Here is a 55,096-nt window from a genome sequence, read left to right as displayed (position 1 = left end):
CGCCGCGGGCAACACCTTCGTCATCAAGCCGAGCGAGATCACGCCGCTGACCACGGTCGTCCTCATCGAGCTGCTGGTCGAGGCGGGGCTCCCCGAGGGCGTCGCCAACATCGTCACCGGCCCCGGCGCCACCGTCGGCGCCCGCCTGTCCGACCACCCCGGCGTCGACCTCGTCTCCTTCACCGGCGGCCTGGTCAGCGGCACCAAGGTCGCCCAGGCCGCGGCCGCCGACGTCAAGAAGGTCGCCCTGGAGCTCGGCGGCAAGAACCCCAACGTGGTCTTCGCCGACGCCTGCGCGACCGAGGAAGGCTTCGACACCGCCGTCGACCAGGCGCTCAACGCCGCCTTCATCCACAGCGGCCAGGTCTGCTCCGCCGGTGCCCGGCTCATCGTCGAGGAGTCGGTGCGCGAGCGCTTCGTCACCGAACTCGCCCGCCGCGCCGGGAAGATCCGCCTCGGCCGCGGCACCGAGGACGGCGTCGAGTGCGGCCCGCTCGTCAGCGAGCAGCAGCGCGACAAGACCGAGTCCTACGTGGCCTCCGCCCTCGCCGAAGGCGCCGTGCTGCGCAGCGGCGGCAAGCGCCCCGAGCCCTCCGAGGTCCGCCCCGCGACCGGCTACTTCTACGAGCCGACCGTGCTCGACCAGTGCCACCGCGACATGCGCGTCGTGCGCGAGGAGACCTTCGGCCCGATCCTCACCGTGGAGACCTTCCGCACCGAGGACGAGGCCGTCGCCCTCGCCAACGACACCGAGTACGGCCTCGCCGGCGCCGTCTGGACCACCGACGCGGGCCGCGCCCGCCGGGTCGCGGGACGGCTGCGCCACGGCACCGTCTGGATCAACGACTTCCACCCCTACCTGCCGCAGGCGGAGTGGGGCGGATTCGGCAAGAGCGGCGTCGGGCGCGAGCTCGGCCCCGCCGGACTCGCCGAGTACCGCGAGACCAAGCACGTGTACCAGAACCTGGCGCCGAAGCCGGTGCGGTGGTTCGCGGGCTGACCCCCCGCGGCCTCGCCGGGGGTGCCGTGCGGCGCCCCCGGCCCTGAACGACGTACGTCCTCATTACGCGCAGAACCTTGCAGCGCCTAGGAGTTGAAGCATGTCTGAGAAGCCCGAACAGTCCGTGTACGACTACGTCGTGGTCGGTGGTGGAACGGCCGGATCGGTGATCGCCTCCCGGCTCACCGAGAACCCCGACGTGACCGTCGCCGTCATCGAGGGCGGCCCCAGCGACATCGACCGCGACGACGTGCTGACCCTGCGCCGCTGGCTCGGCCTGCTCGGCGGCGACCTCGACTACGGCTACACCACGACCGAGCAGCCGCGCGGCAACTCGCACATCCTGCACAGCCGCGCCAAGGTGCTCGGCGGCTGCTCCTCGCACAACACCCTCATCTCCTTCAAGCCGCTGCCCGGCGACTGGGACGAGTGGGCCGCGGCCGGCGCGGAGGGCTGGGACCACAAGGCGATGGACCCGTACTTCACGAAGCTGCGCAACAACATCGTCCCCGTCGACGAGAAGGACCGGAACGCGATCGCCCGCGACTTCGTCGAGGCCGCGCAGGCCGCGACCGGCGTGCCGCGCGTCGAGGGCTTCAACAAGGGCCCGTTCAAGGACGGCGTCGGCTTCTTCGACCTCGCCTACCACCCCGAGAACAACAAGCGGTCCTCCGCCTCGGTGGCCTACCTCCATCCCCACATGGAGGCCGGCGACCGCCCCAACCTCACGCTCCTGCTGGAGACCTGGGCCTACAAGCTGGAGTTCGACGCGGCTCTCGCGGCCCGCGGCGTGTGGGTACGGGGCAAGGACGGGGCCGAGACGCTGATATCCGCGCGGCACGAGGTCGTCGTCTGCGCCGGCGCCGTCGACACCCCGCGCCTGCTGATGCACTCGGGCATCGGCCCCAAGGCCGACCTCGAGAAGCTCGGCATACCGGTCCTGCACGACCTGCCCGGCGTCGGTGAGAACCTGCTCGACCACCCGGAGTCGGTGATCGTCTGGGAGACCGACGGACCGATCCCCGACAACAGCGCCATGGACAGCGACGCCGGTCTGTTCATCCAGCGGGACCCCGAGGCCGCGGGCCCGGACCTGATGTTCCACTTCTACCAAATCCCGTTCACGGACAACCCGGAGCGGCTCGGCTACGAGAAGCCCGAGCACGGGGTGTCCATGACGCCGAACATCCCCAAGCCCCGCAGCCGCGGCCGCGTGTACCTCACCAGCGCGGACCCCGAGGTCAAGCCCGCCCTCGACTTCCGGTACTTCACCGACGAGGACGACTACGACGGCCGCACCCTCGTCGACGGCATCAGGATCGCCCGCGAGATCGCCAGGACCGAGCCGCTCGCCGGCTGGCTCAAGCGCGAGGTCTGCCCCGGCCCGGACATCACCGGCGACGAGGAACTCGGCGAGTACGCCCGCAAGGTCGCCCACACCGTCTACCATCCCGCCGGTACCTGTCGCATGGGTGCCGCGGACGACGAACTCGCCGTCGTGGACCCGGAGTTGAAGATCCGTGGCCTGCAGTCCATCCGTATCGCCGACGCGTCCGTCTTCCCGACGATGCCCGCGGTGAACCCGATGATCGGAGTCCTCATGGTCGGGGAGAAATGCGCCGAGCTGATGGGGGGTCATGCCTGATGAACACGCAGACCATCGTCAAGGACCCCGCCCCCCGCAACGACGGACAGTCCACCGCGGACACCGTCTTCGCCGTCCGCAACCTGTGGAAGGTCTTCGGACCCAAGCCCGAACGCGTCCCCGGCGACACCGAACTGGCCGGCCTCGACGCCGCCGCGCTGCGCTCCCGCACCGGCTGCACCGCCGCCGTCCGCGACGTCTCCTTCGACGTGAAGCGCGGCGAGGTCTTCGTCGTCATGGGCCTGTCCGGCTCCGGCAAGTCCACCCTCGTCCGCTGCCTGACCCGGCTCATCGAGCCCACCTCCGGCGACCTGTCCATCGACGGCGAGGACGTCCTCGCCATGGACAAGACCCGGCTGCGCTCACTGCGCCGGCACCGCGCCGCCATGGTCTTCCAGCACTTCGGCCTGCTGCCGCACCGCACCGTCCTCGACAACGTCGCCTACGGCCTGGAGATCCAGGGCGTCTCCCGCGCCGAACGCCGGGCCAAGGCCGCCGAGGTCGTCGCCAAGGTCGGCCTCGAAGGGCTCGAATCGCGCCGCCCCGGGCAGCTCTCGGGCGGTCAGCAGCAGCGCGTGGGCCTCGCCCGCGCCCTCGCCGTCGACCCCGAGGTCCTGCTGTTCGACGAGCCGTTCAGCGCGCTCGACCCGCTGATCCGGCGCGACATGCAGGAGGAGGTCGTGCGCCTGCACCGCGAGGAGGGCCGCACGATGGTCTTCATCACCCACGACCTGAACGAGGCGCTGCGCCTGGGCGACCGCATCGCCCTCATGCGCGACGGCCGCATCGTCCAGCTCGGCACCCCCGAGGAGATCGTCGGCGCCCCCGCCGACGACTACGTCCGCGAGTTCGTCCGCGACGTGCCGCGCGAGCAGGTCATGACCGTGCGCCGCGCCATGCGTCCCGCGGACAGCGACGAGGCCGGGCGCGGCCCCGCCATCGCCCCCGACGCGACCGTCTCCGAGGCCATCGAGGCCGTCGCCCGCTCCGGCTTCGCCGTGCGCGTCATGGACGAGGGGCGCTGCCTCGGCGTCGTCGACCACGAACGCCTCATCGGCGTGGTCGCCGGCACGGATTCCGCCCCGGCGGGGACCGGTTCCGACACGGGCTCTGACTCTGACGCGGGCTCTGACTCTGGCTCTGACTTCGACGGTGGTTCTGGTTCCGGCTCCGCCCCGAAGGCTGAAGCCGGCTCGGGGGCCGGTACCGGCACCGGCTCCAAGGCCGACTCCGATCCGGGGGCTGACTCCGACCGGGGGACCGGCCCCGGCGCCGCCGACACGGCTTCCTCCGCGGTGGGTGACCGGGCCACGACGGACCGGGCCCCCGAGGGCGAGGAGGCGGTCTGATGGCAGCCGCCGTGACCACCGCCCCGTTCGAGAAGACCGGAGCGGGTCCCCTCGCGGGCCTGCGACGCCACCGCGCCCTCGGCAAGCTCCTGCTGCTCGCCGTCGTCGCGGCCGTCCTCGTACCGCTCGCGCACGCCCAGTGGTCCAGCGGCAGCTGGCCCCACGCCCTCACGGTCGACCTCACCCAGCCGCTGACCGACGCCAGCACCTGGATCCTCGACCACCGCGACAGCCACCCGCTGTTCCTGTACTTCTTCGGCCACATCAGCAACGCGGTCATCGTCTCCGTACGCGCCGTGTACCTGGTGCTGCTCGCGGCCGGCTGGGCCGGAGTGACGGCCGCCGCCGGACTCGTCGCCTGGCGCGTCGCAGGCCTCCGGCTCGCCGCCGGCGCCGTCGCCGCGTTCCTGGTCTGCGGCGTCCTCGGCATGTGGGTGCCGACCATGCAGACCCTCGCGCTGATGGTCGTCGCGGTGCTCGCCTCGGTGATCCTCGGCGCCCTGCTCGGCCTCGCCGCGGGCCTGAGCGACACCATGCACCGCGCCCTGCGCCCGGTCCTCGACACCATGCAGGTGCTGCCCGCCTACGCGTACCTCCTGCCCGTCGTCCTGATCTTCGGCTTGGGCGTCCCCGCCGCGGTCCTCGCCACCGTCGTCTACGCCGCCCCGCCCATGGCCCGCCTCACCGCGCTCGGCCTGCGCTCCGCCGACAGCGGCGTCATGGAGGCCGTCGCCTCGCTCGGCGCCACGGCCCGCCAGCGGCTGTTCACCGCGCGCCTCCCGCTGGCCCGCAAGGAACTCCTGCTCGGCCTCAACCAGACGATCATGATGGCCCTCTCCATGGCCGTCATCGCCTCCGTCATCGGCGCGGGCGGCCTCGGCGACCGCGTCTACCAGGCGCTCGCCTCCGTCGACGTCGGCGCATCACTCGCCGCCGGCATCCCGATCGTGCTGCTCGCCATCGTCCTCGACCGCGTCACCGGCGCGGCCGGCGAACGCCTCGGCTCGAACGAACACGCCCCCGCCCCCTGGAAGTGGGGCGTCGTCGCGGCCGGCGCCGTCCTCGTCGCGCTCGCCTCCCGCTTCGCCGGCCGGCTCGACTGGCCCGACTCCTGGGTCGTGGCCATCGCCTCCCCGGTCAACGACGTCGTCGACTGGATGACCGACCACCTCTACACCGGCGTCCCCTACATCGGCGGCACCGCCGACTGGGCCGCGCACTTCACCACCTGGATCCTCGACCCGCTCCGCTCGGGTCTGACCTGGCTGCCCTGGTGGTCCGTCCTGCTGATCGTCGCCGCGCTCGCCTGGCTCATCGGCACCTGGCGCACCGCCCTGACCGCCGTGCTCGCCATGGCCGCGATCGGCGTCCTCGGCGTCTGGAAGCCCTCGCTGGACACGCTCTCCCAGGTCCTCGCCGCCGTCGCGGTGACCCTGGTCCTCGGCTTCGCCATCGGCATCGCCGCGGCCCGCAGCTCCCGCCTCGAACGCCTGCTGCGGCCCGTCCTCGACGTCTGCCAGACCCTCCCGCAGTTCGTCTACCTCATCCCGGTCGTCGCCCTCTTCGCCATCGGCCGCGCCCCCGCGGTCGCCGCGGCGGTCGTCTACGCGCTGCCCGCCGTCGTCCGCATCACCACCCAGGGCCTGCGCCAGGTCGACCCCGCCGCGATGGAAGCGGCCCGCTCCATGGGCGCCACCACCGGCCAGCAACTGCGCCAGGTCCAACTCCCGCTCGCCCGCCCGGCCCTGCTGCTCGCCGTCAACCAGGGCGTCGTCCTGGTCCTCGCCGTCGTCATCATCGGCGGCCTCGTCGGCGGTGGCGCCCTCGGCTACGACGTCATCGCCGGCCTCGCCCGAGGCGAACTCGCCACCGGCCTCGTCGCCGGCGCGGCGATCGTCTGCCTCGGCCTGATGCTCGACCGCGTCACCCAGCCGACGGAACGCCGCACCACCGGAAAGGGGGCCTGAACCATGCGAGGCCCTTTCAACAACCGTCCGTTCAGCAGCCGTCTCTTCAGCACCCGCCGTCGCAGGACGCTCGCGGCCGTCGCCGGGGCCGGCGCCCTGCTGGTCGTCACCGGCTGCGGCGCCGCCGACATGACCAAGCAGTCCTCCCCGTACGCCAACGCCGACGGCGCCAAGACGGTGACCCTCTCCGTGCAGTCCTGGGTCGGCGCCCAGTCCAACGTCGCCGTCGCCCAGTACCTCCTGGAGCACGAACTCGGCTACCGCGTCGACACTGTCCAGGTCGACGAGATCCCCGCCTGGGACGCCCTCAGCCAGGGCCGCGTCGACGCGATCATGGAGGACTGGGGCCACCCCGACCAGGAGGCCCGCTACGTCAAGGACAAGAAGACGATCGTGAACGGCGGCGACCTCGGCGTCACCGGTCACATCGGCTGGTTCGTCCCGACGTACTTCGCCAAGCAGCACCCCGACGTCACGAACTGGAAGAACCTCAACAAGTACGCCTCCCAGCTGAAGACCGCCGAGAGCGGCGGCAAGGGCCAGCTCCTGGACGGCTCCCCGTCCTACGTCACCAACGACAAGGCGCTGGTCAAGAACCTGAAGCTGAACTACCAGGTCGTCTTCTCCGGCTCCGAGGCCGCTCAGATCACTCAGATCAAGCAGTTCGCCAAGCAGAAGAAGCCGTTCCTGACGTACTGGTACCAGCCGCAGTGGCTCTTCAAGAAGGTGCCCATGACGGAGGTGAAGTTGCCGCCGTACAAGGAGGGCTGCGACGCCGATCCGGAGGCGATCACCTGCGCCTACCCGAAGACGCCGCTGCAGAAGTACCTCAACGCCGACTTCTCCAAGGACGGTGGGAAGGCCGCGGCCTTCCTGAAGAACTTCCGCTGGACGACGGAGGACCAGAACGAGGTCTCCCTCATGATCGCCGAGCAGAAGCTCAGCCCGGACCAGGCCGCCAAGAAGTGGGTCGACCGCCACCGCTCCACGTGGCAGGCCTGGCTCCCCAAGTAGCCCCGCACACGGACCGACTCCCCGCCCCCTGAGGCGTGGCCGCCCCACCGACGGGGCAGATTCCCCATGCCGGGTGCCCCTCCTGACGGGGGCACCCGGCGCCATGTTCTTGCCGGTGCCGGTGCCGGTGCCGGTGCGGGTGCGGGTGCCGATGCGGATGCCGCTCAGCGGAGCCGGCCCGCGATCTCCCGCAGCGCCGCGGTCGCCCGGCGCTGCAGGCCCGGCCCGAACGTGATCCGCGTCGCCCCCAACTCGCCCCATTCCCGCAGCGAAGGCCCACCCGGCGGCGCCCCCACGTTCAGCGGCCCCTCGATCCCCGCCCGCAGCCGGGGCAGCACCTCGGCCGGCGCCCCGATCGGATACACACAGTCCGCCCCGGCCGTGACGTACAAACGGGCCCGCTCGATCGCCTCCCCGACCGGATCCTCCGCACCCCGGATGAACGTGTCGATGCGCGCGTTGAGCACGATCCCCGCCCCGGCCACCGCCCGCACCTCGGCCAGCCAGTCCGCGTGCCGCGCCGCGTCCTTGAGGCCCGCACCCGCCCGGGCACCGCCACCGGCACCGGCCCCGGAACCGCCGTCCGGCGCCGAGTCCTCCAGATTGCAGCCGACCGCCCCCGTCCCGAGCAGCCGCTCCACCAGCTCCTTCGGCGCCATCCCGTACCCGCCCTCGATGTCCGCCGACACCGGGACCGACACCGACCGCACGATCCGGGCCACCGCCGCGAACATCTCGTCCGCCGGCGTCCGCCCGTCCTCGTACCCGAGCGACGCCGCGACCCCCGCGCTCGGCGTCGCCAACGCCGGCAACCCCGCCTCCTCGAAGACCCGCGCACTGGCCGCGTCCCACGGCCCGGGCAGCACGAGCGGATCGGCGGGGGAGCGCCCGTGATGCAGCGCGCGGAACGTCTCGACGGCACTCACCAGGCCGGCCCTCCAGGCTCGATACGCCGGCTGACCATCAGCCGGTTCCAACTGTTGATGACGGTGATCACCCCGAGGAGATGCGCGAGTTCGGCCTCCCCGAAATGCTTCGCGGCCCGCTCGAAAACGTCGTCCGGCACGAACCCGTCCGTCAGCACCGTCACCGCCTCGGTCAGCGCCAGCGCCGCCCGCTCCCGCTCGCTGTAGAGCTCACCGGCCTCACGCCACGCGCTCAACAACGCGATCCGCCCGGCGCTCTCCCCGTTCTGCTCCACCGCGACAGCGACATGCATGTCCAGGCAGAACGCACACGCGTTGATCTGCGACGCCCGGATCATCACCAACTCGGCGAGCACGGGATCCCCGAGCCCCCTCTTCGCCGCCGCCCCCGCCGCCACCAACGCGCCCCGCACCGCCGGCGCCAACGCGCTGGTCCGAGCGGTCACTTGGCCGCCGCCGGCTTGTAATGCCCCGCGACCATCCGCGTCGACACCCCGAACCGGTTCCAGGCGTTGATCGTCGTGATCGCCGCGATCAACTGCGCCAGCTCCTCCTCCCCGTACAGCCGCGCCGCCCCCTCGTACACGTCGTCCGGCACGAACCCGTCCGTCAGCACCGTGATCGCCTCCGTCAACGCGAGCGCAGCCACCTCCTTCGCCGTGTAGAAGTGCTTCGACTCCTCCCACGCGCTGAGCTGCACGATCCGCTCCACGCTCTCCCCGGCGGCCAGCGCGTCCTTGCTGTGCATGTCGACACAGAACGCGCAGTGGTTGATCTGCGACGCCCGGATCTTGACCAGCTCGTACGTCACCGGGTCCAGCCCCTTACGGGCCGCCGCGTCCAGCCGGACCATCGCCTTGTAGACCTCCGGCGCATGCCGCGCCCAGTCCAGCCGCGGGCTGTGCTCATGCATGAGGGCGCGCCCCGCCCCCGTGTCGGCCCCCTCGCCACCGTCCCGCGCCGCACCGCTCTCGCCGGCCTCGTTCATCCCGCTCACCTGGTCCGTCTCGCTCGTGGTCATGCCACGACCCTACGAACGCATTAGCCCAGGGGTATGGTCCATTTCCATGGTGGATTCCTGGGCCACTTCGGCCTCCCGGCAGGCACTCGGCATCGACCTGCACATCGAGCCCACGGGCTCCGGCCTGCGCCGAGGCCTCACCGACGCGCTCCGCGAAGCCGTCCGCAGCGGCCGCCTCGCCCCCGGCACCCGGCTGCCGTCCTCCCGCACCCTCGCCGTCGACCTCGGCATCGCCCGCAACACCGTCGCCGACTCCTACGCCGACCTCGTCGCCGAAGGCTGGCTCACCGCCCGCCAGGGCTCCGGCACCCGCGTCGCCGAACGCCCCGTGGAAGCCCCCCGCCCACCCCGCGCCCCCGCCCGGCGCACCCCGGGCCCCCTGCGCCACGACCTGGAACCCGGCAGCCCCGACCTCGCCTCCTTCCCCCGCGCCGAGTGGCTCAAGGCGGCCCGCCGCGCCCTGTCCGCCGCCCCGAACGACGCCCTCGGCTACGGCGACCCCCGCGGCCGACCCGAACTCCGCACCGCCCTCGCCGGCTACCTCGCCCGCGCCCGCGGCGTCCACGCCGACCCCGACCGCATCGTCATCTGCGCCGGCTTCGTCCACGCCCTACGGCTCCTCGGCGAAGTCCTGCACCGCCGCGGCGTCCGGGACATCGCCGTGGAGAGCTACGGCCTCGACGCCCACTGGGACATCCTCACCCGCACGGGCCTGCGCACCCACCCCCTCCCGCTCGACGACCTCGGCACGAACACCGCCGAGCTGGAGGCCTGCCCAGGCCCGCCCCCTCCCGCCCGCCACGCCCGCACGCCCACCAACCCCCTCACGGCCCTCTCCCCGCCCGGCCCCTCCCATCCGTCCGCCTCCCCACCGGCCCCTTCCCCCGCCCCCTCTCCCTCTCGCCTCCCGGCCGTGGGCGCGGCCCTGCTGACCCCCGCCCACCAGTTCCCCATCGGCGTCCCCCTCCACCCGGACCGGCGCGCCGCCGTCGTCGACTGGGCCCGCCGCACCGACTCCCTGATCCTCGAGGACGACTACGACGGCGAGTTCCGCTACGACCGGCAGCCCGTCGGCGCCCTCCAGGGCCTCGACCCCGACCGCGTCGTCTACCTCGGCACCGCGAGCAAGTCCCTGGCCCCGGGCCTGCGCCTGGGCTGGATGGTGCTGCCGGAGTCCGTCGTCCAGGAGGTCGCCGACGCGAAGGGACCCAGCGACTGGTCCTGCGGCGTCCTGGACCAGCTCACCCTCGCCGAGTTCCTGCACTCCGGCGCCTACGACCGCCACCTTCGCAGCGCCCGCCTCCGCTACCGCCGCCGGCGCGACCAACTCGTCGAAGCCCTCGCGGAACGCGCCCCCACCGTCCGCGCCACCGGAATCGCCGCCGGCCTCCACGCCGTCCTCCAACTCCCGCCCGGCACCGAACAGTCCGTGGTCCGCGCCGCCGCCTGGCAGAGCCTCGGAGTCACCGGCCTCTCCACCTACCGCCACCCCGGTGCCGTCCTGTCCGTCCCTCGCCCCGACGCCCTGGTGGTCGGCTACGGAACCCCCGCCGACCACGCCTGGGCCGGAGCCCTCGACGCCTTGTGCCGGGTCCTGCCGTAGGCGCCGGACGGGGGTGCCACCTGCCCCAGGTTCAGCTTTCGGGCCCCCGCAGCGCTCCCGCCCGCCGCTCGATCCGGGCGCCGGAGTACCGGCAACTGCCATTGTTCCGGGCGGCTCTGGGCCGTCGCCCCCGTTTCCGCCGCAGTTGCCCCGCGCCGCCAGAGTCAGGCCCGAGTCGCCGGCGCCGAGTCGAGTCGAGTCGAGGTGAGGTGAGGCGAGGGTGGCAACGGTCAGTCCCTCACCCGCACCGGATCCGCCTCCGCGACGGCCGGCGCCTCCCCGAACCGCGCCAGCGCGAGCGCCCCCGTCACCGCCACCACGAACCCCGTCACCGCCAGCCAATCCAGCCCCGGCCGGGTCCGATCACCCAGCCACACCACCCCCACCAACGCCGGCCCCACGGTCTCCCCGACCACCATCCCGGCCGTGGCCACCGTCACCGAGCCTCGCTGGAGGGCCGACGTCAGCAGCAGGAATGCCGCACCCCCGCCCACCAGCAGCGCATACAGCGCCGGATTGGTCACCAACGACCCCGGCGACAGTTCATCGATGAGCCTCACACTCACCTCGACCACCCCGAACCCGAACCCCGCCCCCAGCCCCAACGCGAGCGCCCGCCCCCGCCCCGGCAGCCGACCCGCCAGAGCCCCGAGCCCCAACACACCCACCGCCACCCCGAGCATGGCGAACCGCAGCGCGTCCGAACCCTCCCGATCGCCCTCCGCCCCCGACGCCAGACCCAGCATCGCCAGCCCCGCGCACACCGCCCCGACCGCACCCCACTCCGCCCCGCTCAGCCGCACATGCAGCAACCGGGCGGCCACGACCGCCGTCACAGCCAAGCTCGCTGCCAGCGCGGCGCCCACGGCGTAGATGGGCAGGGACCGCAGGGCCACGACCTGCAGCACGAACCCGAGCCCGTCGAGCCCGAGGCCCGCCAGATACCGCCACTGCCGCAACGCCCGTACCAGGAGCGTCGGATCGACACCCGACCCCGTACCCGGGGCCGTGGCCCGCGCCGCCATCGCCTGAAGCACGGACGCCGTCCCGAAGCACAACGCGGAACCCAGCGCACAAATCATTCCAATAGGCACGGAGCGACCCTAGAGGAACGATGCGGACCTCACCCCTGGAGCCATGGTGCGGACCACCGACGTGTTCTTCTACGCTGGCCGCCGACAATCACCGACCGCGGCGTACCGAACCGAGAATCAGTGCGCCGCATCATGCGGACGCCGGCCGCCTGCACCCTGACGGCGCCTGTGAAACGGGGGAGTTCAACCAATGGCGGAGAACAAACGGCGACTGCGCTCCAGCACGGTCGTACTCGGCGGAATGGGTGTGCTCGCGACGGCCCTGACCTCGTGCGGGTCCGAGCCGGACCGGCGCTGCGTCGACCGCGACAGCTACGACGTGGTCAACGGCTACAAGATCGTCAGCGACCAGTACTGCAAGTCCGGTTCGAGCTCGGCCGGCAAGGGCCGCAAGACCGGAACAGGCGGCAGCGCGAGCGGCACCGGACGTGGCAGCCGCGTCGACGGCGACTGGTACTACGACGCCGACGTCAGCGGCCGGCACGCCGACTACGGCACCTTCAGCCGCAGCGAGGCCGTCGACCGGGGCGGCTTCGGCTGCTCGGGCTCCGGCTCCGGAGGCGGCTGACCCCACGATGGAACGCCACACCATAGAACCCCGCGACGGCTGGCAGCAGACCGTCGAAGAGCAGGGGCTCATCTACCCCCTGACCCGGTACCCGGACGACTCCCTGCGCCCCTACTGGGACGAGTGCGCCTACTACGCGTTCTCGCTCCCCGAGGTCGAGGCGCTGGAGGAGGTCGTCGAGGAACTCCACGAGATGTGCCTGGCCGCAGCCGAACATCTCGTCACCGAGGACCGCCTCGCCGACCTGGGCATCACGGACCCCCGCCTGGCCGGCCTGGTCCGCGAGTCCTGGCGCCGCCGTGACGAACTGCCCTCCGTCTACGGCCGGTTCGATCTCCACTACGACAGCCGCACCGGGGCCCCGGCGAAGCTGCTGGAGTACAACGCCGACACCCCCACCTCCCTTATCGAGGCCGCGGGCCCGCAGTGGTTCTGGATGGAGGAACGCTTCCCGGGCGCCGACCAGTGGAACTCCCTTCACGAACGGCTCGTCGACGCCTGGAAGAAGCAGGCCGCCCTCCTCCCGCCCGGTAGCCCGCTGTACTTCGCACACTCAGCCGCCGATGAACTCGGCGAGGACCTGATGACCGTGGCCTACCTCCGGGAGACCGCAGAACAGGCCGGCCTGGACACGGAAGCGATCTCCGTCGAGGACATCGGCTGGGACCGGCTGTCACGCCGCTTCGTGGACAAGAAGCTCCGCTTCATCCGCAGTTGCTTCAAGCTCTACCCCTGGGAGTGGCTCACCACGGACCGGTTCGCCCCGCACGTCCTCGACACGCTCGACAACGGCGGCGGCACCGGCACCACCCTCTGGATCGAGCCCGCCTGGAAGATGCTCCTCTCCAACAAGGCACTTCTCGCCGTGCTCTGGGAACTGTTCCCCGGGCACCCGAACCTCCTGCCGGCCTACCTGGACGGCCCCCGGGAACTCGCCCACACCACTGGCTACGTGACCAAGCCGCTCCTGGGGCGCGAAGGGGCGGGTGTCACCCTCCACGAGGCAGGTGCACAGGAGCCGGAACCGGTGTCGCACGACGAGGCCTTCTGCTACCAGGAGTTGAGGCCCCTGCCCGACTTCGACGGCAACCGTGTCGTCCTCGGCGCCTGGGTCGTCGAGAACGAAGCGGCCGGCCTGGGAATCCGTGAGTCCTCGGGCCTGGTCACGGACGAGTACGCCCGCTTCCTGCCTCACGTCATCCTCTAGCCGCCGACCGAACCAGAAGGCCTGCCGGGCGTGCCCGGCGCGCCCGGCTCGCCCGACGAGAGGCGGGCCGGCATCTCTGCACTTTTCTGTTGTCAAGGAACGAAAATCTCTCCAGGCGCTGTCGATCACACGCCGAGTACCGCGCGGAGCTGGTCGAGCCCCCAGTCCAGGTCCTCCTTACTGATCACCAGGGGTGGGGCGATACGGATCGTGGAGCCGTGGGTGTCCTTCACGAGAACGCCCCGGTCCATCAACTTCTCCGAGATCTCCCGGCCCGTCCCGTGCGACGGATCGATGTCGACGCCTGCCCAGAGCCCGCGCCCGCGCACCTGAGTCACCTTCCCTGCTTCGGCCAGCAGGCTCAGCTCCGCGTGCAGATGGTCACCGAGCTCCGCGGCCCGCTTCTGGAACTCCCCGGTCCGCAGCATCGCGATCACCTCCAGCGCCACGGCGCAGGCGAGCGGATTCCCGCCGAACGTCGACCCGTGCTCGCCCGGTCGGAAGACGCCGAGCACCTCCCTGCTCGACACGACCGCCGACACCGGGACCACACCGCCGCCGAGGGCCTTGCCCAGCACGTAGACGTCGGGCACCACGCCCTCGTGCTCACAGGCGAATGTCCGGCCGGTGCGGCCCAGCCCGGACTGGATCTCGTCCGCGATGAACAGCACGTTCCGCTCGCGCGTCAGGTCCCGGACCCCGGCGAGGTAGCCGGCCGGCGGGACCAGGACGCCGGCCTCCCCCTGGATCGGCTCCAGCAGCACCGCCACGGTGTCCTCGGTCACCGCGTCCCGCAGAGCCGCCAGATCGCCGTACGGAACGATGTCGAACCCCGGCGTGTACGGCCCGAAATCGGCCCGCGCCTCCGGATCCGTGGAGAAGCTGACGATCGTGGTCGTACGCCCGTGGAAGTTGTCGCTCGCGACCACGATCCGGGCCCGGCCGTCCGGCACACCCTTCACCCGGTACCCCCACTTGCGAGCGGTCTTCACCGCCGTCTCGACCGCCTCCGCCCCCGTGTTCATCGGCAGCACCATCTCCATGCCGCACAGCTCGGCGAGCTCCGTGCAGAACTCCGCGAACCGGTCGTGATGGAACGCCCGCGAGGTCAGCGTGACCCGCTCCAGCTGGGCCTTCGCCGCCTCGATCAGCCGGCGGTTCCCGTGCCCGAAATTGAGCGCCGAGTATCCGGCGAGCATGTCGAGGTAGCGGCGCCCCTCGACATCCGTCATCCAGGCCCCGTCCGCCGTGGCGACGACGACCGGCAGCGGGTGGTAGTTGTGCGCGCTGTGGGCGTCCGAGGAGCTGATGTAGCTCTCCGTAGCGGCCCGCGCGTCTTCAGCGGGGTGAGGAGTCGCAGAAGTCACGGGATCTCCGTTCTGACGGCACTGAAAGCCTGGCGGCTGTTACGGCGCGAGACGGGTGTGTGGCCCCTTCCTATCGTCGCTCGCATGGTGGACGTGGAAACCTCGCGCGGCGGCGAGCCCGGTAGTGTGATTCCAGGGCCGTGACTGGCGCGCTGGGATGGGACCGACCATCGGGGAGCGGCTCGGGAACGATGTGCCGTGCGCCTGGGCCGAACCGTGAACCGACCGCGTCCGGAGGCAGCCCGATGACTGATCTGACCCCTGAATCCACCGCATACCGCGCCGCTCTCGACGTCATCCGGGGTGTGGAACCCCGTGTCGCCGACGCCATCGGCCAGGAGCTCGCCGACCAGCGCGAGATGCTCAAGCTGATCGCCTCCGAGAACTACGCGTCCCCGGCCACGCTGCTGACCATGGGCAACTGGTTCAGCGACAAGTACGCCGAGGGCACCGTCGGCCGCCGCTTCTACGCCGGCTGCCGCAACGTCGACACCGTGGAGTCCCTCGCCGCCGAGCACGCCCGCGAGCTCTTCGGCGCCCAGCACGCCTACGTCCAGCCGCACTCGGGCATCGACGCCAACCTCGTCGCCTTCTGGGCCGTCCTCGCCGACCGTGTCGAGGTGCCCTTCCTGGCGAAGACCGGCGTCCGCCAGATCAACGACCTGACCGACGCCGACTGGGCCGAGCTGCGCCACGCCTTCGGCAACCAGCGCATGCTCGGCATGTCCCTGGACGCGGGCGGCCACCTCACCCACGGCTTCCGCCCCAACATCTCCGGCAAGATGTTCGACCAGCGCTCCTACGGCACCGACCCGGCCACCGGCCTGATCGACTACGAGGCGCTGCGCGCGCAGGCCCGCGAGTTCAAGCCGCTGATCATCGTCGCCGGCTACTCGGCCTACCCCCGCCTGGTGAACTTCCGCATCATGCGAGAGATCGCGGACGAGGTCGGCGCCACCCTGATGGTCGACATGGCGCACTTCGCCGGCCTCGTCGCCGGCAAGGTGCTCACCGGCGACTTCGACCCGGTGCCGCACGCCCAGATCGTCACCACCACCACTCACAAGTCGCTGCGCGGCCCGCGCGGCGGCATGGTGCTGTGCGACGACTCCCTCAAGGACCAGGTCGACCGGGGCTGCCCGATGGTGCTCGGTGGCCCCCTGCCGCACGTCATGGCCGCCAAGGCCGTCGCCCTGGCCGAGGCCAGGCGCCCCGAGTTCCGTACTTACGCCCAGTCCGTCGTCGACAACGCCCGCGCTCTCGCGGAGGGCCTCACCCGTCGCGGTGCCACGCTGGTCACCGGCGGTACGGACAACCACCTCAACCTGATCGATGTCGCCACCTCCTATGGTCTGACCGGCCGCCAGGCCGAGTCCGCGCTCCTTGACTCCGGCATCGTCACCAACCGCAACGCCATCCCGGCCGACCCGAACGGCGCCTGGTACACCTCCGGCATCCGCATCGGCACGCCCGCCCTGACCACGCGTGGTCTGGGCACCGCCGAGATGGACGAGATCGCCGCACTGATGGACCGCGTCCTGGCGGCGGCCGAGCCCGGCACCACCAGCAAGGGCACCAAGTCCAAGGCCCAGCACGTCCTGGACGCCAAGATCGCCGACGAGGTGTCCCACCGGGCTGCCGACCTGCTCGCCGGCTTCCCGCTCTACCCGACCGTCGACCTCACCTGATCCCAGGTCCGGTGCACCGGGCTCCCTCCGGCCGGTCCGGAGACGGGCCCGGTGCACATGGCCGTCGGCAGACCTGATCGACGGGCCGGCCCGGCAGCGAACGAGAGCTTCATATGTCCCGCAGTTCCTGACGTGGACCGTGCTCTCTGCGCCGACGAACCTCCGCCACCCGGCGGGGCAGGCCGACGACCAGCGGCCGGACCAGCAGAGCCAACGCGGCACCGGCCAGGACGCCAGACACCATCCACCACCAGCCGGCTGCTGCGGGCACGGAAGCAGCGTCGGCGGCCGTGGCCGGAGAACGCGTCGCCGGGGTGTCCGGCCTCGTCATCGCGAGATGCCTGGACGGCTCGGCGACAGGAGACCCAGGGCCCGCGCCGCCCGACGACCGTTTCCCCATCACCCCGAGTCCACGCATCAGAGACCGCAGCTCACCGGGCTTCTCAGCGGTGTGCCAGATCCCGTTCAAGTCGTTCATGTCGGTCGACGTGTGGATCCAGACGTCCTTGCTGCCCGGCGTGCCCGGATAGACGCGGTCCACGCGCCAAGGCTGTATGTCGTGCAACAGCCACGTCACGTCCAGCCGGCGACCGGCGCCGACCCTCAGGCCCGGCGCTAAGGCCTCCTCAGTCTCACCCGGCTCCCCGAGCAGTCGGGCCAACCGTCCGTAGTCCTTGTCGCTGAAATAGAGCGACGCGCTTTCCTCGCTCTCCGGCGACACGATCAGGACGCTCGTCGACCCGCCCGCCGAAGCCTGAACCGCGCCCCAAAGAACCAGTGCCAGCGTGGCCGCCAGCGCTGTGAACAGGGCGGCAAGATTCCGTACCGTACGAATGCGATCCCCCAGTCGACCAACCGGCACGGCCCTTCCGAGCCGGTTCACTTCTGGTACACCGCTCGTGCCGTTCAGGTTCCGCCTGCAGCGGGTTTTTCTTCCCGCCCGACGGTGCCTCCGGCGGCAGCGGCGAAGCCGTGGCCCCACCGCTGCCCTCTCACCGGCTTCCGCCCCGATCGTCCGTGGAGCGGGCGATCTTCAGCGCCCTCTCCTCGGATGCCACGCCTTCCAAACGCAAGGTGAGACGCGAGCCGTGTGTCCACAGCAGGGCCGGACCGGCCGTGCGCTCCGCCCGATGCCATGGGTGTCCTTGACCGTCGAGCATCCGGAAACTCGGCCGTTGCTCCCGTGCGAACCACAGAGCTGTCTCCCGGCCCACGGGCACCCGGGCCGGAGGATCCGTGACGGTCTCGGCGAACCGGATGTCGAGACGAGCAGGGAACTCGTCGAGACGTACCGTGCGGCCGCCCTCCTCCCACCAGCACAGCCTGACCAGTGGGCGGCCACCCGACTCGTACGTCACGGCGATCGAGTCGGGAGACCCCAGCTCGGCCGGGACCAGGGGCCGGAACCCCGCCCGCGCCACGACCTGGTCCATGGAGAGCGGCGCACCACAGCCAGACACAGGCGTACCCGGCGCCGGCGAGGCCGACGGATCGTAGTGGACCTCGACCCCGCCGAAGCCGAACCAGTCGTAGACCGAAGCCCGGACCGGCGGCGTGAGCACGACGACCGTCGCCACACCACACAGGGCAGCGGTCAGCACCCGCCACCGCCGCCGAGCCCATCTCCATATCCGACGCGCACCTGCACGCGGCCCCGGCGGCCTGGCGGCAGGCGGTGGCGCATGCTCGGCGATGATCTGCGCCAGCACGCGCTCCGCCATGGTCTCGCCCGCGCCGTCCGGACCGTTCATGAACCGCCCCAGCGCACGCAGCTCCTCCGACAGCTCCGACAGCTCCGGTCGCTCATCTCGAGGCTCGCTCATGCCTGTCACCTCCCTTCCCCGGCCGCGGCGCCGGGACTCGCGCAGTCGTGTGGCCCGCCGGCAACAGCTGTCCCAGCTTGCGCAGGGCGCGATTGAGCCGGGACTTGACCGTGCCACGCGGCCAGCCCAGAGCCTGGGCCGTCTCCGCCTCGTCCATCTCCAGCAGATAGCGGTGCACGACGACCAGCCGGTGCTCCTCACTCAGCAGATCCAGCGCGGCCACCAGTTCGGCGCGGCGCTCCACCTCGACCGCCGCGACCGCAGGATCGGCCGACTCCGGTATCAACGGCTCGGCCTCGGCCATCGCTGCTTCCCGACCGGCGGCCGACCGCTGCCGACCCACCGACCTCACTGTGTTCCTTGTCTCATTGGCGACGATCTTCAGCAGCCACGGCTTGAAAGCCGAGCCGTCCTTGAACCGTCCCAAGCTGCGATACGCCTTGAAGAAGGACTGCTGTACGACATCCTCGGCATCGGCCCCCGCGCCCAGCGCCTTCGCTGCTCGCAGGGCGATGCCGGTGAAGGCGCGAACCAGCTCCGCGTACGCCTCCGGATCCCCGGCGCGCACGCGGGCGATCACCGCACCTTCGTCGACGACGTGGCCCACCTCCAGGACTTCCCCCGGTGTCCTCACACGCTTGATACACCGGTCGACCGTGATCGGTTCCCACCCGGCACGCCCGAGTTCTCACGGTGCGTCACGCCAGGCTCCGGCGGACCCGCGGATTCCCCCACGCGACGCCCGCACGTCGCGAACCTGACCCCGAGCAATGAGAGACACCTGAGAGAATGAGGGCATGGCCTCTGATCGTCCCCGCGTGCTCTCCGGAATCCAGCCCACCGCAGGCTCGTTCCACCTCGGCAATTACCTCGGTGCGGTCCGCCAGTGGGTGGCGCTGCAGGAGTCCCACGACGCCTTCTACATGGTGGTGGACCTGCACGCGATCACCGTCCCGCAGGACCCCCGGGAACTGCGTGCGAACACCCGGCTCGCCGCCGCGCAGCTCCTCGCCGCGGGTCTTGATCCGGACCGGTGCACGCTCTTCGTCCAGAGCCACGTCCCCGAGCACGCTCAGCTCGGCTGGGTCATGAACTGCCTCACGGGTTTCGGCGAGGCGAGCCGCATGACGCAGTTCAAGGACAAGTCCGCCAAGCAGGGTGCGGACCGCGCCACGGTCGGCCTCTTCACCTACCCGATCCTGCAGGTCGCGGACATCCTCCTCTACCAGGCCCACCAGGTGCCGGTCGGCGAGGACCAGCGGCAGCACATCGAGCTCACGCGTGACCTGGCCGAGCGCTTCAACGGGCGCTACGGCGAGACCTTCACCATCCCGGCGCCGTACATCCTGAAGGAGACGGCGAAGATCTACGACCTTCAGGACCCGTCGATCAAGATGAGCAAGTCGGCGTCCACGCCGAAGGGCCTCATCAACCTCCTGGACGAGCCGAAGGCCACCGCCAAGAAGGTCAAGAGCGCGGTCACCGACACCGAGACCGTCATCCGCTACGACGCGGAGAACAAGCCGGGCGTCAGCAACCTGCTCAGCATCTACTCCACCCTCACCGGCACCGGTATCCCGGAACTGGAGCAGAAGTACGAGGGCAAGATGTACGGTGCGCTGAAGACGGACCTGGCCGAGGTCATGGTGGACTTCGTGACTCCGTTCCGGACCCGCACCCAGGAGTACCTGGACGACCCGGAGACGCTCGACTCGATCCTGGCCAAGGGTGCGGAGAAGGCGCGGGCCGTCGCCGCCGAGACGCTCGCCCAGGCGTACGAAAAGGTCGGCTTCCTGCCCGCCAAGCACTGAGCCCGCACCGGCTGCAAGCCCGCCCGCCCACCAGACGACGACAGGAGTATGACGTGGGGACCGTAACGATCGGTGTCTCGATCGCGGTCCCGGAGCCTCACGGCAGCCTGCTCCAGGAGCGGCGTGCGGGCTTCGGTGACCCCGCGGCACACGGCATTCCCACGCACATCACCCTGCTCCCGCCGACCGAGGTGGAGAGCGGGGACCTGGCGGCGATCGAGGCGCATCTGACGGAGGTCGCGTCCGCCGGGCGCCCCTTCGCGATGCGCCTGTCCGGGACGGGAACGTTCCGTCCTCTGTCACCCGTTGTGTTCGTACAGGTCGTCGAGGGCGCCGAGGCCTGTACCTGGCTGCAGAAGCAGGTGCGCGACGCCTCAGGTCCCGTCGCGCGCGAGCTGCAGTTCCCGTACCACCCCCACGTCACCGTGGCGCACGGCATCGCCGAGGAGGCGATGGACCGCGCGTTCGCGGAGCTGGCCGAGTACGAGGCGGCCTGGCCGTGCACCGGGTTCGCCCTGTACGAGCAAGGGGCCGACGGCGTGTGGCGGCGCCTGCGGGATTTCACCTTCGGTAAGTCGCCGCTCCCCGCGCAGGCGCCCGGACGCTCGATGCGTTCGCGCCGCCTGCGCGCGAGCTGAGGTCCCCCGGAACTCCCGGATCAGACCGGGAGCCGGCGGAACACAGGACGCGGTACGTGCCGCAGCGCTGACATGATCACGCGTAGCGCACCCGGCACCCACACCGTCTCCGACCGGCGTCGCAGCCCTGTCTCGATGGCCAGAGCGACCGCTTCGGGCGTCGTCGCCATCGGGGCCTCGTCCAGGCCGGCCGTCATCTTCGACCGCACGAAACCGGGCCGCACCACCATGACGTGCACGCCGGTGCCGTGGAGCGCGTCGCCCAGGCCCTGAGCGAAGGCGTCGAGCCCGGCCTTGCTCGATCCGTAGATGAAGTTGGCCCGGCGGGCCCGCTCGCCCGCGACGGACGACAGGACGACGAGCGAGCCGTGGCCCTGGGCCTGCAGTGCCCGCGCGCAGATGAGCCCGGCCGACACGGCGCCGGTGTAGTTGGTCTGGGCGACCCGTACCGCCGAGAGCGGTTCCCCCTCGTCGTGGGCTTGATCGCCGAGGATGCCGAAGGCCAGCAGCACCATGTCGATATCGCCCTCGGCGAAGACCTTGCCGAGCACCTCCTCGTGAGCCTCCGAGTCGAGGGCGTCGAACGAGACGGTCTGGGCGTCGGCCCCCATCCGGCGCAGCTCGGCTGCCGCGCTGTCGAGTGCGGGGGAGGGGCGACCCGCCAGCCACACGGTACGGGTGCGGCGCGTGGCGAGCCGACGGGCCGTGGCGAGCGCGATCTCGGACGTGCCGCCGAGGATGAGCAGGGACTGGGGAGTTCCGAAGGCGTCCTTCATGAGATCCAAACTCCAATGATTCGAGGCCGGGAACGCGGTGGCGCGCCGGTCCGGAAGCCGACCGTGTCCCGGTCGGGGGAATTCGGCTGGGCGGATCCGGAACCTGTGCGGTCCGAGCGGTGTATGAGAAGTGACACCGGCGCGGAGGGCCCGCGCCGACAGAGGGGGAGTCACATGGCAGGTCAGATGGGGACGGGGAGTCGGACGGTTCTCGTCGCTCTGGTACGGAAGTTGAGGGCCGTCGCAGGTGGCGGCAGCTCCGGGCGGGGCGGCTTCGGCGGTGAAGCCGCACGGCATGCCGGCTCGCGGGTGAGCCTGCGTGTCCAGACGACGGACGCGCTCGGGCCACGAGCACCGGGGCCTACAGCTCCAGGCGCCGGGACAGGTCGGAGCGGAACACGCCTCGCGGGTCCAGGCGGGCCCGGAGCGCGCGGAAGTCCGTCAGGCGCGGATACATGGAGGACAGAAGCTCGGGCCTGAGGCGGGAGTCCTTCGCGAGATAGACGCGCCCGCCCGTAGCGGCCACCTCCTCGTCGAGAGCGTCGAGGAAGGAGCCGAGGCCGGGCAGGTTCGCCGGGATGTCCAGGGCCAGGGTCCAGCCCGGCATCGGGAAGGAGAGCCATCCCGGATCCGCTTCGCCGAAGCGCTTGAGGACCGCGAGGAAGGAGGGGCATCGCCGGTCGGAGATGCGCTGCACGATATGGCGGAGGGACTCCTCCGCTCCGTATCCGACGACGAACTGGTACTGGATGAAGCCGCTGCGCCCGTAGATGCGGTTCCAGTGCGGGACGCCGTCGAGGGGGTGGAAGAACGTCGACAGCTTCTGGAGTTCCCCGACGCGGGACTTGGGGGCTTTGCGGAACCACAGCTCGTTGAAGGCGCCGACGGTCGTGCGGCCCAGCAGTCCCTCCGGCAGGAAGGAGGGTGCCGCGGGGAGCCGGCCAGGGCGGAAGGAGAGAGGGGAGCGGCGAGCGCGGGAGGGCAGGGCATCCAACGGGGCGTGGTCTCCGCGGGTGAGTACGGAGCGCCCCATGGAGGCGCCCCGGGCGAGGAGATCGATCCAGGCCACCGAGTAGCGGTACTGGTCGTCGGTGGCGGTCAGTCGGGCCATCAGGTCGTCGAGGTCCGCGGCGCGTTCGGTGTCGACGGACATCAACGAGGTCTCGACCGGCAGCAGTTGGATCGTGGCGGTGAGGATGATCCCGGTCAGCCCCATGCCGCCGGCCGTGGCATCGAAGAGTTCGGTTCCCCGTTCGACGATGTGGACCTGGCCATCGGCCGTGAGCAGTTCCAGAGCCAGTACGTGGCGCGAGAAGGAACCCGACACGTGGTGGTTCTTGCCATGGATGTCGGCGCCGATCGCGCCGCCGACCGTGACGTAACGCGTGCCCGGCGTCACGGGGACGAACCAGCCCAGAGGGAGGAGTACTTCCATCAGCCGGTGCAGTGAGACACCGGCATCGCACAGCACGGTGCCGGCGGAGGCGTCGATGGCGTGGATGCGGTCGAGGCCGGTCATGTCCAGGACCGCGCCGCCCGCGTTCTGCGCCGCGTCGCCGTAGGCCCGGCCCAGGCCGCGAGCGATACCGCCCCTGCGCCCGGGGGCTCCGCACTCGCGGACGGCGGCCACGGTCTCCTCGTAGGAGCGGGGGCGGATCAGATGGGCGGAGGTGGGGGCGGTGCGGCCCCATCCGGTGACCGGCACGGAGTCGTAGCCGGGGGTCGGCGCGGGGCGGGGAACGGAGGACGAGGGCGTGGTGTGCGGTCGCGCGCCCGAGTTCGAGGGTGCGGCTGCCGATGCGGATTCGGACGGCGGCGCAGCCACGAGCGGGGGTGCGGAAATGGAGGTGGAGACGGGGTCGGCAGCCATGGGGGTGACCGTATCGCCCCATAAAGAGAGCTTTGCTCTGAATCTAGCGATTGCTCACCGAAATGAGTGATTGATCGGGTGTCATACAAAATTGCCCGAGTTTATTGATGTTTTGGGATTCAGAGTGAGCCACATGGACGACATGGATCGCCGATTGCTGTCGGCACTACGGGACTGTGGCAGGGACCGGCGCGTGGCGACTGCCGCGCGAGCGCTGTCCTGGGTCGGCGAGCATGGCGCGCTCTGGCTGGCGGCCGGTCTGGTCGGGGCGGCGGTGGATCGGGAGCGGCGTGGGGCTTGGCTGCGTGGCACCGCGCTGACCGGGGGCGCGCACCTGGCCAGCATGGGCGTGAAGCGAGTGGTGCGGAGACCGCGGCCAGGCGCGGAGGAAGGGGTGGAGCCGCTGGTCCGGACAGCGGGCCGGCATTCGTTCCCCAGCTCGCACGCCGCGTCGGCGGCAGCCGCAGCGGTTGCGTACGGGGAATTGCGGCCGGCCGGGGCGCGGCTTGTTCCGCCGGTGGCCGCGGCGATGTGTGTCTCACGGATGGTCGTGGGGGTCCACTACCCCTCCGATGTCGCGGCGGGTGCGGCGCTGGGGGCGCTGACGGTCCGGCTCGGAGCGCGCTGGATGAACGGGGGTGCGGCGAGGTGACGAAGCGCAGAGAGACGGGGGAGCGGGTGCATGGAGCAGGGCAGCAGTACGAGGGCGGGAAGCATCGGCATCGGCATCGGACATCCGGGCAGGCGGGCACGCCGAACGCGGAGGGGCGGCAGGGAGTTGAGCGGACTGAGGTGGATGGGAACGGGCGCAGGGGAGGTGGTGCCCCGCTGATCGGGGCGGCGCGGCGTTCCGGCTCGGCCACGGCGGTGCTCGAGCGGCCGCGGGCCGTGGGGTCGGAGGCCGAGGCGGCCGGACGGCGGGGGCTGGCCTCGGGGATCCTCAGGACGGCGCGACCGCGGCAATGGGTCAAGAACGTGCTCGTGGTGGCTGCGCCGGCAGCGGCCGGGGACCTGTTCTCGTGGCACTCCCTGACACAACTCGCCATCGTCTTCGGGCTGTTCACCGCGGCGGCATCGGCGGTGTACCTGATCAACGACGCGCGGGACGCCGAGGCCGACAGGGCGCACCCGGTGAAGCGCAATCGGCCCGTGGCCGCGGGGCAGGTTCCTGTGCCGGTCGCCTACGCGGTCGGGGGAGCGCTGGCGGTTCTCGCGCCGGCCGGGGCGGCCCTGCTCTGCAATCCGATGACCGCGGTGCTGCTCACGGCTTATGTCGCCATGCAGTTGGCGTACTGCGTCAGCCTCAAGCATGTACTGGTCGTCGACCTGGTAGTCGTGACGACCGGCTTCCTGATGAGAGCCATGATCGGCGGGCTCGCGCTCGGGATTCCGCTGTCGCGCTGGTTTCTGATCACCACGGGGTTCGGCGCACTGTTCATGGTCTCGGCGAAGCGGTACTCGGAAGCGGTCCAGATGGTGGGGAAGGCCGGGGCCACGCGGGCTCTGCTCACCGAGTACACCACCGGGTACCTGCGGTTCGTATGGCAGTTGGCGGCGGGGGTCGCGGTCCTTGCCTACTGCTTGTGGGCGATGGAGGAGGGGGGCGTGGCGAGCAGCAGCCTGTTGCCCTGGCGGCAGTTGTCGATGGCGGCGTTCATCCTCGCCGTCCTCAGATACGCCGTGTTCGCGGACCGGGGAACGGCCGGTGAGCCTGAGGACGTGGTGCTGAAGGACCGGGCGCTGGCGGTGATCGGGGTGGTGTGGCTGGCGATGTACGCGCTCGCGGTGGTGGATTGGTGACGGCGCCGACCGGCCCAGCCGGCAGCCGCCGGCGCCCCACCGTGGAGCCATGGGCGAGAGAGGCGAGAGGTGAGCGGTGAGAGTGGTGGGGAAGGCGATGGTGGGCGGTGATCGGCGGTCCGGCGGGCCTGGGCAGGGGACGGTCGCGCGGGTGCGGGCCGTGGGGCCTGAGTTGGTGGGGTTCGCGGCGGTGGGTCTCTGCGCCTATGCCGCCGATCTGGGGCTGTTCGTCTGGCTTCGTGGGCCGGTGGGAATGGGCCCGATCAGTGCCAAGGCGTTGTCGTTCGTGGCGGGTTGCTCGGTGGCCTACCTGGGGAATTCGCTGGGGACCTACCGGAGAAGAGCCGCGGGGGTGTCGCGGCTGCGGCAGTACGGGGTGTTCTTCGCGGTGAACGTGGCCGGGGCGTTGGTGCAGTTGCTGTGTATCGCGGTCTCGCACTACGGGCTCGGGTTCACATCGCCTCGGGCCGACACGATCTCAGGGGCCGGCGTGGGGATGGTGCTGGCCACGGTGCTGCGGTTCTGGGGGACCCGGACCCTGGTCTTCCGGTCCAGACCCGACGGGGTGGCCAGTGCCGTCGTGCCGAACGCGATGGAATCGGCTGAACGGGGCAGGCTGGGATCATGGACTGGCTGAAAAGACTCCCCGTCGTCGGCCCGGTGGTCGTCCGGCTCATGCGGACGCACGCCTGGCACGCCTATGAGCGGCTGGACGCCGTGCACTGGGCGAGACTCGCGGCGGCGATGACGTTCATCAGCTTCCTGGCGCTCTTCCCTCTGCTCACGGTGGCCGCTGCGATCGCGGCCGGCACGCTCGGGCCCGAGCGGCAGGACCAGTTGGAGGCGAAGATCGCCGATCAGGTCCCGGGGATCTCCGACCAGTTGGATCTGGGCGCGTTGATCGACAACGCGGCGACGGTCGGGCTGGTGGCCGGTGCGCTGCTTCTGTTCACCGGCGTGGGATGGGTCGGTTCGATAAGGGAATGCCTGCGGGCCGTGTGGGAGTTGCCGGACACCGACGCGAACCCGGTCCTGGTCAAGCTCAAGGACACCGGGGTGCTGATCGGGCTCGGGGCTGCGGGGCTCGCGTCGATGGCGGCATCGACCATCGCGTCCTCGGCGGTCGGCTGGACGGCGGATCAGCTCGGGATCAACGAGGCGGGGTGGGGCGGGGCGCTGTTGCAGGGGGCGGCGTTCGCGGTGGCGGTGCTGGCGGACTTCCTGGTGCTGCTCTACGTACTGACGCTGCTGCCCGGGGTGCAGCCGGAGCGGCGGGACCTGTTCACGGCGGCACTGATCGGGGCAGCGGGGTTCGAGCTGCTCAAGCTGCTTCTTGGCGGCTATATGCGGGGCGTTGCGGCGAAGAGCATGTACGGGGCGTTCGGTACGCCGGTCGCGTTGCTGCTGTGGATCAACTTCACGGCGAAGTTGATTCTGTTCTGCGCGGCATGGACGGCTACGAAGAGCGGGGCGGCGGCTGAGGAGGACGAAGCGTTGGAGGATGAGGATGCGGCGGAGGAGGGGGCGTAGGGGCGTTCGGGGAGGAGATGGTGGTGGCGGGCGTAGGGGCGTTCGGGGAGGAGGCAGTGGTGGCGGCGGGCGTAGAGCCCTTGACCGGGGAGCCTGCGGGGCGGGCCGGCCGTAGGCCCTTGATCGGTAGCCCTGCCGAGTAGCGCGGCTCAGCGGCCCGCGCCGAAGCCAGGGGCCGGGCCGAAGCCAGGGCCCAAGCTGGCGAGGCGGAGCGGGGGACGCCCTGTATACGGACCCGGCTGCGCCCTTCGGGCGGCGCCCGCATCAAGGTCGGGCGGCGGTGGTACCTCGGAGCCCCTGCACAGGGATCCGGCGGCACGGAGCGCCCCGGGCGACGCAGCCGCCGGGAGCCCCGGCGGGGCACCCGGCGCACCTCGGCCGGGCGCCTGGAACACGCCTGCAGGGCACCCGGTACCCGCCTGCAGGGCACCCGGCGCACCTCGGCTGGGCACCCGGTTCACGCCTGCAGGGCACCCGGTACCTCCCAGCGGGGCACCCAGTACACCCGGCAGAACACCCAAGCCGCGCCTCCCCAGCCCAACAGGGATACGCACCCCGCCACGCCGGTGGCCACGACATGCCATGCGCGCGCAACAGGGATGCGCACCCCGCCACGGCGCCCACCACATGCCATGCGTGGAACGGGAAAGTGTGACGGTGTCAGTTCTTGGGGTGGAGGGGCCACTTCTTGCGGACTGCGAAGACCGCTCCGGCCAGGACGACCAGGATGCCGCCGCAGATGGCGAGGGCGATGCCGATGCCGCTGGAGCCCTCCGTGTCGGCCACCGAGGCGTGGGCCTGGGGCTTGGCGGGGCCGGCCTTGCCGTGGTCGCCATCGGTGCCGGCGGCGCCGGGAGCCGTGGAGGCCGCGCTCTTGGGCGGGACGAGGCTGCCGACCGGGGTGACCTTGCCGGCGGCGGCGAAGCCCCAGTCGAGGAGGCGGGCGGTTTCCTTGTAGACGGCGAACTGTTCGCCGGAGTCGGGGGTCATGACGGTGACGAGGAGGACGCGGTTGTTGCGCTCGGCGACGCCGGTGAAGGTGGCGCCGGCGTTGGTGGTGTTGCCGTTCTTGACGCCGGCGATGCCCTTGTAGGGGGAGAGGCCCAGGTCGCCGGTGAGGAGGCGGTTGGTGTTCTGGATCGCGAAGCGCTCGGTGGTTTTCCCCTTCTTCTGCTTCTTGGGGAACTTGGCGGTGGCCGTGGAGGCGTACTCGCGGAAGTCGGCCTTCTGCAGGCCCGAGCGGGCGAAGAGGGTGAGGTCGTAGGCGGAGGAGGTCTGGCGGGGGGCATCGTAGCCGTCGGGGCTGACGACGTGGGTGTCGAGGGCCTGGAGTTCCTCGGCGTGGGCCTGCATGTCCTTGACGGTCTGGCTGACGCCCTGGTTCATGGCGGACAGGACGTGGACCGCGTCGTTGCCGGAGCGGAGGAAGACGCCGAGCCACAGGTCGTGGACGGTGTAGGTGTAGTTCTCCTTGATGCCGACCGAGCTGGAGCCGGCGCCGATGCCGGCCAGGTCGGACGGGACGACCTTGTGGGTCGTGCTCTTGGGGAACTTGGGCAGCACCGTGTCGGCGAAGAGCATCTTCAGGGTGCTCGCCGGGGGCAGCTTCCAGTGGGCGTTGTGCGAGGCGAGGACGTCACCGGATTCGGCGTCCGCGACGATCCACGACTTGGCCGTCAGGTCCTTCGGCAGGACGGGGGCGCCGCCGCCCAGGTCGACCTGGGTGCCCGGGCGGCCGAGACGGGTGCCGCCGATCTCCGACATCTTCGCCGGAGGCTTGGCCTGACCGGTGGAGCCCTTGCCCGACTTGTCGCCCGGCTTGTCCACCGCGGCGGCCGGGAGCGTCGCGGTCAGGGACAGGGCGGAGGCGGTGAGCAGGAGCGCGGAAGTCGTGAGCAGTGTGGAACGGAAACGACCGTTCGCGCGTGCGGACTTCTTCGAATACGACGCATTGGAGGCAGGCACGGTCGGAAACGTACATGTACCGGGTCGGTAAGTCTTCGCCGAGGTGTTCTGTGTCTTCGGAGTTGTGCCGGGTGCCGTGTCCCGTGTCGGGGCCGCTCCGCCCGCGGCCCCGCGCTGCTCCCCACCCCGGCGGCGGAGCGCGGCGGGGGCTGGCGATACTGAGGGTATGAAGCTCAGCCGCCCCGTCTCCTGGTTCCTGCTCGCCTTCGGGGTGTGGAGCTGGTTCATCTGGATCACTTTCGTCAAGAACCTGTGGAAGGACGGCAGCGGCCTCGCGTTCGACGACGCCGGGGATCCGACCGCCTACTTCTGGGTGCACCTGACGCTGGCCGTCGTCTCCTTTGTCTTGGGGACGGTGGTCGGGGTCATCGGGTTCCGCGGTGTGCGGGCCCTGCGCCGGACCGCGTAGGCGACCGGCGCCATGGTCGTCGCCTTTGTGCTGATCGCCCTCTTTGTCCTGGGCGCGCTGGCCGGGCTGCACTACTACGCCTGGCGGCGCCTCGTGCGGGACACGACGGCGGGGCCGGGGTGGGTGCGGCGCGGCGGGGCGGTGGTGTTCGCCGTCGGGCCCGTGCTGATGTTCGCGGCGCTGGTCGCGGAGCGGACGGGGGCGCCGTTCCTGTTGCAGCAGGTGCTGGCGTGGCCGGGGTTCCTCTGGATGGCGTTCGCGCTGTATCTGGTGCTGGCGTTGCTGGTGGGGGAGGTGCTGCGGCCCGTACTGCGGCGTCTGCTCGATCGCCGGGCCGGTGGGCGTGGCGAGTCGGCTGACGTGGCCGAGGTGGCTGAGGCGGCCGAGGTCATGGCCCAGCATGCGGCCGAGCCTGTGCCTGCCGGAAAGCCCGACATCCCCGCTCCCGACTCCGTCCCCACCCCGGGCTCAACCCCCGCTCCCACCCCCACCCCCACCCTCACCCCGAGCGTCGCCCCCACCCGCCGGCTGATCCTGGCCCGGGTCGTGGGTGGGGCGGCGGCTGTGGCCGCTGCCGGGGTCGTGGGGAACGGGGCGTACGGCGTGTTGCGCGGGCCGAAGGTGAAGCGGGTGACCGTGCCGCTGGCCAGACTGCCGCGCGCGGCGCACGGGTTCAGGATCGCGGTGGTCAGCGATGTGCACCTGGGGCCCGTGCTGGGCCGGGGGTTCGCGGAGCGGGTCGTCGAGATCGTGAACGGGACGCAGCCGGACCTGATCGCGGTCGTCGGGGACCTGGTCGACGGGAGCGTCGAGGACCTCGCGTCGACGGTGGAGCCGCTGTCCCGCTTCCGGTCGCGGCACGGGACGTACTTCGTGACCGGCAACCACGAGTACTTCTCCGGGGCCGAGCCCTGGGTCGAGCACGTCCGGGAGATCGGGATGCGGCCGCTGGCCAACGCCCGGGTGGAACTGGGGGCGTTCGACCTCGCCGGGGTCAACGACATCGCGGGCGAGAACCACGGTGACGGCCCCGACTACGCCAGGGCGCTCGGCGACCGGGACCGCTCCCGGGCCGCCGTGCTGCTCGCGCACCAGCCCGTGATGATCCACGAGGCGGTCAGGCACGGGGTCGACCTCCAGCTGTCGGGACACACGCACGGCGGGCAGCTGTGGCCCGGCAACTTCGTCGCGGACGCGGCCAACCCGACGCTGGCGGGCCTGGAGCGGTACGGGGACACGCAGTTGTACGTCAGTCGGGGCGCCGGCGCCTGGGGCCCGCCGGTGCGGGTCGGGGCACCGTCCGACGTCACGGTCGTCGAGCTGGCGTCGAAGCAGGCCTGAGAGCACCCACCGCACCCACCCAACACAGTCCGCACCGGCCGCCCCCACCGAGGAGCCGCAGCGGGGCGGTAGCCTGACGTGCTGCTTCACTGAATGCCCACACTATGGAGGCTGGAAGCCTCTGCCGTGGAGATCGGTCGGACCGCTCCGAAACAGGTGGGACCCCCGCACACCTCGGATACCTCGAAATTCCCTCTTCCCCCAGGTCAAACACTGTGATTCAGTGATAACCGTCACTGGGGAGGGACGTTTGATGCGCGCGGTTCGACTGCGAGTCATCGCGACGGTTGTGGTGATCGTCGCGGCGGGGCTCGGCGGCTGGCAGTTGCTGCCGGAGAAGAGCGACGGGGGAAAGACCGTCAGGGTGGGGACGACGGACGCGGTCACGTCGCTGGACCCCGCGGGCGCGTACGACGCGGGCTCGTGGGCGCTGTACAGCAATGTGTTCCAGTCGCTGCTGACCTTCGCGCCGGGCGGCACCACCCCGGTGCCGGACGCTGCCAAGGGGTGCCGTTTCGTCGGTAAATGGCTGCGCACGTACCGCTGCGAGCTGCAGCCGGACGTCAAGTTCCCGAGCGGCCGGGCGATGACCGCGAAGGACGTGAAGTACTCCTTCGACCGCGTGCGCAAGATCAACGATCCGGTCGGTCCGGCCTCGCTGCTCGACACGCTCGACAAGGTGGAGGCGAACGGGCTGACGGTCACGTTCCGGCTGTCGTCGCCGGACGCCACGTTCCCGTTCAAGGTCGCGACCGGCGCGGGCGCCATCGTCGACCGGGAGATCTACCCGGCGGACGCGCTGCGCCCCGGCGAGCGGGTCGACGGCACGGGCCCCTACGTCCTCAAGGCGTACAAGCCCGGCAGCCGGGCCACGCTCGTGCCGAACAAGCACTACCAGGGCCCCGCGAAGGTCCCCTCGCACGCCACCGAGCTGCGCTACTTCAAGGACTCCGACGCGCTGGAGTCCGCGTGGAAGAGCCACACGGTCGACGTGGCCGCGCGCCAGCTGCCGCCCGCGATGCTCGCCGGTCTGTCGACCAGTGACCCGAAGCAGCGGGTCACGGAGGTCGACGGCGCCGAGACGCGCAACCTGGTGCTGAACGTGCGCGCGGGCAAGCCCCTGCACGAGCGCCGCGTGCGGCAGGCGCTGGCCTCGCTCATCGACCGGGACAAGCTGGTCGACACGGCGTACAAGGGCACGGTGGACTCGCTGTACTCCGTGGTGCCGCGCGGGATCACCGGGCACACGACGGCGTTCTTCGACGCGTACCCGCAGCCCGACGTGGAGCGGGCCCGTCGGCTGCTCGCCGAGGCCGGAGTGACGACCCCGGTCCGCTTCGAGTTCGCGTACTCGCGCGGCGCGGCGTCGAAGGCGGAGGCCGAGGAGATCGCGCGGCAGGTTGGGGGGACCGATCTGTTCGAGGTGACGCCGAAGTACTACGACTGGGCCGAGTTCCAGAAGCGGTACACGGCGGGCAAGCTCGACGCGTACGGGGTCGGCTGGCTGCCGGACTTCCCGGACCCGGACACGTTCACGGCGCAGCTCGTGCGGACCGGCTCGGGCATGCACAACGGGTACAGCAGCAAGAGGGTGGACGCGCTGATCCTGGCGAGCCAGGAGTACGAGGACCGCGGGCGCACACTCAGGGATCTGCGCACGCTTCAGGAGGACGTCGCGGACGACGTGCCGCTGATCCCGCTGTGGCAGAGCAAGGAGTACGTGCTCAGCACGGAGGACGTGACCGGCGGGCAGTACCTGTCCGACGGGACGGGCGTGTTCCGCCTCTGGGAGCTCGACTGGATCTGACGGCCGGAGCCCTGGCCGGCGGCGGCCGTCAGGCCTTCCTGCGCCGCCGTCCCGAGGGCCGGGCCCGGCGGCGCAGCGCCAGCAGCCCGCCGCCGGCCAGGGCCGCGAGCGCCGCGGACCCGCCCAGCGCCAGTGCCTCCTTGCGCTCACCGGACGGCGTCGGCCCGGCCGGCGAGGAGGCCGTGCGCGTCGAATCGGCCGGAGCCCCCTGCTCGCCGCCGGACTTCGTCGCCCCGTCCGGCCCGCCTGCGGGCGCGCCGAGCGCGCCGACCGGCGTCACCCGGTCCACCGCGCCGAAGCCCCAGTCGAGCAGCGCCGCGGTCTCCTCGTACACGGCTTCGTAGCCGGACTTCGGGCGCAGGACGGTGACGAGGAGGGTGCGGCCCCCGCGGGTGGCGGCGCCGGTGAAGGTGTTGCCGGCGTGCGAGGTGTAGCCGTTCTTGACGCCGATCAGCCCCTCGTACGGGGTCACACCCTGGCCGGTGAGCAGCCGGTCGGTGTTCTGCATCTGGAAGGTCTTGCCGCCGCCCGCGGGGAAGTCGGCGGTCTTCGTGGCGCAGTACGCGCGGAAGTCGTCGTTCTTGAGTCCGGCGTGGGCGAAGAGCGTGAGGTCGTACGCCGACGACACCTGCCCCGGGTGGTCGAAGCCGTCGGGGCTGACCACATGGGTGTCCTTCGCGCCGAGCTCCTCGGCCCGCCGCTGCATCTCCCGCACGGTCTTCGCGACGCCGCCGTTCATCGAGGCGAGCACGTGCACGGCGTCGTTCCCGGAGCGCAGGAAGACGCCCTGCCACAACTGCCGGACCGTGTACGTGGTCCCGGCCTGGATGCCGACGAGGCTGGAGCCCGCCGGGATCCCGGCCAGGTCGGCGGCGGTCACCCGGTGCTTCTCGTCGGCGCCGAACCGCGGCAGCACCGTGTCCGCGAAGAGCATCTTCAGCGTCGACGCGGGCGGCAGCGCGCGGTGCGCACCGGAGGCGGCGAGGACCTTGCCGCTGTCGTGGTCGGCGACCAGCCAGGCCCGCGCGTTGAGTCTCGGCAGCCTTGGAACCCCCGAGGCACCCGAGGCACCCGAGGCCCCTGAGGCACCCGAGGCCCCCGGCGCGGCGGACGCGCGCGGCGCGGGCAGAGCGAGAGCGGTGGCCGCGCCGAACCCGATGCCGAGGGCGGCGCGGCGGCTGAACTGCGGAGACGAGGTGGTGCCGGGCATCTGGCGAACGTACAGGTGAAAGACCAGGTAAAGGACAGCGGGTGACCCGACCCGGGCCCGATCCCGTCCCGACCGACCCCGCCCGCGCCCAGCCCTCCCCAGGCTCAGCCCTCCCCAGCCCCAGCCCCCGCCCCGTCGGCCCCCGCCCCACCCCGCGTCATCCCCGGCAGGAAGTCGATGAACAGCTCGTGCACCTCGAGGACGAGCGGCCGCAGCACCCGGAACCGGGCGAGCGCCACGCCCCGCGTGGTCAGCCGGGCCCCCCGCTCCGCCAGCCGCCGGCTGCGCTCGCGCCCCTCCGAGCTGTCGAACACCCAGTACAGGACCAGGCCCATCTGGGAGAGCCACATCAACTCGGGCAGGATCTGCGCCAGTTCCGCCGGGACCTTCGCCTTGGACCCGGCGAGCACCTCCCGGTGCACGGAGATCGCGGCCTCCCGGGCATGCTCCGACTCGGCCGAGAACGGGCTGAGCGGCGAGTCCGGGTCGGCCGCGTTCTTGAAGAACTGGGCGGCGAACTCGTGGTACGGCTCGGCGATCTCCAGCCAGACCCGGAGCACGCCCGCGAGCCGCTTCTCCAGATCGGTCTCCGCGTCGAGCACGGGCCGGACCGCCGCCTGGTGCTCGGCGGCGATCCGGTCGTAGAACCCCTGGATCAGATGTTCCTTGCCCGCGAAGTAGTAGTACGCGTTGCCGACCGAGACCCCGGCCTCCTGGGCGATGGCCCGCATGGTGGTCTTGTCGTAGCCCCGCTCCCGGAACAGCCGCATCGCGGTCTCCAGGATCAGCGCCCGCGTCTGCTCGCTCTTGGCGGGCTTGTCGGCGCTTCTGCGCCGGACGGCCCCGGGTTCTTCAGTAGCCACGGTCACCGAGCCTAATCGGCCGCGTCACCCGTGCGGCAACCGCTGTCGCAGGAGGGCGGCTCGAACGTCCAGCCGTGCCGGGGGTCGTACGTCCATCCGTCCTCGCGCCGGTACACCCCGCCCCCGGCCTGCCGCGTCCGGTGCGCCTCCCGGTACTTCGCCGCGGCGAGCACCACCTGCTTGGCGACCTTCATGCCCGCGGGCGTGGTCATCCGGTGCGCCGTCGCGCGGTGCTCGCGCAGCGCCCACATGCACACGACCCAGGCGGCCGAGCCCTGGTAGACCTGCCCGCCGTCGCCGATCACGGTGATGTCGCCGAGCGTGGCCGCGTGGTCGATCCCCGGGTAGCGGGCCCGTGCCTCGTCCGAGCCCGCCGCGACGAACTCCAGCGGGACGAGCTGCCGCTGCCGCCCGAGCCAGCCCCGGGCGAACGTGCACAGCGGGCAGTCCGCGTCGTACAGGACCGTGAGCCGGCGGACCGGGACGTCCCCCCGGGCGTCCCGGGCCGCCGGACGGACGGCCGCCTCGGTCGAGGTCACGCTCCGGCCACCGGAGCGGTCCACGCCTGGGGCGGCACCGGCGGCTGCTGCTCGCGCTCCATGACGCCGCGCCGCCGGATCCTGTTGAGGACGTAGACGTTGCCCAGGTGCATGGCGCCGAGGACGAGGAGCACCACGCCGAGCTTGGTCGACAGGGCCTCGAAGACCCCGCGGGCGTCGGCGATGGTCTCGTCGCCGCTCAGGTAGAGCGCGACGAATCCGAGGTTCACGAGGTAGAAGCCGACCACCAGCAGGTGGTTGACCGCCTCGGCGAGCTTCTCGTTCCCGTGCAGCACGTCGGCCAGGAAGATCCGGCCGTTGCGGCTGAGCGTGCGCGCCACCCAGATGGTCAGCCCGATGCTGATGACGAGGTAGACGACGTACGCGACGACTGTGAGGTCCATGCCCCACCCTCCTTGAACGCGTTCAAAAACGCTGACGTGCCAGACAGTAGACCTGTTTTTGAACACGTTCAAGCGGAGGGCGGCGTGCGTGACGCGGCTCTCAGCACCCGCTCAACGGGCAGTAATCAGAGGGCAGTAAGCGGAATGCTCAACTCCGGGCGAGCTCCGGCCGCTTGGCGTAGTCGGTGAACCCGATGACGTTCCCCCACGGGTCCGCGATCTCGACCACGTACCCGGTGGAGGTGGACAGCGGCGGCGCGAGCGGCTCGATGCCCGCCTCGCTCAGGGCCCGCGCCGTCGCCCGCGCGTCCCGCACCTCCAGCCACAGCCGTGCGGCGGGCCACGGCACCGGCCGGGGCCCGAACCCCTCCTCGGTGCGCAGCAGCAGCCCCGGGGTCTCCCCGCCGGCCCCCAGGAGCGCGATCCCGGCCTCGTCGAGGCGGAACGTCACGGGGAACCCGGCACGCTCGTAGAAGGCGACGGCCTCGGGCAGGTCGCCCACCGGCAGGAGGGCGTTGTCGAACCCGAGAACGCCCAGGGCGGTCTTGCTGGAGGTGAGTGACATTCCGTCAGATTAGCGGGCGGATCCCCACGGACCGATCCGCGGCGCTCCGGTGACCGCGGTCATCAGGCAGTACAGGGAGGTCGACGCGGCGAGGAACATGATGTTGTTCTTCGGGCCGCCGAACACCACGTTCGCCACCGGCTCCGGCGTCAGCAGCCGCCCCAGCAGCGTCCCGTCGGGGTCGTAGCAGTGCACGCCGCCGCCCATGGCCGCCGCCCACAGCCGGCCACCGTCGTCGAAGCGGATGTTGTCGAAGCGCCCGAGCCCCTCCTTCGTCTCGGCGAACACCTTGCCGTCCGAGAGTGTCCCGTCGTCCCGTACGTCGAAGACGCGCAGGACGCCGGAGCGGGTGTCGGAGACGTACAACTGGCCCTCGTCGGCGGAGAAGACGAGCCCGTTCGGCGCCCCGAAGCAGTCGGCCACCAGCCGGACCTCGCCGCTGATGGGGTCGATCCGGTAGACGTTGTTCGCCCCGATCTCCGACTCGCCGCGGTGGCCCTCGTAGTCGCTCGTGATCCCGAAGTCCGGGTCGGAGAACCAGATCGAGCCGTCCGAGCGCACCACCGCGTCGTTCGGGCTGTTGAGCCGCTTGCCCTCCCAGCGGTCCGCGAGCACGGTCAGGCTGCCGTCGTGCTCGGTGCGCGTCACGCGCCGGTTGCCCTGCTCGCAGTGGATCAGCCGGCCCTCACGGTCGAGGGTGTTGCAGTTGACGTAACCGGCGGGGGAGCGGAAGACGCTCACGTGGCCGCTCTGTTCGTCCCAGCGCAGCAGCCGGTCGTTGGGGATGTCGCTCCACACCAGCTGGCGCCAGGCGGGCAGATAGACGGGCCCCTCGGCCCAACGGCTGCCGGTGTGCAGGACCTGAAGAAAGTCGTCCCCGTTGGCGCACCGTCCGGTGCGGAAGCGCTCGTCCAGGATTTCGTACGACACGGGAATGCGATCTATGGACACGATCATCCTCTACGGGTGCGGTACCGAATGTCATCCTGTCGTACGGGACTATGCCAGAACGGGGTACGGTGACGCCATGGAGATCGTGGATGACATCGACCGCAAGCTGATCGCGGCGCTCCAGCGCGACGCGACGACCGCGTACGCGGCGCTCGGCAAGGAGGTCGGCCTGTCCACCGGCGCCGCCCACGAGCGCGTCCGCAAGCTGCGCGAGCGCGGTGTCGTGCGCCGCACCACGGTCGACGTGGACCCGGCGGCCCTCGGGCAGGGGGTGCTCGCCTACGTGATGGTCGAGTCCTCGGCCTGGATGGGGGATTCGGCGGACTCCTTCGCCGCGATCCCCGAGATCGTGGAGGCGCACGTCATCGCGGGCAGCGCCTCGGTCCTCGTCAAGGTCCGCTCCGCGACGACCGAGCAGCTCCAGGACGTGCTGCGCCGGCTCTACGCGATCGACGGGGTGAGCGGCACCCAGGCGACGGTGGTCCTGGAGACCTTCTTCGAACGGCCGGTGCCGGCCGGCGTCACCGGGCCGGGGAACGGCTGAGGGCCCCGCCCCACCGGAGAAGTCCGGCGGAACGGGGCCCTCACAGCCCTGCGGGAACCAGGATCAGTAGCGGCGCGTGATGAGCGCGCGCTTCACTTCCTGGATCGCCTTGGTGACCTCGATGCCACGCGGGCAGGCGTCCGTGCAGTTGAAGGTGGTGCGGCAGCGCCACACACCGTCACGGTCGTTGAGGATCTCCAGACGCTGCTCGCCGGCCTCGTCGCGCGAGTCGAAGATGAACCGGTGGGCGTTCACGATCGCGGCCGGACCGAAGTACTGGCCGTCGTTCCAGAACACCGGGCAGGACGACGTGCACGCGGCGCACAGGATGCACTTGGTGGTGTCGTCGAAGCGCTCGCGGTCCTCGGCGGACTGCAGACGCTCACGCGTCGGCTCGTTCCCCTTCGTCACCAGGAACGGCATGACGTCCCGGTAGGCCTGGAAGAACGGGTCCATGTCGACCACGAGGTCCTTGAGCACGGTGAGGCCCTTGATGGCCTCGACCGTGATCGGCTTCTCGGGGTTGATGTCCTTGATGAGCGTCTTGCAGGCAAGGCGGTTCTTGCCGTTGATGCGCATCGCGTCGGAACCGCAGATGCCGTGCGCGCACGAGCGGCGGAAGGTCAGCGTGCCGTCCAGGTCCCACTTGATCTTGTGGAGACCGTCGAGCACACGCTCCTTCGGGTCGATCTCGAGCTGGAAGTCCTCCCAGACCGCGTCCGCGGAGACCTCCGGGTTGAACCGGCGGATGCGGAAGGTGACCGTGATGAGGTGCGAGGACGTGGAGTCCTTCTCCAGGGCCTCCAGCTTGTCCATGGTCGGAGTAGCCATCAGTACTTACGCTCCATCGGCTGGTAGCGGGTCTGGACGACCGGCTTGTAGTCGAGACGGATGGACTCGGTGCCGTCGTCGCCGACCTCGCGGTACGCCATGGTGTGGCGCATGAAGTTGACGTCGTCGCGGTTCGGGAAGTCCTCGCGGTAGTGACCGCCGCGGGACTCCTTGCGCGCCAGGGCGGAGGTCGCCATGACCTCGGCCAGGTCGAGCAGGTTGCCCAGCTCGATGGCCTCCAGGAGGTCGGTGTTGAACCGCTTGCCCTTGTCCTGGATCGAGACGTTCCGGTACCGCTCGCGCAGCTCGGCGATCTTCTCGACCGCGGTCTTGATCGTCTGCTCGGTGCGGAACACCATCACGTTGGCGTCCATGCACTCCTGCAGCTCGTTGCGCAGGACCGCGACGCGCTCCGTGCCCGTGGAGTTGCGCAGACGCTCGACCGTCTCCTCGACGAGCGAGGCCGGGTTCTCCGGCAGCTCGACGAACTCGGCCTTGTGGGAGTACTCGGCGGCCGCGATGCCCGCACGACGCCCGAAGACGTTGATGTCGAGCAGCGAGTTGGTGCCGAGACGGTTGGCGCCGTGCACGGAGACACAGGCGACCTCACCGGCGGCGTACAGGCCGGGGACGACGGTGGTGTTGTCCGAGAGGACCTCACCCTCGACGTTCGTCGGGATGCCGCCCATGGCGTAGTGCGCGGTCGGCTGGATCGGGATCGGGTCCGTGTAGGGCTCGATGCCGAGGTACGTCCGCGCGAACTCCGTGATGTCCGGGAGCTTGGCGTCGAGCTGCTCCGGCGGGAGGTGCGTGAGGTCGAGGTAGACGTGGTCGCCCTCGGGACCGCAGCCGCGGCCCTCACGGATCTCCGTGTAGATGGAGCGGGACACGACGTCACGGGACGCGAGGTCCTTCATGACCGGCGCGTACTTCTCCATGAAGCGCTCGCCGTCCTTGTTGCGGAGGATGCCGCCCTCACCGCGGGCGCCCTCCGTCAGCAGGATGCCCATGCGCCAGATGCCGGTCGGGTGGAACTGGAAGAACTCCATGTCCTCCAGCGGCAGACCACGGCGGTAGCACGCGGCCTGGCCGTCACCGGTCAGGGTGTGCGCGTTCGACGTCACCTTGAAGAACTTGCCGGTGCCGCCGGAGGCGTAGATGACCGACTTCGCCTGGAAGACGTGGATCTCGCCGGTGGCCAGCTCGTAGGCGACCACACCGGCGGACTTCTTGACGCCGTCCTCCTCGACCAGGAGCTGGTCGAGGACGTAGAACTCGTTGAAGAACTCCACGCCCTCCTTGACGCAGTTCTGGTAGAGCGTCTGGAGGATCATGTGGCCCGTGCGGTCCGCGGCGTAGCAGGACCGGCGGACCGGCGCCTCGCCGTGGTTACGGGAGTGACCGCCGAAGCGGCGCTGGTCGATCGTGCCGTCCGGCGTGCGGTTGAACGGCAGGCCCATCTTCTCCAGGTCGAGGACCGAGTCGATGGCCTCCTTCGCCAGGATCTCGGCGGCGTCCTGGTCGACCAGGTAGTCGCCGCCCTTGATCGTGTCGAAGGTGTGCCACTCCCAGTTGTCCTCTTCCACGTTCGCCAGCGCGGCGGCCATGCCGCCCTGCGCGGCGCCCGTGTGGGAGCGGGTGGGGTAGAGCTTGGTCAGCACGGCGGTGCGGCTGCGCTTGGTCGACTCGATGGCCGCGCGCATGCCCGCGCCACCGGCGCCGACGATGACGGTGTCGTACTTGTGAATCTTCACGGGTTCGCTCGCCTCGGCTTTAACGGATGTTCGGGTCGAAGGTGAAGATCACCAGCGTGCCCAGCAGGACGGTGAAGACCGTCGCGGCGTACAGCAGGCCCTTCAGCCACAGACGGGTCTGGGGGCGCTCGGCGTAGTCGTTGATGACGGTACGCAGGCCGTTGGCGCCGTGCAGCATCGCGAGCCACAGCATGAGCAGGTCCCAGCCCTGCCAGAACGGGGACGCCCAGCGGCCCGCGACGAACGCGAAGCCGATCTTGGAGACGCCGCCGTCGAGGACGAGCTGGATCAGCAGGTGGCCGAGGACGAGGACGACCAGGACGACACCGGACAGGCGCATGAAGAGCCACGCGGCCATCTCGAAGTTGCCACGGCTGCCCTTGCCCGTCTTCGAGGTGCGCTTGCGCGGCGCCTCGATGTACGGGGCCGGGTTGTCGGCGTCGTAGAGCGAGGCGCCCTCGACGGGGCCGACGCCGGAGGTGGCGGGGGTCGTGTCAGCAGACATGTCTGGCCTCAGCTCCCGAAGAGTTCACGGACGGCGTGGCCGAGGACGGGGTACAGGGCCCCGACCATCAGGACGACCCAGATGCCCACGACGGACCAGAGCATCTGCTTCTGGTAGCGCGGGCCCTTCGACCAGAAGTCGACGGCGATGACACGCAGGCCGTTGAGCGCGTGGAAGAGGATGGCAGCGACGAGGCCGTACTCGAGGAGCGCGACGATCGGCGTCTTGTAGGTGGAGACAACATCGTCGTACGACTCGGGAGAGACGCGGACGAGAGCGGTGTCCAGCACATGTACGAACAGGAAGAAGAAAATGAGGACACCGGTGACTCGATGAGCCACCCAGGACCACATGCCTTCCCGGCCGCGGTACAGCGTTCCAGCCGGCACGGAAGAACCCTCCGGGAGTGGGGACTGGGGCCGGCCGCCACGCGTAAGCCGATTGGATACAGCTCTGTCGGTCGGGCCCGGCCGGGTACGGTCCACCGGCCGCTCGACATCGTATCGACGACGTGGCGGCTCGTTCGCGCGGGGGCCCACTCGTGTGATCAAACAGGCAATCAAACAGGCACGTACGGGCTATTGCCGGACCGTTCCGGGCGGATCGCGCCCGGTGCGGCTGTACGGGTGACCGGGAGGTTCCGGACGAGTCGGGTGATTCTTCCCCGGGCGAGTCGGCGGAGCTCCTCGGCGGCGAGCGACCGCTCCTCGTCCGGCTCCCGGCCCATGCGGTCGCGCAGCGCGCTGAGCAGGTGGTCCAGGGCCTCGCCGGGGGCGGTGGCGTCGAGGAACAGCACGAAGGGGTGCCCGAAGCGCGCCTCGTACGCGGCGTGCGCGGCGGCCAGGGCGGTGTGCGCCGCGGAATAGCCCGCCGGGTCCGGGGGCCGGGCCGGTTCCTCGCGGGCCAGCGCCTGGGTGATGTCGGCGGGGGTCAGGTCGTACGCCGCCTCGTCGGCCGCGGCGAGCAGCGCGTCGAGGTCCGGGTACGGGCGGTGCGCGGCGAGCCGGTGCGCCCAGGCGAGGCTGCCGCAGCAGCGCATCAGGGCGGCTTCGGCGTGGCTCTGCGGGAGGGCGTTGAACGGGGTGAGGCCGCTGTGGCCCCCGCGAGGTGTGGCCTGAGCGGGTATGGGCAGGCGGCCCGGATCGGCGTCATGGGCGGCGGACAGCGGGTGCCTCCGGCGGCTGTGCGGGACTGAGTTCGGGCTGTTTTGGGTCGTAACCGTAGTCATGGGTGATTGCGGGTGTCCGACGGATGCGCGAATTTCACTCGGACGGGGAGGTTTGGGAGGCGGTCGGTGGATCGGGGGAGGGCCGTCGCGCGCCTTCTCGTCGTAGGAGAGATGATCGTTCGCGGGTGCGGGTTGTCTGTGGTCGCCATGCGGTCCTCGCGCCCCTCTAGGGAGTGGTGGTGCGCGTGGGAATCGAGCGGAAGGCCCTTCTTGCCGGGGGCGCGGTCGTGGCGGCCGGGGCCGTGGTGCTGACCGTGGCGCTGTGGCCGGACAGCGGCGGGGATTCCGCCGGTCCCGCCCCCGCAGACTCGAAGTCGGCCAGAACGGTTGCCTCGAAGCCGTCGCCCACGCGGTCGTACCCCCTGTCGACGCCGCCGCGCACGATTCCCTCCGTGCGGGAGTTCACCGCCGCGCACGGGCCCGGGTGGAAGCCGGGCGGGGGAGCGGTGCTGGTGCGGGACGCGTCGCTCGTCGACGAGGGGCGGCTCGTCGCCGACGAGCTGGGGATGAAGTACGGCGGGCGGAAGGCGAAGGCGGGCGCCGGGGACGTCGAGCTGGCGCTCGGCGGGGCGAAGGGCGCGAACCCGGAGTCGTACCGGATGACCGTCGAGGGCGGCACCGTGCGGATCGTCGGGCCGAGCGACGGCGGTGTCTTCCTCGGGACGCGCACGCTCAAGCAGGAGGTGCACGGCGGCGGCACCGCGCCCGAGGGCGTCGTCGCGGACGAGCCGGCCAAGCCGCAGCGCGGGTTCATGATCGACATCGCGCGCAAGCACTTCACCGCCGACTGGCTCAAGGACCGGATCCGCGAGATCGGCGACCTCAAGTACAACCAGCTCGGGCTGCACTTCTCCGACGACCAGGCCTTCCGGATCGAGTCCGACACGCACCCCGAGGTCGTGTCCTCCGAGCATCTGACCAAGGCGCAGGTCCGGGACATCCTCGCGCTCGCGGCGCAGCGGCACGTGACCGTTGTGCCGGAGATCGACTCGCCGGGCCACCTCGGCGCCGTCATCGCCGCGCACCCGGACCTCCAGCTGCGCGACGCGGCCGGGGTCCCCACGCGCGGCGCCATCGACATCTCCAAGCCGGCCGCCGCGAAGATCGTGGACGATCTGCTGAAGGAGTACGCGGGCCTGTTCAAGGGCGCGTACTGGCATCTGGGCGGCGACGAGTACCAGGCCCTGGTGAAGCAGAACCCCGAGGCGTCCTATCCGCAGCTGGCCACCGCCGCCCGCCAGAAGTACGGGGCGAACGCGCGGGTGCAGGATCTCGCCGAGGGCTGGCTGAACGACCGGGCGAAGACGATGGCCCCGTTCGACCGGAAGCTGAAGGCGTGGAACGACGGCTTCTTCACCGGCGGCATCGTCCGGGCCGACCAGGACCTGGAGGTCGCGTACTGGACCGGCAAGGAGATCGGGGCGCGCGAGCCCCTCTCCTACCTGAGCGCCGGACAGAAGCTGACCAACTACAACGACGAGTACCTCTACTACGTCCTCGGCCAGCCGAACACCTTCGTCTACCCGACCGGTCAGCGGATCTACGAGAGCTGGACCCCGCTCGTCGTGCGCGGCACCACCCCGGTCCCCGCGCAGTACGACGCCCAGATCCTCGGCGGCACCTTTGCCGTCTGGTGCGACCTCGCCCAGTCGCAGACCCCGGCCCAGGTCGCCCAGGGCATCCGCATGCCCCTGCGGGCCACCGTCCAGAAGCTGTGGGACCCGGAGAAGCCGGAGCTGACGTGGCCGGAGTTCACGGCCCTGGCGAACCGGCTGGGGGACTGACCGCCGGGTTCTCGCTGGACAGCGCGGGCCGCGGAGCTCTATCTTCCGCAGGCCGCGCGGCCGGGGGGCCGCAGCGGGGCGACGGATTCCCTGGGGAGGGGCACGGCTGTGGTGTGCGGAGAATGCGGGAAGAGCGATCCGACTCTCGAGGACGGGCACGCGTGCCCGGAGTGCGCGGCCGCCGCGCCGCCGCCCTTCGTGCCGGGCTGGGGTGCGGCACGGTCGCCGAACGGGCTCGCGCAGGCCGTTCTGCTGCTGCTCGGCGCGGTGATCCTGACCGACGTGGCCTCCATCGTCACCGGCGTCCTGGAGTACCGGTTCGCCGGGGACCTGCTGGACGGGAGCGCCTGGTCGGCGCGGGTCGAGGCCGAGGGCGAGCGGCTCGACGACTGGTACGGCCAGGCCGGGGACCTGCAGGTGTACACGTTCGCCGTCACCGCGATCCTGTTCCTCGTCTGGTTCTTCCGGGTGCGGCGCAACGCCGAGGTGTTCGAGCCGCACGGGCACACGCTCGCGCGTCCGTGGGTGGTGTTCGGCTTCGTCGTCCCGATCGCCAACCTGTGGTACCCGCGCCGGGTCGCCGCCGACGTGTGGGACGCCAGCGCCCGCGAGGACCGGACCTCGCACGCGCTGCTCAACTGGTGGTGGGCGGGGTGGCTGGTCGCCAGCAACCTCGGATTCCTCGCGGACAGCTGGAGCGAGGGCGCGAAGGAGTTGTCCGACGTCCAGGACGCCACCGCCGCCGTCGTGTTCACCGACGCCCTCGACATCGTCGCCGCGGTCCTCGCCATGCGCTTCGTCCGCGCGCTGACCCGGCTCCAGAACCGGAAGGTCCTGATGCCGCCCGCGGGACCCGCGGGCGCCCCCTTCGCGTAGTTCGCGTTTCGGGTGGCGAACTGCCGTACGGCTGTGGTCTATTCGGCCCAGGTCACATGAACGGCACAGCTACTTGAACAGCACAGCTACTTGAACAGCACAGCCACTTGAACAGCACGGCGGGACGGGGGCACGGGGATGGGCTACTGGGGTTATTACGTGGTGGCCGGCAGCGATCGTCCGTTGCGGGAGCTGGAGGCTCTGGCGGGGGTGCGGGAGGAGCTGACCCTGCTGGAGGAGCGGGTCGGGGGATGGCAGGTGTGGGAGTGTCCCGGCGGGGGCGACGGGGAGCAGGCCCGGGACGTCGGCAGCATGAACGCGCTGGCGGCCGAGACCGGGGCGCCCGCCCTGTTCGCCTACGTGATGGACAGCAGCTGCGCCGTCGTCGAGGCGGCCGCGCCGCGCAGCGGGGCCTGGACGGCCTGCCTGGGCCGGGACGCCATGACCCGGTACATCGGCGGTGACGAGCGCTCGCTCGAGGACTACTTCCTGCCGCCGGCCGACGCCGCCGAGCGGGCCGTCGCCTGGGCCGCCGAGTGCGGCCGCGACGTGGCCGCCCAGCCGCTGCTCGACGTGCTGCGGGCCCCGGCCGAACCCTCCGCGGAGGAGCTGTTCTTCCGCTTCCTTGACCGGCTCGGGGTGGCCGCACTGTGACGTTCCGGCCAGGACCGGCGCAGTAAGTCCCGTAGTCCCCCGAAGGGGAATTGTCGGGTCCGCGTCTGGAGGCGTACGGCCATGAGCCTGGTGGAACTGATCGCGCAGGCCGACGAGCGAGGGCTCGCCGCGAGCGGGCTCGGCTGCCTCGACCGCTGTGTGCCGCTGCTCGGCGACGCCGAGGACGACGAGACGCTGCGCCCGCTGTGGGCGAGCCTCGCCGAGGGCGGCGCCGGCTGGGGCGAGACGCTCGCCGCGGCCCGCGACCGGCTCGCGGACACCGTCGTGGACGGCGAGGCCGCCGAACTCGTCCGCCGGATGCTGGGCGCCACCCCCGACGGCCAGGTGCCGGGCGACTGGCGCGGCTGGGCCGACGCCTGCTCGGTGGCCGCCCTCCAGGTGCATCGGATGCTCGACGCCGGAGGCGTCGGCGGCGACGCCCCCGACGGCGCGGCCGGGGTCCGCGAGGGCGACACCGAGGGCATGACGCCCCTCGTCGCCGCCGAGCTGCGCCGCCAGACGAAGATCCTGGAACTGCTCGCGAGCGGCGCCGGCGGGCTGCGGCAGGCCCGCGACCTGTCCATGGAGGGCCGCCGCGTGCTGCGCGCCGTCGTGTCCAGACGCGCCCGCGGCCGCGCCTGATGCACGAGGTCGGCGGCCCTTCGCGCCGCGCCTGGGCCGCCGTCCTCGCGGTCGGTGTCCTCGTCGGTCTCGTCGTGGTGGACGCGCGTCGGGAGCGGGATCCGGTCGGCGCCCGGTTCGCCGCAGGCGCCGGGGCCGGGGACACCGTGCGCCCCGGGGGCCCGCGCGGCTGCGGGACGGGGACGCCGGGGCGGTCCGTGCCGCCGATGGACCAGGAGTCCGCCGAGGCCCGTCTCGAGGTCACCTCGTACGGGTACACGAGCCGGATCCCGAACGGGCTGCAGCGCGAGCGGTTCAACGTCACCGCGAACCTGCACGTGGAGTCGGCCGGGGAGATCAGGCTGCCCGCGTCCTTCACGGCGGCCGGCGCGGCCGTCGACGTGTACGGACCGCACGGGAAGGGCCGCATCGCCACCGCGCGCGGGCTCGCCGTGCGGGTGGTCAAGGGGATGAAGGCGCGGCCCGTGCGCCCGGGCGAGGACGGTACGTACCGCTTCGTGCCGGACGGCGCGCTCACCCTGGAGGTCGAGGTGCCGAAGCGGGCGCTGTGCCCCGGCCAGACCCTGAAGTCCCTGAACCGGCCCAGCGAGCCCGGCTCCAACGACGCCCTGGACTATCCGGTGCTGCGGCTCACGCTCACCGATCCGGCGCTGCCCGGCGGCCGGCTGGTGTCCGTGTCGCCGGATCTGAGCGGCGACGCCCGCCAGGTGTGACGAACGCCGGAGGGGCCGTGCGGACGGTGATGTCCGCACGGCCCCTCCGGTGCACTGCCGGAACTGATCGACTACGGCGCCAGGTTGGTGCCCAGCCGGCCCCCGGTCGGGGTGCCGATCGAGCCGTTGCCGTAGTACACGGTCTGGCTCAGGCCCAGGCCGCCGCTGTTGCTCGGCACGTACAGGAGCGCGCCGTTGCCCGCGTCCTCACCGGCCGCGCCGAGGACCAGGTCCGTGCGGCCGAAGCCGGACAGGTCCGCGAGCGCCACCGCCGAACCGACGTTGTCGCCGGCCTCGCTGGAGCCCGGCACGCCGCTGGAGTCCTGGCTGACGGAGAGCGCGCCGGTGCCGGTCAGACCCGCGGACGAGCCCTTCAGGAGCAGCGTGGTGCCCGCGTCGGCCCGGTTCGTCGTACGGGTCAGGTCCTCGTACGGCAGGCCCGCGAGTACGTCCGCGTAGCCGTCGAGGTCGTAGTCGCCGACCGCGACCGAGGCGCCCATGGCGTCGCCGGACTCGGCGCCGCCCGGCACACCGGACGAGTCCTGGTGGATCGTCTTCGCGCCCGTGGTCGACAGGCCGGTGCCCGCGACGCCGTAGACGGCCGTGACCTGGCCGCCGGTCGCGGCGCCGGACTCGGCGACGTAGGGCTGGCCGATGACGAGGTCGTCGACGCCGTCACCGTTGATGTCGCCCGCGGCGACCGCGCGGCCGCCCTTGACGGACAGGGTCGCGACCTTGGTGAGGCCGGCGCTGCCGCCCTTGAACCAGACGACGCGGCCGATGCCGCCGCCGTCGCGGTAGTTGAGCGCGACGTCCGCGTAGCCGTCCCGGTTGAAGTCGCCGGACGTGGCGTCCGGGACGGCCAGGGAGGTGGTGGCGGAGGTGAGCGCGCCGCCGGCCCGCTTGGTGTCGCTGTAACGGGCGTGCCAGGTGCCGCCGCTGACCGTGGTCGCGGAGAACACGTCGGCCTTGCCGTCGGCGTTGAAGTCGCCGACCGCGAGGGCCGCGCCGAAGCGGGCGCCCGCCACGGCCTGCGCGGCGTCGGTGTTCACGCCGACGCCGCTGGTGAAGGCGGGACCGTAGAGGATCGTGTACGCGCCGCGGTTGGCGTGGCCGGTCGTGTCGTCCTCGCCGGGCTGGCCGACGACGAGGTCGGTCTGGCCGTCGCCGTTGATGTCGCCGGTCGCCGTCGCGGCGCCGAACTCGTCACCGCTCTCGCCGGAGCCCGGAACGCCGGTGCTGGACTGCGAGATGACCTTGCGGCCGGTGGCCGTCGGGCCGTCGATCGTGCCGGGGACGAGGGCGACCTGGCCGCCGCTCGCACCCTTGGGCAGGCCGGTGACCAGATCGTTCGTGGCGTCGCCGATCAGGTTCTGGCTGGGCAGAACGTGCGACTTGCCCGGCGCGGCGGCCTGCGTCGCGATGCGGCTCAGCTTCGGGTAGAGGTTCGCGCCGGGGCAGGCCGTGGTGTTGGTGTCCCGGTGGCCGAGGACGCGCGGGAACGTCTTGGACGTGCCCTTGGCGACCTTGTTGCCCTGGACGCCGAGGTCACCGTTGGAGGTGAGGGACACGGTGCCGGTCGCCGTGATGCCGTACTGGCCGAACTTCCAGGCCACGACGCGGGAGATGGCGTCGAGGGCGGCCTTCGTCGGCTCGGCCGACTCGAAGTTGCCGATGTAGGAGATGCCGACGGTGTCGGTGTTGAAGCCGTAGTCGTGGGCGCCGTGCACCGGCAGGTCCATGCCGCCGGTCCGGCCCTCGAAGATCTGGCCGCAGCGGTCGACGACGAAGTTGTAGCCGATGTCGAAGTAGCCCTTGGCCACGTGCTCCTGCTGGATCTCACGCAGCCGGCGCGCCGACTCCGCGCACGGCACCTGGTTGTCCACGTCGACGCCCGTGTGGTGGACGACCGCGGCCTTGATCTCCGTGTCGTACTCGGGGGTGCCGTCGTGCGACAGGTTCGGACCCCACACCGACTGCGGGATGATCGCCGGCTTCACGACCGTGGAGGGCGGAGCCTCGGGGACGGTCGGGGTCGGCGACGGGGAGGAGGTCTCCGTCGCGCTGCCGGACGGCGGCGGGGTCGGCGACGCGGTGTCGGACGGCGTCTCGGTGGCCACGGGCGTCTCCGTCGCGACCGGGCTCTCCGTGGCGACCGGGGTTTCCGTGCCGACGGGGGTCTCGGTGCCGACCGGCGACTCCGTCGACGCGACGCTGTACGCGGCCGGGTCGATCCCGCCGGTCCTGCCCTTGCGGACCGGTTCGGTGCCCGGGTCGATCAGCTTGACGTCCATGCCGGCGGGCAGATCGGCGGCCTTGCCGTCCGCGTCGATCACCCGCACCTCGACGCCGTTCGCGTCGGCCGGGGTCGGCACCGACGAGGTGCCGCCGCGCAGCGCGGTGTGCTCACGCTCGCCGCCGTCGGCGTCGTTGGTCTCCTCCGGCATCGTTGTCCAAGCGCCCCACTTGCCGCTCTCCGCGTCCCGGGCGCGGAACTGGGCGGTGCCGTCCAGCTTCTCCTTCGCGTCCTTCCACGTCACCGAGACGGCGCCGAAGGTCTGCGTCGACTTCTGCGGCACGACCTTGCGGTCGCCCTTCGTCGTCAGGCTCAGCGTGTGCACGGCCGCGGCGCGCGCCGGCACCGCGTCCTGCGGCTCCGAACCCCCCGGATCGGCGATGGCGTACGCGGTCACCCCCGCCCCGCCGAGCACCACCGCGCCGATGGTGATCCAGGCCCTGCGCTTCAGACTCAGTGGCCTGTACGCGTGCGTCTGGGCTCTCTGCGCTTTTCCTCGCGTATGTCGCGGGCTCAATGCCCCACCCCTCGAAAGTCACATGGGTCCCACGTGTCACGTGGGCACACACGGTCCAGCGGGCGGGGCCACCGAAACATCACAGGGGCGAGCACACGCGAGGGAATGGGGTGGTTTGTGCCCGTGGTGGCGGGGGTTCGGGCGCGCGTTGTATAACCGGGCGGCTTCCACGGGGCCGGACCCCGGCCCGTACCCGATCCCCAGAGGTGCCCGTGCTCTCCGCAACACGCCTTCGCCGCACCGCCGTCCTGGCCGCGCTCGTCGCGGGAGCCGTCGCCGTGTCCGGCTGCTCTGCCTCGCACTCCGGCGACTCCCGGCGCAAGGGGCACCACCGCTCCGACGGCCCGCGCACGGAACGCACGCGGCGGGCGGACGACGGCGCGCACGCGACCCGCACCCCCGCCGCCGCCGCGGCCAAGGCGCCCCGGACCGCCGCGCAGTACCTCGGCCGGGCCCGGCGCGCGATGGCCGCCGAGACCGGCTGGACCTTCGCCGTCGACGGCCGCGAGTCCGCGACGACGAGCGGCCAGGCGCCCTCCGGAGCGACGTACACCGCGACCGTGCACCGCACCACCGGACCCGTCGCCGTGGAACAGCTCGGCTCCGTGACCACCAGCAAGGGGCAGCACAAGCCCGAGTCCGTGTACGTCGTCGACGGCACCGGGCACGTGAAGAAGAACGGGGCCTGGACCAGCGGGCCCGTGACCGATCCCGCGATCGCCGACGCCGTGGAGGACCCGGTCGCGGGGCTCGACGCGTTCGCCGCGTACGGGAAGAGCGCGAAGATACGGCGCTCGGGCCGCACCGTGCGGCTCGAAGTGGCCGCCTCCGGCTGGACGCTGGCCGACGCGCGGACCCGCCCGGCCCTCAGGAAGGCCGCCCGGGAGCTGGACCCGACGCTCACCCAGCTGCGGGACGCCGGAGTCACGGCGACCGACGGACAGATCACGCTCACGCGCTCCACGGAGACCTGGGAGCTCGACGCCGCGCACGGCTACCGGGTCGCGGCCCACCGCTTCGCGTTCACCTTCGCGGTGCCGTACCGGGGCGGCACCATCACGGTGGAACAGGACGTACGCGCGGACAACCGCGGCGTCTTCGACGGCACGGTCCGGCTGCCCGCGGACGCCACACACTAGAGCGGCCTCTCAAGGCCCGGCCCGGACACTTGAGACACGTCAACGGTTGTATGGCGCAGGCGCATTCCTGTGTGAGAAGTGACATGTGTGTGACGTGTGATGTTCCGGTGCGCCCGAGCGCTGGGGGAGTGCGGGTCGAGTCCGACCGCATCTCCCCACGACCGGACCAAGGGGTGCACAACATGCCTGAGGTGGAACACAGACCCGCCGACATGCCCCGGCACGCCGCGGCGTTCGTCGCGCGGGTCGCCTCGGCGCGGCTGCCGCTCGACTACTCCGTCGCCAGCCTGCGGGTCGTCGACCGGGTCGTCGACGGTCTGCGGCAGGCCGGCTCACCCGGACCGCGGCTCGACGCCGTGCTGTTCGGGCTCGGCGCCTACGTCGGCGAGGTGCTGGTGCGGCGGGCCGGGGCCGAGTGGATCGCCTTCGACGCGTCCCAGCGCGACTACTTCGGGCAGGACGTCGGCGTACGGATGCCGGACGGGCGGGTGCGCAGCCCCCTCGGCAAGGTCGCCAACCGCTACACGGCGGGCGCCGCCGAGTCGCTGCAGACCTTCTACCTGACCCTGCCCGGAAGGAGGCGTCGCGCATGCGCCGCCGCACTGTGACCGCCCGGGGCCTGCTGACCGGCGGCTTCGTCCTCGCGCTGCTCGGCGCCGGCGTCCTCACCCAGCCCGTCCGGTCCGAGGGTCTGACCGCGAGCGCCCTCGCGACACCCGGCGCCGACGGGAACTGGTCCGCCGAGGCGTTCGCCGACCTCGAACCGCCCGCCGTCATCACCCAGAGCCGCGGCGAACGCCTGCTCTCCCAGGCGGTCACCCTGCTGGGCGAGGCCCGGACGGTGCGGATGACCGTCGACATCACCCAGCGCGGCAGGCGGGCCCAGGCCGACCTGCGCATGGACCGGGCGGGGAACTGCACCGGCACCATGGACGGCGGACCCGGCGCGAGCGGCGACCTGATCGTCCTGGCCAAGGGGGCGAAGGACGACGCGCCCGACGTGTACATGCACTACAGCGACCGGGCGCTGACCGAGTGGCAGACCATGGCCGACGCGCGCGGCCCCGCCGTGTCCCAGCGCATGCGCGAGCGCCTCGACCTCGTCCGGGGCAAGTACGTGCACGTGCCCGCCGGCCCCAAGGGCGCCGACGCCCTGGCCAAGGTGTGCACGATGGGCCAGGTGCTCGGCGCGCAGGCGGCCGACACGAGCGGCACCCGGGACCTGCCCGAGGAGCGCCGCGACGGACGCCGCGTGATCCCGCTGCTGCCGCCGGAGGGCGACGAGGACCTGGGCTCCGCCTACGTCGACGCCACCGGGAAGCCGTACCTGCGCAGCCTCGAGATGGACTCCGAGCAGATCAAGGGCAAGATGCACTTCTCCGGCTACGGGGATCCGCTGACGGTACGCAGGCCGCAGGCCGCGCAGATCGTGGAGCTGCCCGCGAACGAGGGGTCGGTGTTCGAGGCCTGATCCGGCACCGCCCGGCAGCAACTCCCGGGCGGACAAAGGGGGTTCGGTCCGCCCGGGCCGCGCGTCTGTGACGTTTCCACGCGGTCCGGCGCTGATCGGCATGGGGGCGGAGCCGGTGGCGGCGCCCCGTGCGGGGCGCCGAGGTGGTCGTTCTGTACGCATCGGTGCGTACTTGTCGTCGTACGAAGAGGAAAGCGGTTGGGCCAGGGAGGGGAGCCCCGTCGCGCGAAGGAGCGCGACGGGGAGCTGGGCGCGGCCGTCGAGCGGGCGCAGGCGGGGGACGAGGACGCCTTCGCCGTGGCCTACCGGCTGGTCCAGCCCGGCCTGCTCGGCTACCTGCGCGGTCTCGTCGGGGACGACGCCGAGGACGTCGCCTCCGACGCGTGGCTGGAGATCGCCCGCGACCTGGGACGGTTCCGCGGCGACGGCGCGGGATTCCGCGGCTGGACCGCGACCATCGCCCGGCACCGCGCCCTCGACCTGCTGCGCCGCCGCCGCACCCGGCCCCAGGCCACCGCGCTCGAACAGGACCTGCACGATCTGCCCGCCGCGCACAACACCGCCGAGCAGGCCATGGAGACGCTCTCCACCCGGCGGGCCCTCGACCTGATCGCCGGACTGCCGCGCGACCAGGGCGAGGCCGTGCTGCTGCGCGTCGTCGTCGGGCTCGACGGGCCGGCCGCCGCCCGCGTCCTCGGCAAACGGCCCGGCGCGGTGCGCACGGCGGCGTACCGGGGGCTGCGGCGGCTCGCCCGCGACCTCGGCGGTGTGACGGATGAGGGCCCGCCCACGCTGGGTGAGTCGAGATGACCGAGCAGATCCCCGACCCCGTGGGCGAGGCGCTGGCCGCGGCCGTACGCCCGCCGGAACCCGACCCCGAGGGCGAACGGCTGGCCCGCGCCGCGTTCCGGGCCGCCCGAGACGCGGGCGCCCTCGACGCGCGGCCCCGCCGCCGCGACGACTGGCGCCCGAGGCGGCGCCGCACGCGCTGGTCCGCGCGGGCCTTCCTCGGCGCCGCGCTGGCGAGCCTCGCCGTGGGCGGCGTCGCCGTCGCCGGCATCGGCGGCCCCCCGGACCCCGGAGCGGACCGGCCCGCGCCGCGCCCCGCTCCGACCTCGACGACCGCACCCGGCGACGCCGTGACCGTCCCCGGCCCGCACACCCCGCCCCCGTCCGGCCGGGCGCCCGCACACTGCAAGGCGTACGAGGCCGGGCGCGGAACGAAACGGTCCGAGCGGGCCACCCAGGGCTGCGCCGAGCCGTCGGCGACCGGCGCGGACCACGACAGGCGGGACGGCTCCGGCGGCGCGGGCCAGGCGAACGGCGTGGGGAACGGAAGCAACTCCGGGAACTCAGGGGACTCCGGCAACTCCGGCAATTCCGGCGGAGGCAAGGGCCGGTAGTCGCGGCCCGGCGCACCCGGCGCGGCGAAATGTGGGGAACGACCGCGTGGAGCTTCGGCGGGGGCGGCGTGAAGATCTGCCGGCCGGGCCATCCGATCGGGCCCGGAACACCCTCTACATACGGGACGGCCGGGGTCGCCACCCCCCACAGGAGAGACCCCGGCCGCCGCGCGGTACGGGTCGCGAGCGGCCCGTACTACCTTCAGCGCCGGGCGTGCGTTTTCTGTCACACCCCGCCGTGTGACTCTCTGGTTGCTCGTTGTACAAACATGGACGTGGGGTGTTTCAAGCCGTAGCGTGCAGATTCGCGCCGGGGGCGCCACTTGGCCGGATGGGGCAGGCAGGGACTGGGAGTGCTGGGGGACGACGCGGAGCTGACCGCCGCGGTGCTTGCGGCGCAGGACGGGGACGAGAGCGCTTTCCGGACTGTGTACCGCACCGTGCACCCGAGGTTGCTCGGATACGTACGCACACTCGTGGGCGAGCCGGACGCGGAGGACGTCGCCTCCGAGGCGTGGCTGCAGATCGCCCGCGACCTCGACCGCTTCGAGGGAGACGCCGACCGCTTCCGCGGCTGGGCCGCCCGCATAGCCCGCAACCGCGCCCTGGACCACATACGCATGCGGGGACGCCGGCCCGCCATCGGCGGCGACGAGACCGAACTCACCGGCCGACCCGCGACCGCCGACACCGCCGACGAGGCGATGGAGCTGCTCTCCACCGGCGACACCATGGCGCTCATCGCCCAGCTCCCGCAGGACCAGGCCGAGGCCGTGGTGCTGCGGGTCGTGGTCGGGCTCGACGCGAAGAGCGCGGCCCAGACCCTCGGCAAGCGCCCCGGCGCCGTCCGCACCGCCGCGCACCGCGGCCTGAAGCGGCTCGCCGAACTGATCGGCGCCGACCAGAAGACCCCCGGTCCGCTCGAGGCCGTACCCCGGCCGCGAGGCCCGAGACCCAGCACGGCGACGTCCGCCGGTGTGACGCAATCGCGTACGCGGACGCAGAAGGACATGTGATGGCCGACGAGCACGACAAGTGGCTGGACCGCGAGGCGGCGGAGCGTCTGCTGCGCGGGGAGCCCCTGGAGGCCGTCGCCGAACAGGACGCGCTGCGGGCCCGACGGCTCACCGCGGCGCTCGACTCGCTGACCGCGTTGTCCGCCGGGCCCGACGGTGAACTCCCCGGCGAGGACGCCGCGCTCAAGGCGTTCCGGGAGGCCCGTGCGGTCCCCGCGGGCGACCGCGCCGCCGCCCTCGACACCCCCGTGACCCTCGCCGGCCGCACCGCGCGCACCGGCCGGCACCGCGGTGGCGCCGCCGGCGCCCCGGCCCGGCCGGGCCCCGGCGACCGGCACGGCCCGCGCTGGGGCCGCCCCGTACGGTTCGGGCTCGCCGCCGCCGTCGCCGCGTGCATGGTCGGCGGCGTCGCCGTCGCCGCGGGCACCGGCGTGCTGCCCTCGCCGTTCGACGGCTGGAGCGACCCGTCGCCCACGACATCGGTGTCGAGCGCGCCCTCCGAGGAGCCGCTCGTCTCGCCGTCCGGCAGCGCGGCCGAACGCGGCGAGACCCTGCCCGACGGCGAACGGACCACGGACGGCCCCTCGGGCTCGCCCGACGCCCGCGACCACCGCGACGCGTCGCAGGACCCCCGCGGCGGCACGGCGCCCAGCGCCTCACCCGGCGACAGGGCGAGCGACGCGGCCCGCGGTTCCGAAGCGCTGCGCCGCCGCATCACCGAGACCTGCACCAAGTACCGCACCGGCGAGATCGGCGCGGACGAGAAGCGGCAGCTGCGCGAGTCCATGAAGGAGTCCGGGCGCGCCGAGACGGACCTGGGCCGCTTCTGCGACCGCGTCCTCGACGACCCCAAGGGCTCCGGCGACGACGGCTCGGACAACGGCGGCAAGACCGGGGGCGACGAGGACGAGGACGGCAACGACGACGGCGAAGGCGGCGACAAGCCCCCCGCTCTGCCGACCGTCGACCCCG

54 protein-coding genes and 1 riboswitch (2 of these 55 cut by a window edge) are annotated in these 55,096 nt (G+C 71.7%); of the genes, 31 read left to right on the top strand and 23 right to left on the bottom strand.

Going from position 1 to position 55,096, the window contains the following annotated elements:
- The 5 genes from ACIBTU_RS27175 to ACIBTU_RS27155 all read left to right on the top strand — a co-directional run.
- A protein-coding gene (locus ACIBTU_RS27175) for an aldehyde dehydrogenase family protein (protein WP_399129082.1) crosses the window boundary here: on the top strand, positions 1 to 1,000 show its 3' portion. The gene continues 503 nt to the left of window position 1, outside the view; the window shows 1,000 of its 1,503 coding nt (coding positions 504-1,503); its start codon lies off the left edge, out of view; the stop codon is at positions 998 to 1,000.
- A gap of 100 nt (positions 1,001 to 1,100) precedes the next feature.
- On the top strand, positions 1,101 to 2,645 hold the full coding sequence (locus tag ACIBTU_RS27170; RefSeq protein ID WP_399129081.1) for a GMC family oxidoreductase: 1,545 nt from the start codon (positions 1,101 to 1,103) through the stop codon (positions 2,643 to 2,645).
- Positions 2,645 to 3,994 (top strand): betaine/proline/choline family ABC transporter ATP-binding protein, encoded by a 1,350-nt coding sequence (locus ACIBTU_RS27165; protein ID WP_399129080.1) that lies wholly within the window; start codon positions 2,645 to 2,647, stop codon positions 3,992 to 3,994. The genes ACIBTU_RS27170 and ACIBTU_RS27165 overlap by 1 nt, the downstream gene beginning before the upstream one ends.
- Positions 3,994 to 5,961 carry an ABC transporter permease gene (locus ACIBTU_RS27160; protein ID WP_399129079.1) on the top strand — a complete coding sequence of 656 codons (1,968 nt, stop codon included), beginning with the start codon at positions 3,994 to 3,996 and terminating at the stop codon, positions 5,959 to 5,961. Before ACIBTU_RS27165 ends, ACIBTU_RS27160 begins: the two co-directional genes overlap by 1 nt.
- Before the next feature lie 3 nt (positions 5,962 to 5,964).
- Positions 5,965 to 6,975, top strand: coding sequence for an ABC transporter substrate-binding protein (locus tag ACIBTU_RS27155; protein WP_399129078.1), 1,011 nt, complete (start codon positions 5,965 to 5,967; stop codon positions 6,973 to 6,975).
- Positions 6,976 to 7,139: 164 nt separating this feature from the next.
- Here ACIBTU_RS27155 and ACIBTU_RS27150 read toward each other — a convergent pair whose 3' ends face one another.
- From ACIBTU_RS27150 to ACIBTU_RS27140, 3 genes are read right to left on the bottom strand one after another with little or no spacing between them, the layout of a single operon-like run.
- The gene (locus ACIBTU_RS27150; protein WP_399129077.1) at positions 7,140 to 7,901 is read right to left on the bottom strand and encodes an isocitrate lyase/phosphoenolpyruvate mutase family protein; all 762 of its coding nucleotides are present in this window, start codon (positions 7,899 to 7,901) and stop codon (positions 7,140 to 7,142) included.
- A complete protein-coding gene (locus tag ACIBTU_RS27145) occupies positions 7,898 to 8,347 on the bottom strand; it encodes a carboxymuconolactone decarboxylase family protein (RefSeq protein WP_399129076.1) in 450 nt (149 codons plus the stop codon). The genes ACIBTU_RS27150 and ACIBTU_RS27145 overlap by 4 nt, the downstream gene beginning before the upstream one ends.
- Positions 8,344 to 8,814, bottom strand: coding sequence for a carboxymuconolactone decarboxylase family protein (locus tag ACIBTU_RS27140; protein ID WP_399129197.1), 471 nt, complete (start codon positions 8,812 to 8,814; stop codon positions 8,344 to 8,346). Before ACIBTU_RS27140 ends, ACIBTU_RS27145 begins: the two co-directional genes overlap by 4 nt.
- Positions 8,815 to 8,968: 154 nt before the next feature.
- Here ACIBTU_RS27140 and ACIBTU_RS27135 point away from each other — a divergent pair, with 154 nt between their 5' ends.
- Positions 8,969 to 10,525, top strand: coding sequence for a PLP-dependent aminotransferase family protein (locus ACIBTU_RS27135; RefSeq protein WP_399129075.1), 1,557 nt, complete (start codon positions 8,969 to 8,971; stop codon positions 10,523 to 10,525).
- Positions 10,526 to 10,755: 230 nt separating this feature from the next.
- Here ACIBTU_RS27135 and ACIBTU_RS27130 read toward each other — a convergent pair whose 3' ends face one another.
- Positions 10,756 to 11,607: a hypothetical protein gene (locus tag ACIBTU_RS27130; protein WP_399129196.1), complete on the bottom strand. Its 852-nt coding sequence runs from the start codon at positions 11,605 to 11,607 to the stop codon at positions 10,756 to 10,758.
- Positions 11,608 to 11,809: 202 nt separating this feature from the next.
- On the opposite strand from ACIBTU_RS27130, the gene ACIBTU_RS27125 reads away from it, so the two are divergent.
- On the top strand, positions 11,810 to 12,187 hold the full coding sequence (locus ACIBTU_RS27125) for a hypothetical protein (protein WP_399129074.1): 378 nt from the start codon (positions 11,810 to 11,812) through the stop codon (positions 12,185 to 12,187).
- A gap of 7 nt (positions 12,188 to 12,194) precedes the next feature.
- The gene (locus ACIBTU_RS27120) at positions 12,195 to 13,394 is read left to right on the top strand and encodes a glutathionylspermidine synthase family protein (RefSeq protein ID WP_399129073.1); all 1,200 of its coding nucleotides are present in this window, start codon (positions 12,195 to 12,197) and stop codon (positions 13,392 to 13,394) included.
- A gap of 125 nt (positions 13,395 to 13,519) precedes the next feature.
- Here the strand turns inward: ACIBTU_RS27120 and rocD are convergent, their stop codons facing one another.
- On the bottom strand, positions 13,520 to 14,704 hold the full coding sequence (gene rocD / locus ACIBTU_RS27115; RefSeq protein WP_399129195.1) for an ornithine--oxo-acid transaminase: 1,185 nt from the start codon (positions 14,702 to 14,704) through the stop codon (positions 13,520 to 13,522).
- Positions 14,705 to 14,891: 187 nt separating this feature from the next.
- Positions 14,892 to 14,978: riboswitch (ZMP/ZTP riboswitch) on the top strand.
- Between the two features lie 28 nt (positions 14,979 to 15,006).
- On the opposite strand from rocD, the gene ACIBTU_RS27110 reads away from it, so the two are divergent.
- Positions 15,007 to 16,449, top strand: coding sequence for a glycine hydroxymethyltransferase (locus ACIBTU_RS27110; RefSeq protein WP_399129072.1), 1,443 nt, complete (start codon positions 15,007 to 15,009; stop codon positions 16,447 to 16,449).
- Positions 16,450 to 16,558: 109 nt separating this feature from the next.
- Here the strand turns inward: ACIBTU_RS27110 and ACIBTU_RS27105 are convergent, their stop codons facing one another.
- The 3 genes from ACIBTU_RS27105 to ACIBTU_RS27095 form a co-directional block, all read right to left on the bottom strand.
- Positions 16,559 to 17,332, bottom strand: coding sequence for a hypothetical protein (locus ACIBTU_RS27105; RefSeq protein ID WP_399129071.1), 774 nt, complete (start codon positions 17,330 to 17,332; stop codon positions 16,559 to 16,561).
- A 109-nt stretch (positions 17,333 to 17,441) separates the two neighbouring features.
- Positions 17,442 to 18,272, bottom strand: a complete 831-nt coding sequence (locus ACIBTU_RS27100) for a hypothetical protein (protein WP_399129070.1) — start codon at positions 18,270 to 18,272, stop codon at positions 17,442 to 17,444.
- On the bottom strand, positions 18,253 to 18,885 hold the full coding sequence (locus ACIBTU_RS27095) for an RNA polymerase sigma factor (RefSeq protein ID WP_399129194.1): 633 nt from the start codon (positions 18,883 to 18,885) through the stop codon (positions 18,253 to 18,255). Before ACIBTU_RS27095 ends, ACIBTU_RS27100 begins: the two co-directional genes overlap by 20 nt.
- Before the next feature lie 184 nt (positions 18,886 to 19,069).
- Here ACIBTU_RS27095 and trpS point away from each other — a divergent pair, with 184 nt between their 5' ends.
- Positions 19,070 to 20,083 carry a tryptophan--tRNA ligase gene (gene trpS / locus ACIBTU_RS27090; protein ID WP_399129069.1) on the top strand — a complete coding sequence of 338 codons (1,014 nt, stop codon included), beginning with the start codon at positions 19,070 to 19,072 and terminating at the stop codon, positions 20,081 to 20,083.
- Between the two features lie 53 nt (positions 20,084 to 20,136).
- Positions 20,137 to 20,721: a 2'-5' RNA ligase family protein gene (locus tag ACIBTU_RS27085; protein WP_399129068.1), complete on the top strand. Its 585-nt coding sequence runs from the start codon at positions 20,137 to 20,139 to the stop codon at positions 20,719 to 20,721.
- Between the two features lie 20 nt (positions 20,722 to 20,741).
- Here ACIBTU_RS27085 and ACIBTU_RS27080 read toward each other — a convergent pair whose 3' ends face one another.
- Together ACIBTU_RS27080 and ACIBTU_RS27075 are read right to left on the bottom strand one after the other, a co-directional pair.
- Positions 20,742 to 21,497 carry a decaprenylphospho-beta-D-erythro-pentofuranosid-2-ulose 2-reductase gene (locus ACIBTU_RS27080; protein ID WP_399129067.1) on the bottom strand — a complete coding sequence of 252 codons (756 nt, stop codon included), beginning with the start codon at positions 21,495 to 21,497 and terminating at the stop codon, positions 20,742 to 20,744.
- A 361-nt stretch (positions 21,498 to 21,858) separates the two neighbouring features.
- Positions 21,859 to 23,367: an FAD-binding protein gene (locus ACIBTU_RS27075; protein ID WP_399129066.1), complete on the bottom strand. Its 1,509-nt coding sequence runs from the start codon at positions 23,365 to 23,367 to the stop codon at positions 21,859 to 21,861.
- Between the two features lie 133 nt (positions 23,368 to 23,500).
- Between ACIBTU_RS27075 and ACIBTU_RS27070 the strand changes: the two genes are divergently transcribed.
- The 4 genes from ACIBTU_RS27070 (at position 23,501) to ACIBTU_RS27055 (ending at position 26,697) form a co-directional block, all read left to right on the top strand.
- Positions 23,501 to 24,019 (top strand): phosphatase PAP2 family protein, encoded by a 519-nt coding sequence (locus ACIBTU_RS27070; protein ID WP_399129065.1) that lies wholly within the window; start codon positions 23,501 to 23,503, stop codon positions 24,017 to 24,019.
- Positions 24,020 to 24,234: 215 nt separating this feature from the next.
- Entirely contained in the window at positions 24,235 to 25,167 is a 933-nt protein-coding gene (locus ACIBTU_RS27065; protein WP_399129064.1) for a decaprenyl-phosphate phosphoribosyltransferase, read from the top strand.
- Between the two features lie 97 nt (positions 25,168 to 25,264).
- On the top strand, positions 25,265 to 25,804 hold the full coding sequence (locus ACIBTU_RS27060) for a GtrA family protein (RefSeq protein WP_399129193.1): 540 nt from the start codon (positions 25,265 to 25,267) through the stop codon (positions 25,802 to 25,804).
- Positions 25,792 to 26,697 (top strand): YihY/virulence factor BrkB family protein, encoded by a 906-nt coding sequence (locus ACIBTU_RS27055; protein WP_399129063.1) that lies wholly within the window; start codon positions 25,792 to 25,794, stop codon positions 26,695 to 26,697. The genes ACIBTU_RS27060 and ACIBTU_RS27055 overlap by 13 nt, the downstream gene beginning before the upstream one ends.
- 660 nt (positions 26,698 to 27,357) lie before the next feature.
- On the opposite strand, the gene ACIBTU_RS27050 is transcribed toward ACIBTU_RS27055, so the two are convergent.
- Positions 27,358 to 28,890: a D-alanyl-D-alanine carboxypeptidase gene (locus ACIBTU_RS27050; protein ID WP_399129062.1), complete on the bottom strand. Its 1,533-nt coding sequence runs from the start codon at positions 28,888 to 28,890 to the stop codon at positions 27,358 to 27,360.
- Here ACIBTU_RS27050 and ACIBTU_RS27045 point away from each other — a divergent pair.
- The 3 genes from ACIBTU_RS27045 (at position 28,829) to ACIBTU_RS27035 (ending at position 32,219) form a co-directional block, all read left to right on the top strand.
- Complete coding sequence (locus ACIBTU_RS27045; protein ID WP_399129061.1) at positions 28,829 to 29,071, top strand: SCO4848 family membrane protein; 243 nt, start codon at positions 28,829 to 28,831, stop codon at positions 29,069 to 29,071. The two genes, ACIBTU_RS27050 and ACIBTU_RS27045, sit on opposite strands and share 62 nt — an antisense overlap.
- A gap of 12 nt (positions 29,072 to 29,083) precedes the next feature.
- Positions 29,084 to 30,412, top strand: a complete 1,329-nt coding sequence (locus ACIBTU_RS27040) for a metallophosphoesterase (protein ID WP_399129060.1) — start codon at positions 29,084 to 29,086, stop codon at positions 30,410 to 30,412.
- A gap of 253 nt (positions 30,413 to 30,665) precedes the next feature.
- Positions 30,666 to 32,219 (top strand): ABC transporter substrate-binding protein, encoded by a 1,554-nt coding sequence (locus ACIBTU_RS27035; RefSeq protein WP_399129059.1) that lies wholly within the window; start codon positions 30,666 to 30,668, stop codon positions 32,217 to 32,219.
- A gap of 28 nt (positions 32,220 to 32,247) precedes the next feature.
- Here the strand turns inward: ACIBTU_RS27035 and ACIBTU_RS27030 are convergent, their stop codons facing one another.
- The 6 genes from ACIBTU_RS27030 to ACIBTU_RS27005 form a co-directional block, all read right to left on the bottom strand.
- On the bottom strand, positions 32,248 to 33,429 hold the full coding sequence (locus ACIBTU_RS27030) for a D-alanyl-D-alanine carboxypeptidase family protein (protein WP_399129058.1): 1,182 nt from the start codon (positions 33,427 to 33,429) through the stop codon (positions 32,248 to 32,250).
- Between the two features lie 104 nt (positions 33,430 to 33,533).
- Entirely contained in the window at positions 33,534 to 34,199 is a 666-nt protein-coding gene (locus tag ACIBTU_RS27025; RefSeq protein ID WP_399129192.1) for a TetR family transcriptional regulator, read from the bottom strand.
- Between the two features lie 104 nt (positions 34,200 to 34,303).
- The gene (locus ACIBTU_RS27020; RefSeq protein WP_399129057.1) at positions 34,304 to 34,831 is read right to left on the bottom strand and encodes a thiol-disulfide oxidoreductase DCC family protein; all 528 of its coding nucleotides are present in this window, start codon (positions 34,829 to 34,831) and stop codon (positions 34,304 to 34,306) included.
- On the bottom strand, positions 34,828 to 35,235 hold the full coding sequence (locus ACIBTU_RS27015; RefSeq protein WP_399129056.1) for a hypothetical protein: 408 nt from the start codon (positions 35,233 to 35,235) through the stop codon (positions 34,828 to 34,830). The genes ACIBTU_RS27020 and ACIBTU_RS27015 overlap by 4 nt, the downstream gene beginning before the upstream one ends.
- Before the next feature lie 148 nt (positions 35,236 to 35,383).
- On the bottom strand, positions 35,384 to 35,800 hold the full coding sequence (locus ACIBTU_RS27010) for a VOC family protein (protein WP_399129055.1): 417 nt from the start codon (positions 35,798 to 35,800) through the stop codon (positions 35,384 to 35,386).
- 9 nt (positions 35,801 to 35,809) lie between these two features.
- The gene (locus ACIBTU_RS27005) at positions 35,810 to 36,757 is read right to left on the bottom strand and encodes an SMP-30/gluconolactonase/LRE family protein (protein ID WP_399129054.1); all 948 of its coding nucleotides are present in this window, start codon (positions 36,755 to 36,757) and stop codon (positions 35,810 to 35,812) included.
- Positions 36,758 to 36,836: 79 nt separating this feature from the next.
- On the opposite strand from ACIBTU_RS27005, the gene ACIBTU_RS27000 reads away from it, so the two are divergent.
- Positions 36,837 to 37,295: an Lrp/AsnC family transcriptional regulator gene (locus ACIBTU_RS27000; RefSeq protein WP_399129191.1), complete on the top strand. Its 459-nt coding sequence runs from the start codon at positions 36,837 to 36,839 to the stop codon at positions 37,293 to 37,295.
- A 63-nt stretch (positions 37,296 to 37,358) separates the two neighbouring features.
- Here ACIBTU_RS27000 and ACIBTU_RS26995 read toward each other — a convergent pair whose 3' ends face one another.
- From ACIBTU_RS26995 to ACIBTU_RS26975, 5 genes are all read right to left on the bottom strand, one after another.
- Positions 37,359 to 38,126 (bottom strand): succinate dehydrogenase iron-sulfur subunit, encoded by a 768-nt coding sequence (locus ACIBTU_RS26995; RefSeq protein ID WP_399129053.1) that lies wholly within the window; start codon positions 38,124 to 38,126, stop codon positions 37,359 to 37,361.
- Positions 38,126 to 39,880 (bottom strand): succinate dehydrogenase flavoprotein subunit, encoded by a 1,755-nt coding sequence (gene sdhA, locus ACIBTU_RS26990; protein ID WP_399129052.1) that lies wholly within the window; start codon positions 39,878 to 39,880, stop codon positions 38,126 to 38,128. The genes ACIBTU_RS26995 and sdhA overlap by 1 nt, the downstream gene beginning before the upstream one ends.
- 19 nt (positions 39,881 to 39,899) lie before the next feature.
- Positions 39,900 to 40,385 carry a succinate dehydrogenase hydrophobic membrane anchor subunit gene (locus tag ACIBTU_RS26985; RefSeq protein ID WP_188337253.1) on the bottom strand — a complete coding sequence of 162 codons (486 nt, stop codon included), beginning with the start codon at positions 40,383 to 40,385 and terminating at the stop codon, positions 39,900 to 39,902.
- 8 nt (positions 40,386 to 40,393) lie between these two features.
- Positions 40,394 to 40,774: a succinate dehydrogenase, cytochrome b556 subunit gene (gene sdhC / locus ACIBTU_RS26980; RefSeq protein WP_078506261.1), complete on the bottom strand. Its 381-nt coding sequence runs from the start codon at positions 40,772 to 40,774 to the stop codon at positions 40,394 to 40,396.
- Between the two features lie 170 nt (positions 40,775 to 40,944).
- On the bottom strand, positions 40,945 to 41,613 hold the full coding sequence (locus ACIBTU_RS26975; RefSeq protein ID WP_399129051.1) for a 2-oxo-4-hydroxy-4-carboxy-5-ureidoimidazoline decarboxylase: 669 nt from the start codon (positions 41,611 to 41,613) through the stop codon (positions 40,945 to 40,947).
- Between the two features lie 179 nt (positions 41,614 to 41,792).
- Here ACIBTU_RS26975 and ACIBTU_RS26970 point away from each other — a divergent pair, with 179 nt between their 5' ends.
- The 5 genes from ACIBTU_RS26970 to ACIBTU_RS26950 all read left to right on the top strand — a co-directional run bounded on the left by ACIBTU_RS26970 (position 41,793) and on the right by ACIBTU_RS26950 (position 46,282).
- The gene (locus ACIBTU_RS26970; RefSeq protein WP_399129050.1) at positions 41,793 to 43,397 is read left to right on the top strand and encodes a glycoside hydrolase family 20 protein; all 1,605 of its coding nucleotides are present in this window, start codon (positions 41,793 to 41,795) and stop codon (positions 43,395 to 43,397) included.
- A 108-nt stretch (positions 43,398 to 43,505) separates the two neighbouring features.
- Complete coding sequence (locus tag ACIBTU_RS26965) at positions 43,506 to 44,273, top strand: DUF4328 domain-containing protein (protein WP_399129049.1); 768 nt, start codon at positions 43,506 to 43,508, stop codon at positions 44,271 to 44,273.
- Between the two features lie 138 nt (positions 44,274 to 44,411).
- Entirely contained in the window at positions 44,412 to 44,927 is a 516-nt protein-coding gene (locus ACIBTU_RS26960) for a hypothetical protein (RefSeq protein WP_399129048.1), read from the top strand.
- A gap of 81 nt (positions 44,928 to 45,008) precedes the next feature.
- Positions 45,009 to 45,569, top strand: coding sequence for a hypothetical protein (locus ACIBTU_RS26955; RefSeq protein ID WP_399129047.1), 561 nt, complete (start codon positions 45,009 to 45,011; stop codon positions 45,567 to 45,569).
- The gene (locus ACIBTU_RS26950) at positions 45,569 to 46,282 is read left to right on the top strand and encodes a hypothetical protein (RefSeq protein WP_399129046.1); all 714 of its coding nucleotides are present in this window, start codon (positions 45,569 to 45,571) and stop codon (positions 46,280 to 46,282) included. Before ACIBTU_RS26955 ends, ACIBTU_RS26950 begins: the two co-directional genes overlap by 1 nt.
- Before the next feature lie 71 nt (positions 46,283 to 46,353).
- Here the strand turns inward: ACIBTU_RS26950 and ACIBTU_RS26945 are convergent, their stop codons facing one another.
- Positions 46,354 to 48,996 (bottom strand): N-acetylmuramoyl-L-alanine amidase, encoded by a 2,643-nt coding sequence (locus ACIBTU_RS26945; RefSeq protein ID WP_399129044.1) that lies wholly within the window; start codon positions 48,994 to 48,996, stop codon positions 46,354 to 46,356.
- A 311-nt stretch (positions 48,997 to 49,307) separates the two neighbouring features.
- Between ACIBTU_RS26945 and ACIBTU_RS26940 the strand changes: the two genes are divergently transcribed.
- The 7 genes from ACIBTU_RS26940 to ACIBTU_RS26910 all read left to right on the top strand — a co-directional run.
- The gene (locus ACIBTU_RS26940; RefSeq protein ID WP_399129043.1) at positions 49,308 to 50,234 is read left to right on the top strand and encodes a hypothetical protein; all 927 of its coding nucleotides are present in this window, start codon (positions 49,308 to 49,310) and stop codon (positions 50,232 to 50,234) included.
- A 182-nt stretch (positions 50,235 to 50,416) separates the two neighbouring features.
- On the top strand, positions 50,417 to 50,842 hold the full coding sequence (locus ACIBTU_RS26935; RefSeq protein WP_399129042.1) for a hypothetical protein: 426 nt from the start codon (positions 50,417 to 50,419) through the stop codon (positions 50,840 to 50,842).
- A complete protein-coding gene (locus ACIBTU_RS26930) occupies positions 50,824 to 51,705 on the top strand; it encodes a hypothetical protein (protein WP_399129041.1) in 882 nt (293 codons plus the stop codon). The genes ACIBTU_RS26935 and ACIBTU_RS26930 overlap by 19 nt, the downstream gene beginning before the upstream one ends.
- 198 nt (positions 51,706 to 51,903) lie before the next feature.
- Positions 51,904 to 52,515 carry an RNA polymerase sigma factor gene (locus ACIBTU_RS26925; protein WP_399129040.1) on the top strand — a complete coding sequence of 204 codons (612 nt, stop codon included), beginning with the start codon at positions 51,904 to 51,906 and terminating at the stop codon, positions 52,513 to 52,515.
- On the top strand, positions 52,512 to 53,108 hold the full coding sequence (locus tag ACIBTU_RS26920) for a hypothetical protein (RefSeq protein ID WP_399129039.1): 597 nt from the start codon (positions 52,512 to 52,514) through the stop codon (positions 53,106 to 53,108). The genes ACIBTU_RS26925 and ACIBTU_RS26920 overlap by 4 nt, the downstream gene beginning before the upstream one ends.
- Before the next feature lie 353 nt (positions 53,109 to 53,461).
- Positions 53,462 to 54,124: an RNA polymerase sigma factor gene (locus ACIBTU_RS26915; RefSeq protein WP_399129038.1), complete on the top strand. Its 663-nt coding sequence runs from the start codon at positions 53,462 to 53,464 to the stop codon at positions 54,122 to 54,124.
- Positions 54,124 to 55,096, top strand: partial view of a hypothetical protein gene (locus ACIBTU_RS26910; RefSeq protein WP_399129037.1) — the 5' portion only. The gene runs 158 nt beyond the window's last position; only the first 973 of its 1,131 coding nucleotides appear in the window; it begins with the start codon at positions 54,124 to 54,126; the stop codon falls past the right edge of the window. The genes ACIBTU_RS26915 and ACIBTU_RS26910 overlap by 1 nt, the downstream gene beginning before the upstream one ends.

The organism is Streptomyces sp. NPDC050145, from assembly GCF_044460245.1.
Lineage (GTDB): Bacteria > Actinomycetota > Actinomycetes > Streptomycetales > Streptomycetaceae > Streptomyces.
This window is presented reverse-complemented; position numbering and strand designations above follow the sequence as displayed.

Excerpts from the sequence above, each read along its gene's own strand:
- ACIBTU_RS27170 (WP_399129081.1), top strand. The coding sequence starts at position 1,101 with ATGTCTGAGAAGCCCGAACAGTCCGTGTACGACTACGTCGTGGTCGGT.
- ACIBTU_RS27165 (WP_399129080.1), top strand. The coding sequence starts at position 2,645 with ATGAACACGCAGACCATCGTCAAGGACCCCGCCCCCCGCAACGACGGA.
- ACIBTU_RS27160 (WP_399129079.1), top strand. The coding sequence starts at position 3,994 with ATGGCAGCCGCCGTGACCACCGCCCCGTTCGAGAAGACCGGAGCGGGT.
- ACIBTU_RS27155 (WP_399129078.1), top strand. The coding sequence starts at position 5,965 with ATGCGAGGCCCTTTCAACAACCGTCCGTTCAGCAGCCGTCTCTTCAGC.
- ACIBTU_RS27140 (WP_399129197.1), bottom strand. The coding sequence starts at position 8,814 with ATGCATGAGCACAGCCCGCGGCTGGACTGGGCGCGGCATGCGCCGGAG.
- ACIBTU_RS27135 (WP_399129075.1), top strand. The coding sequence starts at position 8,969 with ATGGTGGATTCCTGGGCCACTTCGGCCTCCCGGCAGGCACTCGGCATC.
- ACIBTU_RS27130 (WP_399129196.1), bottom strand. The coding sequence starts at position 11,607 with ATGATTTGTGCGCTGGGTTCCGCGTTGTGCTTCGGGACGGCGTCCGTG.
- ACIBTU_RS27125 (WP_399129074.1), top strand. The coding sequence starts at position 11,810 with ATGGCGGAGAACAAACGGCGACTGCGCTCCAGCACGGTCGTACTCGGC.
- ACIBTU_RS27120 (WP_399129073.1), top strand. The coding sequence starts at position 12,195 with ATGGAACGCCACACCATAGAACCCCGCGACGGCTGGCAGCAGACCGTC.
- ACIBTU_RS27110 (WP_399129072.1), top strand. The coding sequence starts at position 15,007 with ATGACTGATCTGACCCCTGAATCCACCGCATACCGCGCCGCTCTCGAC.
- ACIBTU_RS27100 (WP_399129070.1), bottom strand. The coding sequence starts at position 18,272 with ATGAGCGAGCCTCGAGATGAGCGACCGGAGCTGTCGGAGCTGTCGGAG.
- trpS (WP_399129069.1), top strand. The coding sequence starts at position 19,070 with ATGGCCTCTGATCGTCCCCGCGTGCTCTCCGGAATCCAGCCCACCGCA.
- ACIBTU_RS27080 (WP_399129067.1), bottom strand. The coding sequence starts at position 21,497 with ATGAAGGACGCCTTCGGAACTCCCCAGTCCCTGCTCATCCTCGGCGGC.
- ACIBTU_RS27075 (WP_399129066.1), bottom strand. The coding sequence starts at position 23,367 with ATGGCTGCCGACCCCGTCTCCACCTCCATTTCCGCACCCCCGCTCGTG.
- ACIBTU_RS27070 (WP_399129065.1), top strand. The coding sequence starts at position 23,501 with ATGGACGACATGGATCGCCGATTGCTGTCGGCACTACGGGACTGTGGC.
- ACIBTU_RS27060 (WP_399129193.1), top strand. The coding sequence starts at position 25,265 with ATGGTGGGCGGTGATCGGCGGTCCGGCGGGCCTGGGCAGGGGACGGTC.
- ACIBTU_RS27055 (WP_399129063.1), top strand. The coding sequence starts at position 25,792 with ATGGACTGGCTGAAAAGACTCCCCGTCGTCGGCCCGGTGGTCGTCCGG.
- ACIBTU_RS27045 (WP_399129061.1), top strand. The coding sequence starts at position 28,829 with ATGAAGCTCAGCCGCCCCGTCTCCTGGTTCCTGCTCGCCTTCGGGGTG.
- ACIBTU_RS27050 (WP_399129062.1), bottom strand. The coding sequence starts at position 28,890 with ATGAACCAGCTCCACACCCCGAAGGCGAGCAGGAACCAGGAGACGGGG.
- ACIBTU_RS27040 (WP_399129060.1), top strand. The coding sequence starts at position 29,084 with ATGGTCGTCGCCTTTGTGCTGATCGCCCTCTTTGTCCTGGGCGCGCTG.
- ACIBTU_RS27035 (WP_399129059.1), top strand. The coding sequence starts at position 30,666 with ATGCGCGCGGTTCGACTGCGAGTCATCGCGACGGTTGTGGTGATCGTC.
- ACIBTU_RS27030 (WP_399129058.1), bottom strand. The coding sequence starts at position 33,429 with ATGCCCGGCACCACCTCGTCTCCGCAGTTCAGCCGCCGCGCCGCCCTC.
- ACIBTU_RS27025 (WP_399129192.1), bottom strand. The coding sequence starts at position 34,199 with ATGCGGCTGTTCCGGGAGCGGGGCTACGACAAGACCACCATGCGGGCC.
- ACIBTU_RS27015 (WP_399129056.1), bottom strand. The coding sequence starts at position 35,235 with ATGGACCTCACAGTCGTCGCGTACGTCGTCTACCTCGTCATCAGCATC.
- ACIBTU_RS27010 (WP_399129055.1), bottom strand. The coding sequence starts at position 35,800 with ATGTCACTCACCTCCAGCAAGACCGCCCTGGGCGTTCTCGGGTTCGAC.
- ACIBTU_RS27005 (WP_399129054.1), bottom strand. The coding sequence starts at position 36,757 with ATGATCGTGTCCATAGATCGCATTCCCGTGTCGTACGAAATCCTGGAC.
- ACIBTU_RS26995 (WP_399129053.1), bottom strand. The coding sequence starts at position 38,126 with ATGGCTACTCCGACCATGGACAAGCTGGAGGCCCTGGAGAAGGACTCC.
- ACIBTU_RS26985 (WP_188337253.1), bottom strand. The coding sequence starts at position 40,385 with ATGTCTGCTGACACGACCCCCGCCACCTCCGGCGTCGGCCCCGTCGAG.
- ACIBTU_RS26975 (WP_399129051.1), bottom strand. The coding sequence starts at position 41,613 with ATGACTACGGTTACGACCCAAAACAGCCCGAACTCAGTCCCGCACAGC.
- ACIBTU_RS26960 (WP_399129048.1), top strand. The coding sequence starts at position 44,412 with ATGGGCTACTGGGGTTATTACGTGGTGGCCGGCAGCGATCGTCCGTTG.
- ACIBTU_RS26955 (WP_399129047.1), top strand. The coding sequence starts at position 45,009 with ATGAGCCTGGTGGAACTGATCGCGCAGGCCGACGAGCGAGGGCTCGCC.
- ACIBTU_RS26950 (WP_399129046.1), top strand. The coding sequence starts at position 45,569 with ATGCACGAGGTCGGCGGCCCTTCGCGCCGCGCCTGGGCCGCCGTCCTC.
- ACIBTU_RS26935 (WP_399129042.1), top strand. The coding sequence starts at position 50,417 with ATGCCTGAGGTGGAACACAGACCCGCCGACATGCCCCGGCACGCCGCG.
- ACIBTU_RS26930 (WP_399129041.1), top strand. The coding sequence starts at position 50,824 with ATGCGCCGCCGCACTGTGACCGCCCGGGGCCTGCTGACCGGCGGCTTC.
- ACIBTU_RS26920 (WP_399129039.1), top strand. The coding sequence starts at position 52,512 with ATGACCGAGCAGATCCCCGACCCCGTGGGCGAGGCGCTGGCCGCGGCC.